At 71.4% G+C, this 57,671-nt stretch carries 53 protein-coding genes (2 of these 53 only partly in view); 16 read left to right on the top strand and 37 right to left on the bottom strand.

What is annotated here, in order from left to right; genetic code table 11:
* A protein-coding gene (locus AB0L00_RS22160; RefSeq protein WP_364437144.1) for an ABC transporter substrate-binding protein crosses the window boundary here: on the bottom strand, window positions 1–902 show its 5' portion. The gene continues 181 nt to the left of window position 1, outside the view; 902 of the gene's 1,083 nt are visible here — the first part of the coding sequence; its start codon is at window positions 900–902; its stop codon lies beyond the left edge, outside the window.
* A gap of 247 nt (window positions 903–1,149) precedes the next feature.
* Between AB0L00_RS22160 and AB0L00_RS22155 the strand changes: the two genes are divergently transcribed.
* Window positions 1,150–3,678 (top strand): LamG-like jellyroll fold domain-containing protein, encoded by a 2,529-nt coding sequence (locus AB0L00_RS22155; RefSeq protein ID WP_364437141.1) that lies wholly within the window; start codon window positions 1,150–1,152, stop codon window positions 3,676–3,678.
* Between the two features lie 58 nt (window positions 3,679–3,736).
* Window positions 3,737–6,193, top strand: coding sequence for a beta-L-arabinofuranosidase domain-containing protein (locus tag AB0L00_RS22150; protein ID WP_364437139.1), 2,457 nt, complete (start codon window positions 3,737–3,739; stop codon window positions 6,191–6,193).
* 9 nt (window positions 6,194–6,202) lie between these two features.
* On the opposite strand, the gene AB0L00_RS22145 is transcribed toward AB0L00_RS22150, so the two are convergent.
* Together AB0L00_RS22145 and AB0L00_RS22140 are read right to left on the bottom strand one after the other, a co-directional pair.
* Window positions 6,203–7,729, bottom strand: a complete 1,527-nt coding sequence (locus tag AB0L00_RS22145; protein ID WP_364437136.1) for a sugar ABC transporter ATP-binding protein — start codon at window positions 7,727–7,729, stop codon at window positions 6,203–6,205.
* Between the two features lie 151 nt (window positions 7,730–7,880).
* A complete protein-coding gene (locus AB0L00_RS22140) occupies window positions 7,881–8,819 on the bottom strand; it encodes a 2-dehydropantoate 2-reductase (RefSeq protein WP_364437134.1) in 939 nt (312 codons plus the stop codon).
* Window positions 8,820–9,014: 195 nt separating this feature from the next.
* Between AB0L00_RS22140 and AB0L00_RS22135 the strand changes: the two genes are divergently transcribed.
* Window positions 9,015–9,647 carry an ABATE domain-containing protein gene (locus AB0L00_RS22135; protein ID WP_364437131.1) on the top strand — a complete coding sequence of 211 codons (633 nt, stop codon included), beginning with the start codon at window positions 9,015–9,017 and terminating at the stop codon, window positions 9,645–9,647.
* Window positions 9,648–9,754: 107 nt separating this feature from the next.
* On the opposite strand, the gene AB0L00_RS22130 is transcribed toward AB0L00_RS22135, so the two are convergent.
* Complete coding sequence (locus AB0L00_RS22130) at window positions 9,755–10,561, bottom strand: DeoR/GlpR family DNA-binding transcription regulator (protein WP_345349225.1); 807 nt, start codon at window positions 10,559–10,561, stop codon at window positions 9,755–9,757.
* 91 nt (window positions 10,562–10,652) lie between these two features.
* On the bottom strand, window positions 10,653–13,334 hold the full coding sequence (locus tag AB0L00_RS22125; protein ID WP_364437129.1) for a hypothetical protein: 2,682 nt from the start codon (window positions 13,332–13,334) through the stop codon (window positions 10,653–10,655).
* Between the two features lie 157 nt (window positions 13,335–13,491).
* Between AB0L00_RS22125 and AB0L00_RS22120 the strand changes: the two genes are divergently transcribed.
* The gene (locus tag AB0L00_RS22120) at window positions 13,492–15,093 is read left to right on the top strand and encodes a hypothetical protein (protein WP_364437126.1); all 1,602 of its coding nucleotides are present in this window, start codon (window positions 13,492–13,494) and stop codon (window positions 15,091–15,093) included.
* 49 nt (window positions 15,094–15,142) lie between these two features.
* Here AB0L00_RS22120 and AB0L00_RS22115 read toward each other — a convergent pair whose 3' ends face one another.
* From AB0L00_RS22115 to AB0L00_RS22090, 6 genes are read right to left on the bottom strand one after another with little or no spacing between them, the layout of a single operon-like run.
* Complete coding sequence (locus AB0L00_RS22115; RefSeq protein WP_364437124.1) at window positions 15,143–15,895, bottom strand: urease accessory protein UreD; 753 nt, start codon at window positions 15,893–15,895, stop codon at window positions 15,143–15,145.
* Window positions 15,892–16,545 (bottom strand): urease accessory protein UreG, encoded by a 654-nt coding sequence (gene ureG / locus AB0L00_RS22110; protein WP_364437122.1) that lies wholly within the window; start codon window positions 16,543–16,545, stop codon window positions 15,892–15,894. Before ureG ends, AB0L00_RS22115 begins: the two co-directional genes overlap by 4 nt.
* Before the next feature lie 15 nt (window positions 16,546–16,560).
* The gene (locus AB0L00_RS22105) at window positions 16,561–17,316 is read right to left on the bottom strand and encodes an urease accessory UreF family protein (protein ID WP_364437119.1); all 756 of its coding nucleotides are present in this window, start codon (window positions 17,314–17,316) and stop codon (window positions 16,561–16,563) included.
* A complete protein-coding gene (locus AB0L00_RS22100; RefSeq protein ID WP_345349237.1) occupies window positions 17,316–19,013 on the bottom strand; it encodes an urease subunit alpha in 1,698 nt (565 codons plus the stop codon). The genes AB0L00_RS22105 and AB0L00_RS22100 overlap by 1 nt, the downstream gene beginning before the upstream one ends.
* The gene (locus AB0L00_RS22095) at window positions 19,006–19,296 is read right to left on the bottom strand and encodes an urease subunit beta (RefSeq protein ID WP_345349575.1); all 291 of its coding nucleotides are present in this window, start codon (window positions 19,294–19,296) and stop codon (window positions 19,006–19,008) included. Before AB0L00_RS22095 ends, AB0L00_RS22100 begins: the two co-directional genes overlap by 8 nt.
* Window positions 19,297–19,327: 31 nt before the next feature.
* Complete coding sequence (locus AB0L00_RS22090) at window positions 19,328–19,630, bottom strand: urease subunit gamma (protein ID WP_364391352.1); 303 nt, start codon at window positions 19,628–19,630, stop codon at window positions 19,328–19,330.
* Between the two features lie 92 nt (window positions 19,631–19,722).
* On the opposite strand from AB0L00_RS22090, the gene AB0L00_RS22085 reads away from it, so the two are divergent.
* On the top strand, window positions 19,723–20,283 hold the full coding sequence (locus AB0L00_RS22085) for a hypothetical protein (RefSeq protein WP_364437115.1): 561 nt from the start codon (window positions 19,723–19,725) through the stop codon (window positions 20,281–20,283).
* A gap of 47 nt (window positions 20,284–20,330) precedes the next feature.
* Complete coding sequence (gene uidA, locus AB0L00_RS22080; RefSeq protein ID WP_364437112.1) at window positions 20,331–22,097, top strand: beta-glucuronidase; 1,767 nt, start codon at window positions 20,331–20,333, stop codon at window positions 22,095–22,097.
* Between the two features lie 149 nt (window positions 22,098–22,246).
* Here the strand turns inward: uidA and AB0L00_RS22075 are convergent, their stop codons facing one another.
* On the bottom strand, window positions 22,247–25,621 hold the full coding sequence (locus tag AB0L00_RS22075) for an NB-ARC domain-containing protein (protein WP_364437110.1): 3,375 nt from the start codon (window positions 25,619–25,621) through the stop codon (window positions 22,247–22,249).
* Between the two features lie 459 nt (window positions 25,622–26,080).
* Here AB0L00_RS22075 and AB0L00_RS22070 point away from each other — a divergent pair, with 459 nt between their 5' ends.
* A complete protein-coding gene (locus AB0L00_RS22070) occupies window positions 26,081–26,695 on the top strand; it encodes a hypothetical protein (RefSeq protein WP_364437107.1) in 615 nt (204 codons plus the stop codon).
* 143 nt (window positions 26,696–26,838) lie between these two features.
* Complete coding sequence (locus AB0L00_RS22065; protein WP_364437104.1) at window positions 26,839–28,362, top strand: glycosyltransferase family 39 protein; 1,524 nt, start codon at window positions 26,839–26,841, stop codon at window positions 28,360–28,362.
* A gap of 89 nt (window positions 28,363–28,451) precedes the next feature.
* On the opposite strand, the gene AB0L00_RS22060 is transcribed toward AB0L00_RS22065, so the two are convergent.
* Window positions 28,452–29,330, bottom strand: a complete 879-nt coding sequence (locus AB0L00_RS22060; protein WP_364437102.1) for an aldo/keto reductase — start codon at window positions 29,328–29,330, stop codon at window positions 28,452–28,454.
* Between the two features lie 95 nt (window positions 29,331–29,425).
* Here AB0L00_RS22060 and AB0L00_RS22055 point away from each other — a divergent pair, with 95 nt between their 5' ends.
* Window positions 29,426–30,007, top strand: a complete 582-nt coding sequence (locus tag AB0L00_RS22055) for a helix-turn-helix domain-containing protein (RefSeq protein WP_364437100.1) — start codon at window positions 29,426–29,428, stop codon at window positions 30,005–30,007.
* 52 nt (window positions 30,008–30,059) lie between these two features.
* Here the strand turns inward: AB0L00_RS22055 and AB0L00_RS22050 are convergent, their stop codons facing one another.
* Window positions 30,060–30,821 (bottom strand): helix-turn-helix transcriptional regulator, encoded by a 762-nt coding sequence (locus tag AB0L00_RS22050; protein ID WP_364437097.1) that lies wholly within the window; start codon window positions 30,819–30,821, stop codon window positions 30,060–30,062.
* 85 nt (window positions 30,822–30,906) lie between these two features.
* Here AB0L00_RS22050 and AB0L00_RS22045 point away from each other — a divergent pair, with 85 nt between their 5' ends.
* A complete protein-coding gene (locus AB0L00_RS22045; RefSeq protein ID WP_364437094.1) occupies window positions 30,907–31,695 on the top strand; it encodes a sulfite exporter TauE/SafE family protein in 789 nt (262 codons plus the stop codon).
* A 261-nt stretch (window positions 31,696–31,956) separates the two neighbouring features.
* On the opposite strand, the gene AB0L00_RS22040 is transcribed toward AB0L00_RS22045, so the two are convergent.
* Window positions 31,957–33,045, bottom strand: a complete 1,089-nt coding sequence (locus AB0L00_RS22040; RefSeq protein ID WP_364437091.1) for a hypothetical protein — start codon at window positions 33,043–33,045, stop codon at window positions 31,957–31,959.
* Between the two features lie 13 nt (window positions 33,046–33,058).
* Between AB0L00_RS22040 and AB0L00_RS22035 the strand changes: the two genes are divergently transcribed.
* Entirely contained in the window at window positions 33,059–33,415 is a 357-nt protein-coding gene (locus AB0L00_RS22035; RefSeq protein ID WP_364437088.1) for a hypothetical protein, read from the top strand.
* Between the two features lie 297 nt (window positions 33,416–33,712).
* Here the strand turns inward: AB0L00_RS22035 and AB0L00_RS22030 are convergent, their stop codons facing one another.
* From AB0L00_RS22030 to AB0L00_RS22010, 5 genes are all read right to left on the bottom strand, one after another.
* Window positions 33,713–34,045, bottom strand: a complete 333-nt coding sequence (locus AB0L00_RS22030) for a YciI family protein (protein ID WP_364437085.1) — start codon at window positions 34,043–34,045, stop codon at window positions 33,713–33,715.
* A gap of 314 nt (window positions 34,046–34,359) precedes the next feature.
* Window positions 34,360–34,707 (bottom strand): hypothetical protein, encoded by a 348-nt coding sequence (locus AB0L00_RS22025; protein WP_364437082.1) that lies wholly within the window; start codon window positions 34,705–34,707, stop codon window positions 34,360–34,362.
* A gap of 178 nt (window positions 34,708–34,885) precedes the next feature.
* Window positions 34,886–35,467, bottom strand: a complete 582-nt coding sequence (locus AB0L00_RS22020; protein WP_364437079.1) for a hypothetical protein — start codon at window positions 35,465–35,467, stop codon at window positions 34,886–34,888.
* Window positions 35,457–35,792 (bottom strand): hypothetical protein, encoded by a 336-nt coding sequence (locus tag AB0L00_RS22015; protein WP_364437076.1) that lies wholly within the window; start codon window positions 35,790–35,792, stop codon window positions 35,457–35,459. The genes AB0L00_RS22020 and AB0L00_RS22015 overlap by 11 nt, the downstream gene beginning before the upstream one ends.
* A gap of 377 nt (window positions 35,793–36,169) precedes the next feature.
* A complete protein-coding gene (locus tag AB0L00_RS22010; protein ID WP_364437073.1) occupies window positions 36,170–37,225 on the bottom strand; it encodes a hypothetical protein in 1,056 nt (351 codons plus the stop codon).
* Between the two features lie 297 nt (window positions 37,226–37,522).
* Here AB0L00_RS22010 and AB0L00_RS22005 point away from each other — a divergent pair, with 297 nt between their 5' ends.
* Both AB0L00_RS22005 and AB0L00_RS22000 read left to right on the top strand, forming a co-directional pair.
* Entirely contained in the window at window positions 37,523–37,660 is a 138-nt protein-coding gene (locus AB0L00_RS22005) for a hypothetical protein (protein WP_364437070.1), read from the top strand.
* 121 nt (window positions 37,661–37,781) lie between these two features.
* Complete coding sequence (locus AB0L00_RS22000) at window positions 37,782–38,321, top strand: DUF6817 domain-containing protein (RefSeq protein ID WP_364437067.1); 540 nt, start codon at window positions 37,782–37,784, stop codon at window positions 38,319–38,321.
* Window positions 38,322–38,388: 67 nt separating this feature from the next.
* Here AB0L00_RS22000 and AB0L00_RS21995 read toward each other — a convergent pair whose 3' ends face one another.
* Window positions 38,389–39,414 (bottom strand): aldo/keto reductase, encoded by a 1,026-nt coding sequence (locus AB0L00_RS21995; RefSeq protein WP_345349294.1) that lies wholly within the window; start codon window positions 39,412–39,414, stop codon window positions 38,389–38,391.
* A 122-nt stretch (window positions 39,415–39,536) separates the two neighbouring features.
* On the opposite strand from AB0L00_RS21995, the gene AB0L00_RS21990 reads away from it, so the two are divergent.
* Window positions 39,537–40,184: a TetR/AcrR family transcriptional regulator gene (locus AB0L00_RS21990; RefSeq protein WP_364437064.1), complete on the top strand. Its 648-nt coding sequence runs from the start codon at window positions 39,537–39,539 to the stop codon at window positions 40,182–40,184.
* An 83-nt stretch (window positions 40,185–40,267) separates the two neighbouring features.
* Here the strand turns inward: AB0L00_RS21990 and AB0L00_RS21985 are convergent, their stop codons facing one another.
* From AB0L00_RS21985 to AB0L00_RS21975, 3 genes are all read right to left on the bottom strand, one after another.
* Window positions 40,268–41,317 carry a hypothetical protein gene (locus AB0L00_RS21985; protein WP_364437062.1) on the bottom strand — a complete coding sequence of 350 codons (1,050 nt, stop codon included), beginning with the start codon at window positions 41,315–41,317 and terminating at the stop codon, window positions 40,268–40,270.
* Between the two features lie 145 nt (window positions 41,318–41,462).
* Complete coding sequence (locus AB0L00_RS21980) at window positions 41,463–42,434, bottom strand: HD domain-containing protein (protein WP_364437059.1); 972 nt, start codon at window positions 42,432–42,434, stop codon at window positions 41,463–41,465.
* Window positions 42,431–42,757, bottom strand: coding sequence for a helix-turn-helix transcriptional regulator (locus tag AB0L00_RS21975; RefSeq protein WP_364437056.1), 327 nt, complete (start codon window positions 42,755–42,757; stop codon window positions 42,431–42,433). Before AB0L00_RS21975 ends, AB0L00_RS21980 begins: the two co-directional genes overlap by 4 nt.
* 114 nt (window positions 42,758–42,871) lie before the next feature.
* Between AB0L00_RS21975 and AB0L00_RS21970 the strand changes: the two genes are divergently transcribed.
* Together AB0L00_RS21970 and AB0L00_RS21965 are read left to right on the top strand one after the other, a co-directional pair.
* The gene (locus tag AB0L00_RS21970) at window positions 42,872–43,219 is read left to right on the top strand and encodes an NIPSNAP family protein (protein WP_364437053.1); all 348 of its coding nucleotides are present in this window, start codon (window positions 42,872–42,874) and stop codon (window positions 43,217–43,219) included.
* A gap of 83 nt (window positions 43,220–43,302) precedes the next feature.
* Window positions 43,303–43,920, top strand: a complete 618-nt coding sequence (locus AB0L00_RS21965; protein WP_364437050.1) for a TIGR03086 family metal-binding protein — start codon at window positions 43,303–43,305, stop codon at window positions 43,918–43,920.
* 77 nt (window positions 43,921–43,997) lie between these two features.
* Here AB0L00_RS21965 and AB0L00_RS21960 read toward each other — a convergent pair whose 3' ends face one another.
* The 13 genes from AB0L00_RS21960 to AB0L00_RS21900 form a co-directional block, all read right to left on the bottom strand.
* Complete coding sequence (locus tag AB0L00_RS21960) at window positions 43,998–44,768, bottom strand: ABC transporter ATP-binding protein (protein WP_364437047.1); 771 nt, start codon at window positions 44,766–44,768, stop codon at window positions 43,998–44,000.
* Window positions 44,768–45,820 carry an iron ABC transporter permease gene (locus AB0L00_RS21955; RefSeq protein WP_364437044.1) on the bottom strand — a complete coding sequence of 351 codons (1,053 nt, stop codon included), beginning with the start codon at window positions 45,818–45,820 and terminating at the stop codon, window positions 44,768–44,770. Before AB0L00_RS21955 ends, AB0L00_RS21960 begins: the two co-directional genes overlap by 1 nt.
* Entirely contained in the window at window positions 45,813–46,895 is a 1,083-nt protein-coding gene (locus AB0L00_RS21950) for an ABC transporter substrate-binding protein (protein WP_364437041.1), read from the bottom strand. The genes AB0L00_RS21955 and AB0L00_RS21950 overlap by 8 nt, the downstream gene beginning before the upstream one ends.
* A 42-nt stretch (window positions 46,896–46,937) precedes the next feature.
* Window positions 46,938–47,402, bottom strand: a complete 465-nt coding sequence (locus AB0L00_RS21945) for a copper chaperone PCu(A)C (RefSeq protein WP_364437038.1) — start codon at window positions 47,400–47,402, stop codon at window positions 46,938–46,940.
* Window positions 47,399–49,588, bottom strand: coding sequence for a cation-translocating P-type ATPase (locus tag AB0L00_RS21940; RefSeq protein ID WP_364437035.1), 2,190 nt, complete (start codon window positions 49,586–49,588; stop codon window positions 47,399–47,401). The genes AB0L00_RS21945 and AB0L00_RS21940 overlap by 4 nt, the downstream gene beginning before the upstream one ends.
* Window positions 49,585–49,797: a hypothetical protein gene (locus tag AB0L00_RS21935; RefSeq protein WP_364437032.1), complete on the bottom strand. Its 213-nt coding sequence runs from the start codon at window positions 49,795–49,797 to the stop codon at window positions 49,585–49,587. Before AB0L00_RS21935 ends, AB0L00_RS21940 begins: the two co-directional genes overlap by 4 nt.
* Before the next feature lie 177 nt (window positions 49,798–49,974).
* The gene (locus AB0L00_RS21930; protein ID WP_364437029.1) at window positions 49,975–50,664 is read right to left on the bottom strand and encodes a YcnI family protein; all 690 of its coding nucleotides are present in this window, start codon (window positions 50,662–50,664) and stop codon (window positions 49,975–49,977) included.
* Window positions 50,665–50,822: 158 nt separating this feature from the next.
* A complete protein-coding gene (locus AB0L00_RS21925; RefSeq protein WP_364437026.1) occupies window positions 50,823–51,485 on the bottom strand; it encodes a hypothetical protein in 663 nt (220 codons plus the stop codon).
* Between the two features lie 135 nt (window positions 51,486–51,620).
* Entirely contained in the window at window positions 51,621–52,649 is a 1,029-nt protein-coding gene (alc, locus tag AB0L00_RS21920) for an allantoicase (RefSeq protein ID WP_364437024.1), read from the bottom strand.
* Window positions 52,650–52,652: 3 nt separating this feature from the next.
* On the bottom strand, window positions 52,653–53,957 hold the full coding sequence (gene allB, locus AB0L00_RS21915) for an allantoinase AllB (protein WP_364437021.1): 1,305 nt from the start codon (window positions 53,955–53,957) through the stop codon (window positions 52,653–52,655).
* Complete coding sequence (locus AB0L00_RS21910; RefSeq protein WP_364437018.1) at window positions 53,954–54,334, bottom strand: gamma-glutamylcyclotransferase; 381 nt, start codon at window positions 54,332–54,334, stop codon at window positions 53,954–53,956. The genes allB and AB0L00_RS21910 overlap by 4 nt, the downstream gene beginning before the upstream one ends.
* Complete coding sequence (locus AB0L00_RS21905; RefSeq protein WP_364437015.1) at window positions 54,325–56,625, bottom strand: molybdopterin cofactor-binding domain-containing protein; 2,301 nt, start codon at window positions 56,623–56,625, stop codon at window positions 54,325–54,327. The genes AB0L00_RS21910 and AB0L00_RS21905 overlap by 10 nt, the downstream gene beginning before the upstream one ends.
* Window positions 56,622–57,671 carry the 3' portion of an 8-oxoguanine deaminase gene (locus AB0L00_RS21900; protein ID WP_364437012.1) on the bottom strand. Its footprint extends 309 nt past the window's final position, so only the last 1,050 of its 1,359 coding nucleotides appear in the window; its start codon lies off the right edge, out of view; its stop codon occupies window positions 56,622–56,624. Before AB0L00_RS21900 ends, AB0L00_RS21905 begins: the two co-directional genes overlap by 4 nt.

Here is a 57,671-nt window from a genome sequence, read left to right as displayed (position 1 = left end):
ACGGCGTTGCGGGTCCCGTCCACGGACACGATCTTGATGTCGCCGGCCTTCTTGCCCGCGCCCTTGAGGGCGGTGACCGCGCCCAGCGCCATCTCGTCGTTCTCGGCGTAGATCGCGTTGACGTCGGGGTGGCTCTGAATCATCTGCTCGGTGACCTGCTGGCCCTTCTCGCGGGCGAAGTCGCCGGTCTGCTGGAAGGTGATCTGGATGCCGGGCGCCTGCTTGGCGATCTCGTCCTTGAAGCCGTTGGTGCGCTCGGTGGTCACGTTGTTGCCGGACGAGCCGAGGAGGACCGCGACCTTGCCCTTGCCGTTCAGGGCCTTGATCATCTGGTCGGCGGCCCGCTTGCCCTGCTGGTAGAAGTCGGACCCGATGAAGGTCACGTAGTCCTTGCAGGCGGTCGCGTTGATCTTTCGGTCGACCGTGATGATCGGGATGTGCTTGGCGGCGGCCTGCTGCAGCACGGGCTCCCAGCCGTCGGAGTTCAGCGGGGCGATGACCAGCGCCTTCGCCCCCTGGGCGATGAGCTGCTGGACGTCGCTGATCTGCTTGCTGAACTGCGACTGGCCGTTGGTCGTCCGCAGACCGGTGATCCCCTCCTGCTTCGCCTCCGCCTTGATCGAGGCCGTCTCCGCGATGCGGAAGGGGTTGGCCTCCTTCTCGGACTGCGAGAACCCGACCACCGAGGTCTTCAGGTCGAACTTCGTGCCCCCGAACTTGTCGATCGTGCAGGAGGGCGCGGAACCCGACGGGCTCTGCACCACCTGCCCGGCCTGAGCGCTCCCGCCGCCGGTCGGCTGGTCCTTCTCGGACTTGGCGCAGCCGGCGGCGAGCAGGGCGGTCATCGCGAGGAACGTGGTGGTGAGCGCGACCGGGCGTGGGCGATACGGAGGGACGGTCATTGCAGGTCCTTCCCCAGGCGGAGGCGAGATTCCGGTAATTGACGCACCCACGATCGAGTTCTGTCAATAGCGATCAGCATCGGACGCATTTTTCGGTCTGAATCTTGCAGGATCGATCAGCGGCCTTCATGCTGTGCTCACCGGTACCGGCCGTCCCAGTCCTCCTGGCCTCCGTCCGTTCCGGCGCAGCCGCGCGCCGCGCTGCGCCGTCCGCCCATCACCCTGTTTCAACAGATGGGAGTCTGCCGTGCCAGCCCTCCGATCATCCAGCCTCGCCAGACCTCGTGGCCCGGCCGTCATCATCGGCCTCGCGGTCGCGCTTCTCGCCGCCCTCGTCGCCCCCGCCTCCGCCTCCGCACCGGCTCCCGCCTCCGCACCGGCCGCCGCGTCCTGGAAGGCCCAGACCCCGCCGCTGACCACCCCCTGGACCGACCAGGTCTCCCCGACCAACGCCCTTCCGGAGTACCCGCGGCCCCAGCTGACCCGGTCCCGGTGGCAGAACCTCAACGGCGAATGGCAGTTCGCCGAGGCGTCCGCCGGCGAGGCGCCGCCGACCGGCAAGACCTTGGCGGAGCGGATCCTCGTCCCGTACCCGGTCGAGTCGGCGCTGTCCGGGATCAAGCGCCACGTCGACCACATGTGGTACCGCCGGACGTTCGCCGTGCCGAAGTCCTGGCACGGCGGCCGGCTCCTCCTGCACTTCCAGGCCGTCGACTACCACGCCACCGTCTACGTGAACGGCACGCAGGTGGCCACGCACACGGGCGGCTACGACGGCTTCTCCGCCGACGTGACCGGCGCCCTCCGGGGCAACGGCCCGCAGGAGCTGCTGGTCGGCGTCGACGACCCCACCGACATCGGCTCCCAGGCGCTCGGCAAGCAGCGCAAGCCCGGTGACGGCATCTTCTACACCCCGTCGTCCGGGATCTGGCAGACCGTCTGGATGGAGCCGGTCGCCGCGTCGTACGTCTCCCGCCTGGACGCGACGCCGGACCTGGCGAGCAAGACGCTGCGGCTGACCACGCACGTCGCCGGGAGCCCGGCGGCGACGGTCGAGGCCGTCGCGTACGCCGGGCACCGCCCGGTGGGCCGGGCCGTCGGCGCGGCGAACGCCGAGCTGAGCATTCCGATCCGCAAGCCGCACCTGTGGACGCCGGACGACCCGTACCTGTACACGCTGAAGGTGCGGGTCCGGGAGGGTCACAAGGTCGTCGACGAGGTCGGCTCGTACTCCGGAATGCGTTCGATCGGCCTCGGGAAGGGTCCCGACGGCAAGGTGCGGATGCTGCTGAACGGCAAGTTCGTCATGCAGGTCGGCACGCTCGACCAGGGCTTCTGGCCGGACGGCATCTACACCGCGCCGACCGACGCCGCCCTGCGGTTCGATCTGGAGGCGCACAAGCGCCTCGGCTTCAACATGGTCCGCAAGCACGTGAAGGTCGAGCCCGACCGCTGGTACTACTGGGCGGACCGGCTCGGGCTGCTCGTGTGGCAGGACATGCCCGCGACGTACGCCGGGCACTCGCCGTCCGCGGCGGTCAAGACGCAGTTCGAGACCGAGCTGCGCGACCTCGTCGACCAGCACCGCAGCCACCCGTCCATCGTCGTGTGGGTGCCCTTCAACGAGGGCTGGGGCGAGTACGAGCCGGATCGGATCGCCGCGCAGGTCAAGGGCTGGGACCCGAGCCGTCTCGTGGACGTCGACAGCGGCACCAACTGCTGTGAGTCCATCCCGAACATCGGAACGGGCGACATCTACGACGACCACACCTACGTCGGCCCCGGATCCCCGGTCCAGCAGGGCGCGCGGGCCGCGGTCGACGGGGAGTACGGCGGGCTCGGCCTCAAGGTCGACGGCCACATGTGGGACCCCGCGAACGGCTTCGCCTACGAGATGGAGCCCGACCAGGCCACGCTGACCCGGCGCTACACCGAGCTGCAGAACCGCCTGCTCGACGTGGAGCAGCGGTGCGGCGTGTCCGCGTCGGTCTACACCCAGATCACCGACGTCGAGAACGAGCTCAACGGCATCTACACCTACGACCGTCAGGTGCTCAAGCCCGGCGCCGAGCAGGTCCGCGCGGCCAACCAGGCCCTCATCAAGGCCTCCGGCTCGGTCGGCCAGGGCGGCGGCCAGAGCTTCCCGCCCGGCACGCCCGGACTCGACGGCGTCAGCTTCTACCCGCTCGACGAGGGATCCGGCACGGTCGCCAAGGACACGGTCGGCACGCACGACGCGACGCTCGTGAACGGGCCGGCGTGGACGGCCGGGCACTCCGGGTCCGCGCTGCAGTTCAACGGTTCCAACCAGTTCGCCGACACCGGCGCGGCCATCCTGGACACGACCGGGAACTACAGCGTGTCCGCCTGGGTGAAGCTCGACCGGCGCGGCGGGTTCGCCACGGCGGTCAGCCAGGACGGCGACACGAACAGCGCCTTCTACCTGCAGTACTCCGGCGCTGACGACCGGTTCGCGTTCAGCTTCGCCGGGGTACGGGCGCTCGCGCCGACCGCCCCGGAGACCGGGCGCTGGTACCACCTCGTCGGGGTCCGTGACGCCGCCTCCGGCTCGCTGACCCTGTACGTCGACGGGCAGAAGGCCGGAAGCGCGGCGGCCTGCCTCGGCGACCGGTCCACCGGGCACACGGTGATCGGCCGCGGCAGGTACGGCGGCAACCCGGTCGACTACTGGGCCGGCGCCATCGACCAGGTGCACGTCTTCGACCGGGCCCTGTCCGCCGACGACGTCGCGAAGCTCTACCAGTCCGGCAAGTGACGCGGTGCGGGAGGGACCCTCGGGTCCCTCCCGCCTCCCGTGAGAAGGAGAGAGTCGGATGGAACGACGGACGTTCCTCACCCGCGGCCTCACCGTCACCGGGGGCGTGGCCGCGGCCGGAATCGGCGGACGGCCCGCCGACGCGGACACCCGGGACCGCGTGCGGGTCCTGCGGACGGTGGAGGCCGCCTCGGCGGGCGGGCACTACACGCCGAACCGCGCGCCGCTGCAGGCGGCGCCGTTCCTCAAGCTGCCGCCGGGAAGCGTGCGGCCGAGGGGATGGCTGCGGCGCCAGCTCGACCTGCAGGTCGAGGGGCTGAACGGGCGCATGCCCGAGGTCTCGGACTACCTGGTCTACGACACGAACGGGTGGGTCGACCCCGCGAAAGGGGGCTGGGAGGAGCTCCCGTACTGGCTGCGCGGCTTCACCGACCTCGGCCTCGTCACCGGCGACGAGCGCGTGCGGAGCCTGACCCGCCGGTGGGTGGACGGCATCCTGGCCGCGCAGACGGCCGACGGCTGGTTCGGCCCGGCCGCCCTGCGCACCTCCCTGGAGGGCGGCCCGGACTTGTGGCCGCACATGCCCGTCCTCGACGCGCTCCGCTCGTACGCCGAGGCGACCGGCGACGAGCGGATCACCCCGTTCCTCATGCGGTACTTCGACTTCCAGAACCGGCAGCCCGCCGAGGTCTTCCGGCGCGGCTGGGGCGCGTACCGCTGGGGCGACACGATCGACAGCGTCTACTGGGTCTACAACCGGACCGGGGACGACCGGCTCCTCGACCTCGTCCGCAAGATCCACGCCGGTTCCGCCGACTACGTCACCGGCCTGCCGACCCCGCACAACGTGAACCTCGCCCAGGGGTTCCGCGAGCCCGCGCAGTACGGCGTGCTGGCCGGCGACCCGGCGCTGCGCGCGGCGACCTACCGGGACTACGACACGGTGATGGGCACGTACGGTCAGTTCCCCGGCGGCGGGTTCGCCGGCGACGAGAACTGCCGCCCGTACTTCACCGATCCGCGGCAGGGCCTGGAGACCTGTGGGTTCGTCGAGCTCATGCACAGCTTCGAGCTGCTGACCCGGATCACCGGGGACCCGGTGTGGGCCGACCGCTGCGAGGACATCGCCGTCAACTCGCTGCCCGCCGCCTTCGACCCCGCGCAGCGCGGCACGCACTACATCACCAGCGCCAACGGCGTTCAGCTCGACAACGTCGCCAAGACCCACGGGCAGTTCGACAACGACTTCGCGATGCAGGCGTACATGCCGGGCGTGCACAACTACCGCTGCTGCCCGCACAACTACGGCATGGGCTGGCCGTACTACGCCGAGGAGCTGTGGCTGGCGACGTACGACGCCGGGCTGTGCGCCTCGATGTACGCCGCCTCCGAGGTGACGGCGAAGGTCGGCGGCGACGGCACGACCGTCACCGTGACCGAGGAGACCGGGTACCCGTTCGAGGAGAGCGTGACGCTGCGGATCTCCACGCCGCGTCCCGTCGAGTTCCCGCTCTACCTGCGCGTGCCGCGCTGGTGCGAGCAGCCCGCGCTGCGGGTGAACGGCTCTCCTGTTCCCCTGCGGGCGGCGCCGCCGTGCTACGTCGTCGTCACCCGTACCTGGCGGCACGGGGACCGGGTCGAGCTCCGTCTCCCCATGCGCGCCACCACCCGTACCTGGGAGAAGAACCACGGGGCGGTCTCCGTGGAGTACGGCCCGCTCACCTTCTCCCTCGCCATCGAGGAGAACTGGCGGCGGTTCGCCGGCACGACGGCATGGCCGGAGTACGAGGTCACCGCCGGATCCCCGTGGAACTACGGCCTCGACGGACGGTCGTTCAGCCTGCGGCGGCGACCGGCGCGCGGGAACCCGTTCACCCGGCGGGGAGCGCCCCTCGAGATCCGGGCGCGGGCCCGCCGCATCCCCAACTGGCGGACCGACGACGAGAACGTCATCCGGCCGCTGCAGGACGGCCCGGTCCGGTCGGACGAACGCGCGGAGACCGTCACGCTCATCCCCATGGGCGCCGCGCGGCTCCGCGTCACCGCGTTCCCGGTCATCGGGCACGGCGCGGACGCCCGGGACTGGCGGCTCGTGCCGGTCGCCAGTGCCTCCCACCTGTGGCAGGGGGACACGACGGAGGCGCTGTGCGACGGGATCGAACCGGCGTCCTCCGGCGACGAGTCGATCCCGCGGTTCACCTGGTGGGACCATCGCGGCGGCGTCGAGTGGGTCCAGTACGACTACCCGGAGCCGATCACGGCCGCGGCCGCCGCCGTCTACTGGTTCGACGACACCGGTCACGGGCAGTGCCGCGTCCCGGTGTCGTGGCGGCTGCTGTACCGCGACGGCGACGACTGGACGCCGGTCGAGAACCCGTCCGCGTACGGGACGGCGCGCGACACGTACAACCGCACGACCTTCACGCCGGTACGGGCGAGCGCGTTCCGGCTGGAGGCCCGGCTCGGCGACGGCGTGTCGGGCGGCATCCTCGAGTGGAGGGTCGACCAGGTCTGAAGGAGCAGGTCAGCGATCCGCCGGCGGCGCGCCGCCGGCGGAGGCCATGGCCGTGATGATGCGCTCCTCGGTGATCTCCAGGCCGGTCAGCTCGGCCGCGACGGCGCCGTCGCGCAGCACCACGACGCGGTCGCAGCCGGACACCAGCTCCTCGAGGTCGGAGGAGATCAGCAGGATGGCCAGGCCCGCGACGGCCAGCTCGTCCAGCAGGTCCCGCAACTGCGCCTTGGCGCCCACGTCGATGCCGCGCGTCGGCTCGTCCAGCAGCAGCACCTTCGGCTGCATCGCCAGCCAGCGGGCGAGGAGGACCTTCTGCTGGTTGCCGCTGGACAGCTCGGCGACCTTCTGCAGCGGCGACGTCGCCTTGATGCGCAGGCGACGCATGAAGGTCTCCACGACCCGGTCGATCCGCGCGCCCGACACGAGGCCGAAGCGGGACAGCCGCGGCAGCGCGGCCAGCGCGATGTTGTCGCGGACGGACAGCGACGGGATGATCCCCTCGGTGGCGCGGTTCTCCGGCAGGAGGCCCACGCCCGCGCGGATCGCACCGGCGATCGAGCGCCGCCGCAGCGGCGCGCCGGCCACCGTGACCTGGCCGGCGTCCAGCGTCAGCGCGCCCGCGATGGCCTTGGCGGTCTCCGAGCGGCCGGCCCCCAGCAGGCCGCCCAGCCCCAGCACCTCGCCCTCCCGCAGCTCCAGCGAGACGTCGGCCAGCGCGTGCCGGCGCGTGAGCCCGGTGGCGCGGAGGTACGGCGGATCGGCCGGTGCCTCGGCGGCGGACTCGGGCGGGGCGGGCGACACCTGCGGGAGCCGCCGCCCGAGCATGATCGACACCAGCGTGCGCCGCTCGAGACCCGCGAACGGCCCGCTGTGCACCACCCGGCCGCCGCGCAGCACGGTCAGCCGGTCGCCGAGCCGGTACAGCTCGTCGAGCCGGTGGCTGACGTACAGCACCGCCCGACCCTGGTCGCGCTGTTCGGCCACCACCCGGAACAGGGTCTCGATCTGCGGCGGCTCCATCTCCGCGGTCGGCTCGTCGAGGACGAGGACCTCGGCGCCGGCCGTCACCGCCCGGGCCAGGGCGACGAGCGTACGGGCGCCGGGGTCCAGCGTCGCCAGCGGCCGGCGGACGTCGACCCGCAGCCCGTGACCGGCGAGGACGCCGGCGGCCTCGTCGTTCATCCGCGCGACGTCGATCAGGCCGAACCGGCCCCTCGGCTCGGCGCCGGCGAACAGGTTGCGGGCGATGCTCAGCGACGGGATGAGCGCACTGTCCTGGTGCACCGCCATGACGCCGGCGCGGCGCGCGTCCAGCGGGCTGCCGAAGCGGACCCGTTCGCCGTCCCGGCGCAGCCGTCCGGCGTCGGGCCGGTACACCCCCGACAGGACCTTGACGAGCGTGGATTTGCCCACGCCGTTCTCCCCGGTCAGCGCGTGCACCTCGCCGCGCGCCAGCGTGAGTGAGACATGGTCGAGAGCGACCGTGCCGGGGAACCTCTTGAGGATCCCGGCCGCCTCAAGGGCTCTGTCGGTCACGACGCACCTCCCGGTAACGCGCCGGTGTACCGCAGGTAATACCACGCCGCGGCCGTCCGCCACCAGGGATGCCGGATACAGGCGATGACTCCACGGGACGCCGGAGCACGCGGAACGAGGATTCGTGGGCCGGCAGAGACGCGGCGTCGACTCACGCGGCGGCGTCTGCGGCGGCGGCGACGCGTTTTTGATGAACTCTCAGGTTCAGGGCGGCGAGGTCGAGCAGCGGGGTGTTCACGCCGAGTACCCGCGCTCGCGCGGTCAGGTCACCGAGGATGTGCTCGACCTCGGTGGGGCGGCCGGCGGCCACGTCGCGGTACAGCGATGCGGTGTCCGTCGATCCGGCCTCGGTCATCCCCGCTGCGGTGGCGGCGAGTTCCTCGGCGGGGACCGGATGTCCGGCCGAGGCCGACACCGCGGCCGCTTCGGCCAGGATGGCAGGGCCGAGCAGCTCCCCGCCGGGGACGGCGACGACGTCGCCGACCGTGCCGCGCATCAGGGCGGTGAGCGCGCCGAGGGTGCTGATGAACACCCATTTGTGCCACATCGCCGTGATGATGTCTGTGGAGACGCTCAGGTCGAACCCGGAGCCGGCCAACGTCTGCTCGATCTCCCTCAGCCGAGGCGACGAGCGACCATCTTGCTCGCCGATCGCCATCGTCGCGAGTGGATCGAGCCGGACGATGTCACCCTCGTCGTCGACCATGGTGACGACCTTGACCACGCCGCCGAGTACGGCGGGTGCGCCGAAGCGGGTGTTCAGTATGCCCATGTGCGCGATCCCGTTGAGGAAAGGCACCACGGCGGTGCGCGGACCGACCGCTGGAGCGGCGTCGTCCAGTGCCGACGTCAGGGAGCCGGCCTTCACCGAGACGAGCACGAGGTCGTAGGGAGCGGCGATCTCGCCGGGGGTCACGAGCTTCGGCGCGAGCACCTCATGAGCGCCCAAGCCGGTCAGGCGCAGGCCCCGCTCGCGCAGGACCGCCGCACGGCGCGGGCGGACGAGGAACGTGACGTCCCGGCCGGCCTGGGCGAGCCGGGCGCCGAAGAAGCCTCCGGTCGCCCCGGCCCCGATGACGAGGATCTTCATGATTGCGGGTCTCCCCCGGTCGACGGCGGTTCGGTCGGGCGCTTCGCGAACCGGCGACCGGCGCGGCCGCAGGCCGAACGGGCCGCGGTGACGTTCATGACCAGCCCTGAGCCGCGTCCGCACCCCCGAACACCGGTTGAAGCGGTGTCATCATGCGACACCTTATGAACGGGTGTCAAACGGTAGGCTGGGGGGATGGCCAGCAGACCCGCGCCCGCTCGAAGGGATCCCGCCGACCCGGAGATGGCGTTCCCGTTCATCGGAGGGTGCCCCTGCCTGAACTTCGTCGCCACTCTCGGCAAGCGCCACACCGCTCCTGTCGAGAGGCTCCCCGACCCCGATGCTCTGGCCCGCTGGATCAGCGAGGCACGACTGCGGGCAGGGCCGGACCGTATGCGGATCACCGCCGAAGATCTGACGGCCGCCCGCGTGTTGCGTGAGGCGCTCCATCGGGTTCTGCTCGCCGCGATGGGCGGGAACACCCCGGATCCGGCCGATGCCGCACAGATCAACGAAGCGGCCGCTCACCCCGACCTCACACCCCAGTTGGCCCGCGCGGACACCGACGCCGACGACAGACGGCAGCCGGTTCTCCGCTGGCAGGCCGCGCATCCCGCGCAGGCCGCCTTGGCGACCGTGGCCCGCGACGCGGTACTGCTGATCAGCGGCCCCCGCCTGGCGCGAGTCAAGGAATGCGAGAACCCAGAGTGCTCGCTGCTGTTCCTCGACGACTCCCAGGCGCGCCGACGCCGCTGGTGCTCCATGGAACGCTGCGGGAACCTCGTGAAGGTCGCCGGCTATCGCACCCGCAGGCGAGGCGGATCCTGACCCGGAGCTTCGCCCTCGTCCTGTTTCACCCAGCAGCCCAGCAGAGGTCAGAGCCGGGCGACGTGGCCCCGGCGGGGGTCAGAGCCGGGCGACGTGTCCGGCAGGGGTCAGAGCCGGGCGACGTGGATCCGCACGCCCCGCGCGCTCAGCTCGTGAAGCTCCTCCGGTGAGGCGTCCTCTCCGGTGACGAGGTGGTCGATGCGCTCGGGCGGCACGGTCTGCACCATCGTGTCCACCCCGACCTTGGTGTGGTCGGCGAGCACCACGACCTCCTCCCCCGCCTCGGCGAGCGCCCGGTCGGTGCCCGCGACCTGCATGTTCGGGGTCGACAGGCCGCGCTCGGCGGTCAGCCCGTTGCCGGAGATGAACACCCGGCGCATCCGCAGCCCGGCCAGCGACCGCTCCGCCGCGCTGCCGATCAGTGCCTGCACCGGACCACGCAGCGTGCCCCCGGTCACCACGACCTCGATGCGCGGCGAGCCGGCGAGGGTCTGGGCGACCAGGAGCGAGTTGGTGACCACCGTGAGGTCGGTGTGGCCGGTCAGCCGCTGCGCGAGCGCGTGTGTCGTGGTGCCGGGGCCGATGGCGATCGCGTCACCGTCCTCGACCAGAGCGGCCGCCAGGTCGGCGATCGCGGCCTTCTCGTCGCCGGCGACCTGGGCCTTCTGCAGGTAGGTCGGCTCGCGAGAGAGCTCGCCGGGCAGGGAGGCCCCGCCGTGGTGGCGGTCCAGCAGGCCGTCGGCCTCGAGCGCGCGTACGTCACGGCGCACCGTCACCTCGGACGACTGGACGGCCTCTGCCAGCTGACGCAGCGACAGCGTGCCGTTCGCCCGCAGCAGTTCGAGGATGCGCTTACGGCGCTCGGCGGCGAACACCGGCTTGCGACCGTCCGACGGCCCTGGGACGTCGCTCACGGTCCCCCCTGAAGGCGAAAGCTCCCACTCTCTGAGATCGTAGCCACCCGCCGGGCCGACGGCGCACCCGATCAGCGAGTCCGCGGCGGCTTCAGAGCTGTTGGCCCGTCTTCGGGTCGTAGTGCACTTCGACGGCGGCGACCTGGTCGGTCGGCAGGACCTCGACCCACTGGTCGAAGATCTGGTACGGCGCGGCGGGCCGGAAGCCCCCGGCGAGCGGGTCGAACCCCGTCTCGAAGACCTCCTCGGCGGCCAGGATGTTCGCCACGTCGCTGTTGGCGTGCTGCAGGCCGGTGGCGACGCGACGCAGGACCTCGCCGACCGTCAGGCCCTGCCACTCCGGCGGATCGCCGGCCTGGAAGGGATACGGCAGGCCGAGGGCGGCCTCACCCTCGACGTCGTGGTCGGAGAGCCATTGCAGCGCGTCGAGTTCGCGGCCGGGCCGTACGGGCAGGACGGCCTTGGCCCAGGCGGCGTTGAGGAACTCGTTGCGGCGTTCGTCGCCGTCGAGCTGGATCAGCCAGCCGAGCGAGCTGCCCATCGGGGCGGGCGCGGTCTCCTCGGTGATGAGGTAGTCCACCCGCCACTCGTCGGCGGGATGGCCTTGGGCGTCGAGGCCCTTGGTGCGGTCCGTCTGTGAGTACCAGCTCGTGACCGTCTGCCCGGCGAGCGGCGCCGTCTGATCCGGTTCCCATGACGGCCCGGGCACCGGATACTTGCCGACGCTGTCCTGGCCGGGGTGCGGGATCGGATGGGGATCGGGGATCGCGGTGCGCGGCCGCCAGTAGTCGGGGGCGACGAAGTAGAGCATCTCGTCGAGGTCGAAGATCTGCTGGACCAGCTCGGCGTCGAGGTGCGGATCGTTGCCGAGCGAGAGCCTACCGATCAGCTGCCCGAACACCGTCTGGCGTTCCTCGCCGCGCAGATCGTTCGACGGCCGGGTGCGCATGGCGCTGACCAGTTTCAGGCGGTCTCTTATGGCGTTGGCGTAGGTTTCGCGCTGGAGCTGGTCGACCTGTTTCGTGTAGGCGGCGAGGTCCTGCTGGTACTGGTCCTGTGCCGGGTCGTGCGCCGGCGGCTGCCACAGCAGCTGGAAGGTCAGCGTGATGGCGGGGTTGCCGCCGAAGTTGAGGAACTCCGCGTGCGCCTGGAAGGTGCCCTGCGTCGAGTTCAGGATCGGGTAGGTCGCCGCGAACTTGGCCTCGCCGGACGGCGTCCGGGCGGACTCGAGGTGCACCCCGCTCAGCGTGTAGCCCGGGCCGGGGGGCGTGCCGACGTAGTCGAAGGTCGACACGATGTGGTCCTCGTTGTCGTGACCGTCCATCTCGTTGGGGTTGGCCGGTGAGAGGGTGTAGTCGTCCCCGAGGTGCGGGGAGTTGACCGTGCCGGGGTACTGCTTGGCCGGGAAGGTCCCGACGACGGTCGTCTCGCGGGGCAGCAGGGGCGGCGGCGCCTCCGGCTTCTTGATCGCGGTGAGGTCGGGCGCCGCGACGACGTTGACCATGTCCCCCAGGCCCAGGTCGCGACCAGGAGTGGGGAGGTAGACCTGCCAGCTCAGCCGGGTGCCGATGTGCTGGAGCTGCACCCCGACCTTCCGCATCTTGCGCCGCAGCTCGTAGTTGACCAGTTGGTTCGTGGTGTTCTGCACGACGTACCGGCGGCTCGAGGTGTCCGTGGTCTCGGTCACCGTCTTGAACGTGGTCTTGAAGTTGCGTTTGATCTCGCTGGTGACCTTCGCGCTCTGCGTGCGGGAGCGCTTGTGCGTCTCCTCGGAGGACTTCTTGACCGTGCTGTCGGTGCTGAAGCTCGTGCTCGCCTCGCCGTGGTAGATCCCGGCGTTCACGCCGCCGGTCGCGCTGACCCCGAGCTTGGTGTCGTTGGCGTTCTCGTCCTTGACCGCGTCGGCGACGTCGTCCTGTTGGGTCAGGCTCTCCTCCGTCTTGCGGGAACTCTCCTCGGACTGCTCGGCGGTCTTCTCCACCAGCGTGCGCCGGGTGCTCGTCTCGACCACCTCGACGGTGCCGCCCGGGCTGATCCACAGATGACCGGCGGGTGGGCCGAGGAACGTGTCGAACTCGAAGAAGTACTCCCGGAAGAGGCTGACCAGCCCGACCGGTGACAGGATGGCCTGCGCGCCGGCGCTGAAGCGCTCGGCCAGTGCGGCCAGCGCCGGGTCGTCGAGCGTCCGGGCGGCCTCCCCCGCCAACGTCTCGCGGCTGAGCCCGTCGCCCGCCGCGCGCAGCGTGCTCTGCGCGCCGAACCAGCCGATCAGCGGCTGGTAGACGCCGAACACCTCACTCGCGTACGGGAACGTGCCGGCGAAGTCGGTGACCGGGCGTCCGTTGAACACCGGCGGCCCGGGCAGCGGACCGGCCAGTACCTGGACGTTGGCCGCCGGTCCGCCCGGCGCCGTGGCGAACGGCACGGACGTCCACGACTGCCCCTGCGGCGCCTTGACCAGCAGCATCTCGCAGGTCGAGTCCGCAGTGGGCGCGACGAAGGAGATGACCTGCGCGCCCGTGCCCGCGATGACGCGTCCCACGTACTGCCGGCTCGCCCCCGCGTCCCGCTGCAGGAAGGTCCCCGCCAGCAGAGGGACACCCGGGTAGGAGTCCGGACTCTGCACGTCCACGCCGGCCGGCAGGCCGAGCGCGATCCGCTGATTGGGCTGGAGGTCGCCCGGACCCGAGTCGATCTTGTACGACCAGACCCGGTATCCCGTGTCCGGCCCTGGGAGCGAGGTCTTACCGGTGAAAGTGACGACCAGCGCCATGGTGTCCCCCTGCGCGGCATACGGCGGTCAACCGGCAATCTGTCACGGTTTTCGGTCGGATGACGGTAAGTGGCCGGAGTCGGCCTCTCTGTAGCGGCGATGTGGCCCACAGGTCAGGCTCGGAGTGTCCGCCGGCGCCGTGGGACCGGAGGTCCGCATGCCGATCAACTGCACGGTCTCCGTCGTCGACGTCAACGGCCGGCCCCTGGCGGGGGCGAGCGTGAGCCTCGGCGCCGCCCGGGGTGTCACCGATGCGGCCGGAACCTGGACGACCGTCATCGCCGACCCCGGCGCGCCGATCACCCTGGAGGTCGACGACTCGTACCACGTCAAGGAGGTCTGCGCGTTCGAGGGCGACCCGCGCACGGCGATGTGGAACAACGCGCTGGTGAGCCGGACGATCAACGGCGCCGATCTGCTGCTCAGCGTGCGGCTCGGGCGAATGGACACCTCGCCGACCACGAGCCGATCGGACGCGGAGCTCGCCGCCCTGATGACGACGAAGGCCCGTGACCCGGGAGCCGTCCTGTTGTGGAAGCCGCCGCGTTTCCCCAACGTGCTGTCGTACCGAACGCAGTGGAACGACCAGCGCGAGGTACGAGTGCCGCGCCCGCAGCTGCTGCCGTCGACGGCGGTGCCCCCGGGCACCAAGGGCTGGAACAGGCTGCAGAGCGACCCTGCGGTCGCGGACCTGGCCGCCTTCGGGCGGTTCTACTGGCTGGAGTACTCACCCCGCCCGAGCCGGCCGCGCTGGGTCGTGGCGGTCTGGTCGCCGAATCTTCCGGACGAGAGGCCGCCGGCCACGCTCGACTACGTCGTCTTCTACAGCCCGACCACGGCGAACGAGGAGTACACCGCCGCGACCTATCCGTACGGTCTGGTCTATGCGGCCGCGCCGTTCCAGAAGTACCTGGAGCTGGCGAAGAAGTACCTGCTCGACGAGTTCTTCTTCGCCTACGAGATGGTCGCCCAGCGCGACCGCGCCGTCCTGGTCATGCCGATCGGCGACGCGGGCGACATCGGCCCGTGGGCCAGCGGCGAGGGTCTGCTGCGGCTGCTCCGGGAGGTCGGGCTGTTCCTGCACCGCCAGTGCCGCACCAGCCGACTGGGACTGCGGCCGCCGACCGCCTCACCGGTCGAACTGGCCGGCCCCAACATGCGAGGAGCGACCGTCCCGGTCGTCGCCGGCTCCTTCGGCGACGCGCCGGCCGTCGGCAAGGTGGCGGTGGCCGGGTTCAGCACCGGCATCGGCCCGGTGAAGGGGATCATGCCCGACGGCGGCTGGAACACCTCCCTGGGATCGGTGCTGTGGGGCGTGCCCGCCGGAAACGGCGCGGATCCGAGAAGGCTGTGGCGTGAGTCCTGGCGCGAGCTGTGGGACCTCGACGGCTTCCATCCCGCCACCGGGGGCTGGCCCACCTACCTGGACCTGCTTCAAACCTGGGCGCGGGCGAACGAGTCCCGGGTCGTCCGCAGCTACCACACCTCCGGCCGGGTCCCGCCCGATCCGCGCAAAGACCCGCACCCCGTGTGGAAGTACCTGCGCGGGCCGGGGCTCGACATCGACCTCAGCCTGCCGGCCGTGGCGGGCATCGGCCGTGCCCAGCAACTGCAGAACGCCCGCTGGACCAGCGTGACGATGGACGACTCCTATCTCGATGGCGGCTCGGTCGACCTGCCGGGCTGGCTCGACCCGCATCACACGACCCCGCGCGTCGGCTTCCCGCACGCCCTCAAGATCACCACCGTCGGCCGGTAGCCCTCCCCCGTGTCACCCATCAGGCCACCCCGGCCACGATCGCGCGGCGTCAGCACGAGACCCTGCGGCGGCCCGCAGCGAGGCGCTCCCGCAGCCGTACGGCGTCGGCGGCCAGGGCCGTCACCAGGACACCCGGCCCGGCGAGCGGCAGGACGGCCAGCCCCTCCTCGGCGTACGGATCGGCGGTGGCGCCGGTGACCAGCAGGGTTCCGACGGCCCGCGCGTCGCCGAGCACGGCGCCGCTCGGCGCGTCCTCGTCGATCCGCAGCTCGTGGCGGAGCAGCGGCGTCCCGCCGACCGTGACGTCGAACCGGCCGGTATAGCGGCCCGGCGGCTCGCCGTGGCGGCCGAGGATGATCTCCTCCCGCCACACCAGGTCCGCGCCCTCGGCCAGGGTCGCCTCCGCCAGCGCAAGGTGGTCGCAACCGGCCGCCGCGATCACGGGTTCGGGAGTGAAGGCGAGCCGGCCCCCGGCCGCGACGTCGGCCCGTACGACGAGGCGTGAGGCACCGGCACCCCGGCGTCCCGGCAGGACGAGCGTCGCCGCGGCCGAGCGCACGTCCAGCCGCGCGCCCGGCCCGACCTCGACGGTCAGCTCGAGGTCGTCGCCGCCGAGCGGTCCCGCGCCCGCGCCGACGAGGTAGACGGCCCCGTCGGCCTCGCGCAGCGCCAGCGGGCCGTCCGACCGCAGCCGCGTGATCCGCGTCCGCCCGCCGGGACCGCGCTCGGCGCGCACCGCCGCCCGCGCCGTGAAGCCGGTGCCGGTCGCGGCGGCGTACGAGGGCAGGCGGACGGAGGTCACGCGGCGGCGTGCTCGGCGAGGGCGGCGCGCACCCAGCCGAGGACCTCGGGGACGTCCGGGCGTTCCCGGAGCGAGGTGAAGGCGATGGGCAGCCCGGCCCGTACGCGCTCGGCGTCGCGCGCCATGACGGTCAGGTCGGCGCCGACCAACGCCGCGAGGTCGGTCTTGTTGATCACCAGCAGGTCCGCGGTGGTGACGCCCGGACCGCCCTTACGGGGGACCTTGTCGCCGCCGGACACGTCGAGAACGAAGATCTGCCGGTCGACCAGCCCGCGGCTGAACGTCGCGGTGAGGTTGTCGCCGCCGCTCTCCACGATGACCAGGTCGAGCGGACCGTGCCGGTCCTCCAGGGCCTCGACGGCGTCCAGGTTCGCGGAGATGTCGTCGCGGATCGCGGTGTGCGGGCAGCAGCCGGTGCGGACCGCCGCGATCCGGTCGTCGTCGAGCACGGCGTTCCGGCGCAGGAAGTCGGCGTCCTCGGTCGTGTAGATGTCGTTCGTGACGACGGCCAGCGCGGCCTCCTCGTGGAGCAGCCGGCACAGCGCGGCGACCAGGGCGGTCTTGCCGCTGCCGACCGGGCCGCCGATGCCGACCCGCAGCGCCCGGTGGGGGCGCGGCTCGTGCGGGTCGTGGCCGTGGTGGAGTCCCAAGGTTTCCTCCGATCGTCAGGATTCGAACAGGCGGAGGCCGGCGCGGTCGTGCAGTTCGGCGAACACGTCCAGGGCCGGTGCGGAGACCGCCGGCAGATCGCCGGCGCGGACGGACTCGACCGCCTCCGCCGCGACGCCGTCGACGCGCGCGGTCAGGCCCGCCAGGACGCGGTGCACCCCGAGGGGGTCCAGCCCGAGCAGGCGGACCGCCGCCGAGGCGGGCCCGGTCACCGAGCCGTACGCCGCGATCTGCGCCGCCCGTACCGGAGCACCGCCCGCGGCGGCGACCGCGGCGCCCAGGACGATCGGCTGGTGCGGACCGCCGGCCGCTCCGGTCAGGAGGTCGAGGACGGAGCCGGGCCACAGGCCGCGGGCGACGCGCAGAAGCGCCCGCCCCTGCGCCCGCGACGCCCGCCGCTGCGCGGGCGACGGCGTACGCGCGTCCGCCTCGCCGTCAAGCCGAGCCCAGCCGAGGTCGGGTCCGGACTCGTGCGCGGTCGACGGTGCGCGCGCGTCCGCCTCGACGTCGAGCCGGGCCCGGCCGGTGTCGGGTCCGGACTCGTACGCGTAGGCGCAGGCGGCCGCCGCCAGGCCGGCCGTGACGAGTCCCGTGGTGGCGAGCCGGCCGCGCAGGAAGGCGGCGAGCGTGGCGAGGTCGTGGACGACGCCGGTCGCGGCGGCCGTCTCGAGGCCGCCGGAGTGTGCGTGCCCGCCTGCGGGCAGCCGCGAGTCGGCGAGCAGCAGCAGCGCGGCGTCCGTCGGCGCGTCCATCAGAACAGGAAGTACCGACGGGCCATGGGCAGTTCGGACACGGGCGCGGGTTCGACCTCGTCCCCGTCGACGGTGACCGTGAACGTGTCCGGGTCGACCCTGATCTCCGGCAGCGCGTCGTTCAGCGGCAGGTCCGCCTTGCCCAGCCGCCGGGTGTCCTTGACCGCGACCAGGGGCCGCCGTACGTCGAGGCGCCCGGCCAGCCCGTCCTCGAGCGCGGCGGGCGCGACGAAGTACACCGACGTCGCCGGGGCCGCGGTCGCGCCCCACATCGGGCGGGGGAACACCGGTTGCGGGGTCGGGATCGAGGCGTTCGCGTCCCCCATCGCGCCCCAGGCGATCACGCCGCCCTTGAGCACGACGTGCGGCCGGACGCCGAAGAACGCCGGGTCCCACAGCACCAGGTCCGCGAGCTTGCCCACCTCGACCGAGCCGACCTCGGCGTCGAGGCCGTGCGCGATCGCCGGGCAGATCGTGTACTTGGCGACGTACCGCCGGGCGCGCAGGTTGTCGTCCAGGCCGCCCCGGCGGGCCTTCATCACGTGCGCGGTCTGCCAGGTGCGGATCACGGTCTCGCCGATCCGGCCCATGGCCTGGGAGTCCGAGCCGATCATCGAGATGGCGCCGAGGTCGTGCAGGACGTCCTCGGCCGCCATGGTGGTCGGGCGGATCCTCGACTCGGCGAAGGCCAGGTCCTCCGGCACCGCCGGGTTCAGGTGGTGGCAGACCATGAGCATGTCGAGGTGCTCGTCGAGCGTGTTGACCGTGTGCGGCCGGGTGGGGTTGGTCGAGGACGGCAGGACGTTCGGGTGCGCGGCGACCGTGATGATGTCCGGCGCGTGCCCGCCGCCCGCGCCCTCGGTGTGGTACGCGTGGATGGAGCGGCCGCCGATGGCGTTCAGCGTCGACTCGACGTACCCGGCCTCGTTGAGGGTGTCGGAGTGCAGCGCCACCTGGACGCCCGAGGCGTCGGCGACGCGGAGGCACGCGTCGATCGCGGCGGGCGTCGACCCCCAGTCCTCGTGCAACTTGAAACCCGACGCGCCGCCGCGCAGCGCCTCCCACATGCCCTCCTCGGACACCGTGTTGCCCTTGGCGAGCAGCGCCACGTTGACCGGGAACGGGTCCATCGCCTCCAGCATCCGGGCGAGGTACCAGGCGCCGGGGGTGACCGTCGTCGCCTTCGTGCCCTCGGCCGGGCCGGTACCGCCCCCGATGAGCGTGGTGACACCGGCGCCGAGGGCCTCCTCGACGAGTTGCGGGCAGATGAGGTGGACGTGCGAGTCGACCGCCCCGGCCGTGAGGATCCGGCCGTTGCCGGACAGGATCTCCGTCGACGGCCCGATCACCAGGTCGGGATGGACCCCGTCCATCGTGTCCGGGTTGCCGGCCTTGCCGAGCGCGACGATCCGGCCGTCGCGCACGCCGACGTCGGCCTTGACGACGCCCCAGTGGTCCAGCACCACGGCGCCGGTGATCACCAGGTCGGGCGCGCCCTCGGCGCGCGTCGCCGTGCCCTGGCCCATCGACTCGCGAATCACCTTGCCGCCGCCGAACACCGCCTCGTCACCGGCCCCGGCGCCCTGGCTCAGATCCTCGGTGACCTCGATGAACAGGTCGGTGTCGGCCAGGCGTACGCGGTCGCCGGCGGTCGGGCCGTACAGCCGGGCGTAGCGGTACCGGGAGATGTCAGTCATGGCGCAGCCCCGGTACGACCGCGCGTCCCGCGAGCGGCACCAGCGACACCTCACGCGTGACACCCGGTTCGAACCGCACGGCGGTGCCGGCCGGTATGTCGAGCCGGTGGCCGCGCGCGGCCTCCCGGTCGAACGCGAGCGCGTCGTTGGCCTGCGCGAAGTGATAGTGCGAGCCGACCTGCACCGGGCGGTCGCCGGTGTTGACGACCGTGACGGTCCGTCGCGTACGGCCGGGGTTCAGGCGTACGGGGCCGTCCCCGGCCACGATCTCGCCCGGGACGATTCCGGAGCTCATCGCGTCCCCTTCGCCGGCGTCACGGGATCGGCCGGTGGACGGTGACGAGCTTGGTGCCGTCGGGGAAGGTCGCCTCGACCTGCACGGAGTCGAGCATCTCCGGGATGCCGTCCAGGACGTCCTCGCGGGTGAGCACCGTACGTCCCGCCTCCATCAGCTCGGCGACGGTCCGCCCATCGCGGGCGCCCTCTAACACGTACGAGGCGATGACCGCGGTGGCCTCGGGATGGTTGAGCCGCAGGCCGCGGGCGCGCCGGTCGCGGGCGAGCCCGGCCGCCACGTGGATGAGCAGCCGCTCCCGCTCATGTGGAGTGATCAGCACATACGGACGCTAACTCCGCCCGGAGCCGCTGGGAACGGGCCGGTCATCGATGTAACAGGAACTTCACAGGAATCGGAGGCGGACCATACGACGTGGCGCCGGAACCCGGCGACGCGGCCACGTTCTCGGGGCCGCCGCGTTCGCTACGCTGGCCGATCATGTACGACGTTTCCAGGATGGCCGGTTTCTATGCCGCCCACGGCATCTGGAGCGTGTCCGGCGGCGACACGTTGATTCCCCTGCTGGGCCACGCGGACGCAGCCGGCGGTCAAGGCATGAACCGCCTTATGGCCGACGATATCGCCGACGCCGCGAAGGCCGGCCAGGAAGCGCTGGAGGCGGGCCGGCCCGACTGGGTCCGCGCGGTGTTCGTCGCGGACGCCTACCTCAACCTCGACGGGAGACGGGTCGACGCGCTGGTCGTCGACGCCGTCGAGTACCTCCCGGCCCGGCGGTCGATGAAGATGGCCGTGCCCTACCGGCCGCAATCGACTCCGCAGGGCTTCGCGGTGTACCGGCCGAAATTCATCGAGGTCACGGATGTCGTGGAACCGGACTACGCCGGATTGGCCGATGCCTTCTTCGCCGGCGTCGACTCCCACGAGCAGGCGGCGGCCGTCTGGAACGCGCATCTCCTCGATGAATCCGTCTGACAGTCGATAGACGAGGATCCCGGCCCTTCACCCACCCGGAGGCTCCCTTGCTCCGTCCTCAGGAGACGTCCAGCCGCGAACGTGTCAGCCTCAACGGGCTGTGGGCCTTCGCCCTCGACCCCGGCGACCGGGGCCGGGCCGAGCAGTGGTGGCGCGGCCCGCTGCCGGACACCGTGGAGATGCCGGTTCCGGCGAGCTTCAACGACGTGCCGGCCACCCGGGACGCCCACGACCACGTCGGCGACGTCTGGTATCAGCGCGAGGTACGGCTCCCGGCCGGGTGGGCGGGGCGGCGCGTCGTGCTGCGCTTCGACGCCGCCGCGCACCGCGCCGTGGTGTGGTGGAACGACGTGGAGGTCGGACGGCACGAGGGCGGCTACACGCCGTTCGAGTGCGACGTGACCGAGCACGCCCGGCCCGGCGAGACCGGCCGCGTGACCGTCGTGGTCGACAACCGCCTGGAGCCCTCCACGATCCCGCCCGGCATCGTCGACGTCCTGCCGGACGGGCGCCGCCGGCAGCGGTACTTCCACGACTTCTTCAACTACGCCGGGCTGCACCGCGCCGTCTGGCTCTGCGCCACCCCCCGCTCGTACGTCCGCGACATCACCGTCACCACGGAGGTGGCCGGCGCGGACGCCCGCGTGCGCTACCGCGTGGACGTCGTGGCCGGCCAGGTCGCCGAGGTCGTACTGCGCGACGCCGACGGCGCCGAACGCGCGCGGGGCACGACCGCCGCCGGCACACTGGAGGTGCCGGACGCGACCCTGTGGCGCCCCGGCCACGGCCACCTCTACCGCCTCGAGGTCCGTACGAGCGGCGACGACGCCGACGAGTACGCGCTGCCGGTCGGCATCCGCGACGTGAAGGTGGAGGGCGACCGCTTCCTGATCAACGGCGAGCCGTTCTACTTCCGCGGCTTCGGCAAGCACGAGGACAATCCCATCCGCGGCAAGGGCCACGACGACGTGCACATGGTGCACGACTTCGCGCTGCTCGACTGGATCGGCGCCAACTCCTTCCGCACCTCGCACTACCCGTACGCCGAGGAGGTCCTGGAGTACGCCGACCGGCACGGCATCGTCGTCATCGACGAGACCCCGGCCGTCGGGCTCAACTTCGAGATCGCGCACACGCTCGTGCCCGGCGATCCCCCGCACATCTGGGCGGCGATCGACGACACCACCCAGGCGGCCCACCTGCGCGCCATCCAGGAACTCGTGGCCCGCGACAAGAACCACCCGAGCGTGGTCATGTGGAGCATCGCCAACGAACCGGACTCGGCCCGCCCCGAGGCGCGCACGTACTTCGAGCCGCTCGTACGCGCCGCGCGCGCGGCCGACCCGAGCCGCCCGGTCTGCTTCGCCCAGGTCCAGTTGCCGCCGGACAAGGACGTCATGAGCGACCTGTTCGACGTCATCTGCCTCAACCGCTACAACGGCTGGTACATCGACACCGGCGACCTGGTCACGGCGGAACGCGAGCTCGAGGCGGAACTGCGTGAATGGGTACGCCTGCACGGCAAGCCGATCATCGTCACGGAGTACGGCGCGGACGCGATCGCCGGAGTACGCTCGGTCGCGGCGGGCACCTGGACCGAGGACTACCAGATCGAGCTCCTGGAGACGTTCCACCGGGTCTTCGACCGCGTCGACTCCGTCATCGGCGAGCACGTCTGGAACTTCGCCGACTTCGCCACGGGGTACGGCGTCAACCGCGCCGACGGCAACAAGAAGGGCGTCTTCACCCGCGACCGCCGCCCGAAGGCCGCCGCCTTCGCCCTCCGCCGCCGCTGGCACCCGAAGGTCGACTGATCCCCGGCCGGACAGCGCGCGTCGCCCAGGCTGTTGTGTGCGGGTACCGCCGATACCGCAAGCCCGCTCAGCCACTGGCGCACCCCACTTCCGTGAGGACGGCCCACCGCCGACCCGACCGTCCTCGGCCGCCCGGCCCGGCGGTGCGCTCAACCCAGCAGGTCGAAGGCGTAGAGACCACCGCCGCCTGCGGCTACGACGATGTGGTCGTCGATCCAGCGGCCGACCTCCAGCCCGCCGTCCACACGCATCGCGCATAGCAAACGGCCGGTCGGCGCGTCCCATATCCGCAGCCGGGCGTCGGCCGAGGTGGTGGCGACCCGGTCGCCCTGAGGCGAGAACATGATGCTCGTGACCGGGCCTTGGTGGCCGTCGAGCACGGATACGACGTCGCCGGAGCGGACATCGAGGAGGTAGCTGGCAGACCACTCGGCCAGGGCCACCGCGAGGCGCGTTCCGTCCCGGCTGAAGTCGATCGCGGCGGCCTTGCCGGGCATCTGGACCCGGACGTCGGCCTTGCGGCCGCTCAGATCGTTGATCGTCACCATACCGTCGGCGGATCCCCAGGCAAGGGAGCTCGAATCCGCCGCGAAGGCCAGGCAGGCCACCCGCTTGCCGCCCGGGTCGACCGACTGGGCCGGCCTCCCGTCGTCGGCGAACCGGATCACGATCCGGCCGTTCTGGACGTAGGCGAGGCGGCTGCCGTCGCCGGTGAACGTCGGACGGCAGGGATCCAGGATCACGCCACCGAGGTGCATCACCTGACCGGCGCGGTCGCTCGGGGCGTCGGCGGGCCGGGAGGTGCCGTCCCACAGGTCCCAGACCCGGACCGACTCGTTCATGTGCACCGTCGCCATCCGCCGGCCGCTGGGATCGACCGCCAGGTTCCGGATGTGCAGACCGTGGGGCCGGAAGTCGGCGACCAGCGCGTCGTTTGAGAGAGTCCAGCAGGTGATCCGGCCGTCCTCGTCGAGGGCAATGACGAAGCCGCCGGTCCTCGTCGCGTCCATGGCCCGCATCGACCGGCCGCGCGGTGGCGACTGGACCGAATCGTCGGCCTGGAGCAACGACACCCGGGCCGTCCGGTCGACGCTGGCGCTGATCGTGAAATCGCTGCCGGCCGGCGCCACGAGGGTCGTGATCGCATCGGAGTGTCCGGTACGCAACGGGTGCGACACCTCGGACGCGACGTCCGTCACCACGACGGCGCCCTCCTGGTCACCGGTGAGGATGCAGGTGCCGTCGCGAGCAGCGGCCCCGGCGGTGATGAATCCACTCAGGTTGAGGTGGAGAAGGTGCCGTCCGTCCGGAACGGTCTTGACGTACACGCCACCCCCGCCGGAGGAGAAGACCGCCAGGGCGTCGGGGGACAGGGCAGCGAGCGAGGTACCCCACAGCCCGGTCGGCAGGGTAGCGGCCTCGTTCCAGGTGGCGAGGCTCCACACCGTGACGGCGGACTTTCCGACGCAGGCCAGCCAGGCGCCGTCGGGCGAGATCGTCATGTCGGTGACCGGGCCTTCGAGGCGCAGGATCCGTTCCGGCGCCCCGGTCGCTACCGACCAGACGCGGACGTCCGCGCCGGGACCTGCGCCGATGACGGACCGGCCGTCTGGGGTGAACCGCAGCTGGCTGAGACCGCGCCGGGGCCCGCGGACCATGCGGGTCACATCACCGGTCGCCGGGTCGAAGAGCACGAGGCGGCGCCGCGCGCCGGCGGCGGCGATGATTGCGCCGTCCGGCGAGATCGCGACCGCGCGCAGGCTGAACCTGGCCGTGTCCAGCACGATTCGCACCCGTCCCAAGGGCTCCCACACCCGTAGCGAGGCTCCGTCGAGGCTCGCCACGATCGACCCGTCCTCGGTGACCGCCAAGCCGTACACCTGCCCGTCGTGGTCCAGTACTCGCAGCAACGTGCCGCGTGAGGTATCCGGGAGCGGCCAGTGGTTCACCAGGACTGGATGCCCGAGAGCGCGCTGCAACGCGGACACCGACGTCGCGGCGGCCGGCACATCCTGCAGGCGGCTGAGAAGGACGTCCACCTCGCCGTGCTCCGGGTCCGCCGCGCCGAGGAGGTGTGACGACGCGGTGACCGCCTTGCGGACGGGGTCGGCCTCAGGCGCCCGCACCATCGCAAGGTCACGCAGGACGGCGTTGACCCCGTTTCGGACGAGCCGGAACGACAGCCAGCGGGCATCGCAGACGGTGGCGGCGGCATGCCTCTCCCGCCCGGACTCGCAAAGGTGGAACACCATCCGCTCGGCGGCGTAGCCGTTCTCCCGGGCGGCGTTCAGCTCCTGGCCCACGAGGTCGGCGCTGTTCGGATCGACGTGCAACGCTGTCAAGAGCTCCTCGTGCAACCGGCGCAACCGGCCGGCGCCGAGCTCGGCGCTGAGATAGGCGTGGATGACGTCGTGGACGAAGAAGCCTCCACTGTCCGCGTCGAGTATCAGCAGTGATCTGTCCGCGAAGGCGTTCACGAGCGCCCTGGCCTCGAGCGGCGCCATCCCCGAGGTCCGGTTCCAGAGCTCACCCGCCAGCGCCGCCGGCACGACATACTCGCTGCCGAAGACGGCCAGTTCTTGCAGACGGTCGAGCTGTTGCCCCGGCAGGAGGTCGGTGCTCGCCCGGATGGTCGCCCGGATCGCGTTCCGCCGTTGCTCGGCGTTGGTGGGGTCGATGATCGCCCCGCCGGTGGACAGGTCGTCCACTCCGGCCGGGCCCGTCTCCCGCAGCCGGTCCAGCACTTGACGCGCGGCAGCGTTGACGTCGTCCGCTGCTAGGGTGAGGAACCCGTTGACCAGTCGCAGGAGGATCGGCCAGCGGCCGGTGGCGGCGAGCAGCGCCGAGACGATCTCCGGGCGTAGACCGCCGACACCGACCGTGAGGACGTCGCGTGCTTCCCCGGTCGTCATCTGCTCGACCGGGATGCGGACTGCGTACTCGGGGAGCGCCCGGGCCTCCCGTGAGGTCACCAGGCGGGCACACTGCACCGCCCCAAGGGTGAACGGTGTGAGCTGCTCCTCCGTCCAGACGTCGTCGATTACCAGGAGGATGCGACCCAGCGACCCCAGCGCTTGGCCCAGGTGGGCGCCGGCGAGGCTGGGGTCGTCGTAGTCGGCATTCTCTCCACCGACCAGTTTGATCAGGTCGTTGACCTTCGACACGATCGCCGCCGCTCCGGTCACGCCCGGCCCCATCCGGACGGTGAGGATACGGCCGTCGAAGTGGTCCCGCACGGCGGGCTCGCGCGAGACCAACGCGGCGAGTGTCGTCTTGCCGAAGCCCCCGGCGCCGTGCAGGGCGGTCACGCTGCCCACGGTGCCGTTGGGCCGCCGCAGCACGGCCTCGACGCAGTCCCGGATCTTCGCCTCGCGCCGCACCGCCCACGGGCGGGGATCGGGCAGAAGCAGAGCGCCAGGAGACGTGGCCGGCAGCCGGGAATGCTTTCCGGACCGGAGAGTCAGCAGCTGCACGCCGAGCGCGACCAGCCCGGCCAACCCGCCGACGACGTTGGCATTGTCCACGACCGACTCGTGAGCCCCACGCCCGAAAAGGACCCACACGGCCGCAGCCACCAGGGCAGATACGAGGAGCACCCGCGCGACCTTCAAGGGGAGGCTCATAGCCGTATTGTGGTCAATCTGAGCTGGAGCGTGTCTGGCCACGACTGGCCGCGTTTCGCCTCCGATCCGCGCTTTCCGGCTCTCGCCGGTGCTCTTCAGTCTCGGGCAAGCGTGCCCCTCATTCCGCACCCCGATGCCGCAAAAATCGCATGCGATCTGCGGTGGCGCGCGGTGCCCATCTCCTGGATGGCGGCGTGACCGATCCGCCATCGGGAGGCGGCCGATCGAACATCTCAGACGCCAAGCCGTTGTGGCGGTCTGAGAATCGGTGGACTCTGAGATCGGCAGCGACGTGTCCCCTTAGGTGCGGGGAGTACGCCGCCTGCATGTCCGACCTCGAGGAGCCCGAAGGACGGTGCCATGAGCTATCTGCAGGCACCCGCTGAGACCAACGCTGCAGACCAGACCGGTCGTATGTATGAAGCCGACCGCGCGGCACTGGGGTATGTCGCCAACTACACCAGGGTGTTCGCGCTGCAACCTGCCGTCTACGAGGCCTGGCAGCAGCTCAACACCGCAATCAAGGCGGACATGGACACGCGGCGCTACGAGCTGGTGACGTTGGCGGCCGCGCGGCGTCTGCGGTCCAGTTACTGCGCTCTCGCGCACGGAAAGGTGCTGCGGGACCGGTTCTATGATGCCGAGACGGTGGAAGACATCGCCACCGACCACCACGATGCCGGCCTGGACTCCGCCGACGTCGCGCTTATCGACTTCGCCGAACGCGTGGTCACCGATGCCACTGCCATCACCGCCGCCGATATCGATGGGTTGCGCCGTCATGGACTGTCCGATACTGACATCTTCCAGGTGGTGCTGGCCGCCGCCGCCCGGTGCTTCTTCAGCACCGTCCTGGATGCTGTGGGGACAGAACCCGACTCTCAGTACCGAGCCTCGATCGAACCCGGCCTCCAACTCGCCCTCACCTTCGGCCGCCCCATTGCAACGGCGGATATTCCAGATGAGACACCCTGAGAGAACGCGCTCTTTGCCGCGAAGAGTGCGTTTGAGCGGTTGTCAAATGCCGGCCACCGGAAACACGATCATCGTCAGCGACGGCGGGTTTCTCGGCTGAACAGCGGCTTCCGACTGTCATCACGGGTGGATACTGTGCGTCCGTGGACACCCCCGCATCGACCTCGGCGCCCGTCATCGCCAGGGATGAGCCGGTCCGCCCGCCGATCGCCTGGCTGCCGATCGGCGGTGCGGCCGCCGCGGCCGCCGCCGTTCTGGTGGCCACCAACAACCGGTACGACTACCACCGCGACGAGCTGTACTTCCGGATGCTGCGGCCGGCCTGGGGCTACGTCGACCAGCCGCCGCTGACTCCGCTGCTGGCCCGCGCCTCGGTGGCCGTGTTCGGCGACACGGTCTGGGCCATGCGCCTGCCGGCCACCGTCTGCGTGGTGGCGGCGATCGTGCTCACCGCGCTGATCACCCGCGAGTTGGGCGGTGGCCGTCGCGCGCAGACGCTGTGCGCCTGGGGATACGCGTTCGCGGCGGTACCCCTGCTGTTCGGTCACGTCATGCTGACCGCGACCGTTGACCTGCCGGTCTGGGCGGCAGTGATCCTGTTCGCGCTGTGTGCCCTGCTCCGCGGTGAGCCGCGATGGTGGCCGGCGGCCGGCGCGGTGACCGGGATGGCCCTCTACAACAAGCATCTCATCGTGCTGCTGTTGGTCAGCCTGGCGTTCGGGCTGCTCTGGTTAGGCCCGCGCTCGGCGCTGCGTTCGCGCTGGCTGTGGACCGGTGTGGGCCTGGCCGTGCTGATCGGATCACCCAACCTGATCTACCAGGCCACGCACGGGTTCCCGCAGCTGGATATGGCGGCCGCCCTGTCCGAGAACAAGGGCGGCGCGACCCGGGTGCAGCTGCTGCCGTTCCAACTGTTCCTGCTGGGTCCGCCGGTCACCGCGATCTGGGTGGCCGGCCTCGTCGCCCTGTTCCGCCGGCCGGCCTGGCGCCCTGCCCGGGCGCTCGCCGGCGCATACCCGGTGCTGTTGGTGATCGTGCTGATCTCCGGCGGGCAGATCTACTACCCGGTGGGCTTGGTCGGCTCTCTCTTCGCCGCCGGGTGCGTGCCGACCGCGGACTGGGCTGCGCGCCGACCCCGACGGCGGCGGGCGCTGGTCGTCGCCGGACTCGCCCTGAACACCGCGGTCACGCTCATGCTCGCACTGCCGTTGCTGCCCGTCGACGTGCTCGGCGACACCCCCATTCCGGCGATCAACCAGGCCACCCGCGACCAGATCGGCTGGCCCGCCTACGCCCGAGAGGTGGCGGCCGTCTACGCGGCGCTGCCGGAGGCGGATCGAGCCAAAGCCGTCATCGTGACCGGCAATTACGGCGAGGCGGGCGCGTTGGAGCGGTACGGCCCGGACCACAGGCTGCCGCTGCCGATCTACAGCGGACAAAATGAGCTGTACCGGTACGGACCGCCCCCGGAGGCGGCGACGGTGGCCGTGGTGATCGGGTTGCCGCTGCCCTACCTGCAGGCCCGGTTCGGCAGCTGCGCCGTGGCGGGCGTACTCGACAATGGCGTCGGCGTCGGCAACGAGGAGCAGGGCCGCATCATCGCGGTCTGCCGCGACCCAGCGGGCGGCTGGACAGCGGCCTGGCCCCGCTTCCAGCATTTCGACTGAACCCGGCCAGCCGGGCGGGCAGAGGGTCGCCGCCCGCAGGCCAGAAGCTGAGAGACTTCCTCGAGCCGCTTTCCGTGGCGTCTTTCCGCTCAGGCGGCCATGTCCTGGGCCAGCGCGTCGAAGGCCGTCATCGCTTCCTGGTCCAGCTCGATTCGGGCGACCGCGACGTTGTCGGCCAGGTGCGCGAGGTCACGGGTGCCGGGGATCAGCAGCGTGGCCGGGCTGTGCCCGAGCAGCCAGGCCAGCCCGGCCTGAGCCGGGGTGATGCCGAGGCGCTCGGCGTGCGCGATGACCACCGGGTTGTCGGTGACGCTGGGCAGCCAGTCGAAGGCCGATCCGAGCGGGCAGTACGGCACCCAGGCGACGCCCTGCTCGGCGCACTCGGTCAGGACGTCCTCCTGGTCACGGGTGAGGACGTTGTACATGTTCTGCACGCAGACGATTCCGGCCGGAAGAGCCTGCCGCAGCTGCGTAAGGCCGACCTGGCTCAGGCCGATGCCACCGATCTTGCCCTCGTCGCGCAGGGCGATCAGCTCGGCCAGTTGGCTGTCCAGGTCGACCACCTGGTCGCCGGTGGCGCTGATACCTGGCGGCATGTCGAGCCGGCGGAGGTTGACGACCGCAAGGTGTTCGGTGTCGAGGGTGCGCAGGTTCTCCTCGACCGATGCCCGCAGTTGCGCCGGCTTCTGGGCGGCGACCAGTCGCTCGGTCGGGTGGGTCACCGCGCCGACCTTGGTGACGATCTGCAGGCGGTCGGCGTACGGATGCAGGGCGGTCCTGATCAGGTCGTTGACCGGGCCGTAGAAGTGGGCCGTGTCGATGTGGTCGACGCCGAGTTCGACCGCGCGGCGCAGAACCTTGACGGCATCCGCGGGGTCGCCGTGTTCCAGCTGCATGGCGCCGAAGCCGACCCGCAGGACATCGTGGTCGCCCAGCTTTCCGTACGCGTACGCATGCGATGTGGTCATGGTCGTGACCCTCCAGATACGATGACCATAAGCGGAACCGATTCCGCTTAGCCTGGTTGGACTCTAGCAAAAGCGGAACCGGTTCCGCTTGTGAGGTGATCGCGATTTCCGAGCTCGAGCGACGCCCCGGCGCGCGAAGGGACGCCCAGCGCAACCGGCAGCGCATCATCGACGCTGCCACCCGCGCCCTCACCACCGGCCCGGACCCTGTCAAGATCGAGACCATCGCCCGCGAGGCGGGAGTCGGCGTCGGCACGCTCTACCGCAACTTCCCGTCCCGCGAAGCCCTGGTCGAAGAGGTCTACCGCAGCGAACTCACCCGCCTCTGCGCCATGGCCGCGCAGCTGGTGGCCGACCACGCGCCGGCCGACGCCATGCGCGAATGGATGCGCCGCTATCAGGACTTCGTCGCCACCAAACGCGGCATGGCCGAAGCCCTGCGCGCGGTGATCGCCAGCGGTGCGATCAGCTCCGGCCAAACCCGCGAACACCTCAACGGCGCCATCGCCACCATCCTCGACGCCGGCCGAACCGACGGCAGCCTGCGCGCCGACGTCCAACCGGCCGACGTCTCCGCCAGCATGGCCGGCATCATGCTGACCGCCGCCGACGTCGACCAGGCCACCCGGATGCTGAAGCTCCTCGTCGATGGCATGCTCGCCCGCGGCCCCTCCTGAAGCAGCCCCGTGGCCTGAAAGCCGTGACGCACGCTTCTGCCGCCAAGTGCGGCTACGCCCGGGTGAAGCGGGATGGCGGCCGGCCGAAGGTGCGGGTGAAGGCGGTGGTGAACGCGGCCGGTGAGGCATAGCCGAGGCGGGCGGCGACCTCGGTGACGGTGGTGGTGCGCAGGAGAGGGACCGCGGCGAGGAGGCGGGCGCGGGTGCGCCAGACGGCGGGGCTGAGGCCGGTTTCGCGGCGGAAACGGCGGGTGAAGGCGCGTTCGCTGGTGGACAGGTGGGCGGCCCATTCGGTGTTGGTCACCCCGGCGTCGGGAGCGGCGAGGTAGGCGCGGCAGAGGGCGGCGAGGTCGGCGGAGGCGGGAAGGGTGACGTGCAGTGGGAGAGGGGTGAGTGCGGCGATCTCGTGGAGGAGCAGGGCGGCGATGCCGCCCTCCCGGCCGGCCAGGTCGTACTCGGCGGGGAACGCGACGGCGGCTGAGAGGAGTTCGCGGAGCAGCGGAGTGACGTCCGCGACCGTGCAGACGGCGGGCCACCATGGGACGGCGCCGGGCTCGATATAGAGGCTCTGAGTGCTGACGTCGAGCATCCGGACGCGGTGGCGGGTGGCGGGCGGGATGAGGACGGCGCGGTCGGTGGGGACGGTCCAGGCGCCGTCGCCGGTTTCGACGATCATGACACCGGTGGCCCCGTACAGGAACTGCGCGCGGCGGTGTTCGTGCCAGTCGAGCACATGCCCGGGCGGGTAGTCGGTGCCGATCGGGAGGACCGCGCGGGGGATGTGGTCGACCTCGGCCAGCGGCACGTTCTTCACCCGGCCAGACTAGTGGCCGAGACGCGAAGGAATCACGCCGACCTTCGAATGCGAGTGCCTGGTCTTGCCTGATGGGCTTGAGCCCGTGGAACTCGTCGTACTGATCGGAATCGGGCTGATGACCGGGGTGACGACCGTGCTGTTCGGCTTCGGGGGCGGATTCGTCACGGTGCCGGTGGTGGTGTGGTCGGACGCCGCCCTGGGGCCCGGCGCGATGCGGGTGGCCACGGCGACGTCGGCCCTGGTGATGGTGGTGAACGCGGGATTCGCCACGGCCGCCACCCGCCGGAGCCTCTTGGCGGCGCTGCGCGGCCGCGGCGTCCTGCTCGTGCTGCTCGCGATCGGCGGGGCGGCCGGCGCGCTGCTGACGCGGTTCGTGCCATCCTTCCTGACCCGATGGGCCTTCATCGGGTATCTCGTGCTGACGATCGCAGACCTGCTGGTACGCCCCGGATTCCTCCGCCCACCCGCACCGGGCGAGGCCGTGCCGCGCGGCCCGCGGCCGATTCCCGCCGCCCTGGGCGCGCCGATCGGCGCGGTCGCGGCGTTCCTCGGGGTGGGCGGCAGCGTCATGACCGTCCCGATGCTCCGCCGCGCCGGGCACTCCATGCACGCGGCCACCGCGCTCGCCAACCCGCTCACCCTCGTCATCGCGGTACCGGCCGCCCTCGTCTCCCTGCCTGCCGGCCCGGTCGCGGGCGCCCACTTCATCGGTCTCATCGACCCGATCGCGGCCGCCTGCCTGCTCACCGGCGCGATCCCGGTCATCGTCGCACTGCGCCGCCGTCCCCCGCGCATCCCCGACCATCTGTATGCCCGGTCCTACCTTGGCCTGCTCGTCCTCGTGACGATCATCATGCTCGCGGCGGTGTGATGCTCTCGCGGGGTCGAAACAGCCGACGGACCTCCGCCGGTCGTATGCGGCCAGGTGGCCACCTCGGACATTCGCGGGATGACGCAGCCTCCGGCTTCGTACGCTCATCGCACGGCGCCGGAACGGATCCGCACCACCGAACATCCGCTCATGCCGCTGGTCGCGTACGGAGAGCCTGAGCCGGCGAGCGGACATCCAGCCTCCGGACGCAAGCGCCAGACGGCTCGCCTTCAACCGGGATGCGGTCTGATCAGACCGCGGTCAATCCCCGGCGCCTCGGACCGTTATCTCGATCGCGGCCGGGGCACTCGCCGCATCGAGTTCGACATGGACGGGGAAGAACCCGTCGCCCACGGACGTCATCGCGAACATGACGCGGGCACCGCCGACCTCTATCGAGGCGGCCTCGTTCTCCGACGCGCGAACATCGGCCATCACCCGCCAGTGGTGTGAGTGCGGCCGGAAATCGAAGGCGAACTTACGGTCCGATGCCGTCTTCCGATCGTTCAACGCGATCGCCTTCGCGTACGCGTCGCGGACCGGCAGGTTCAGCCAGCCGTAGTTGTCCTCGCCAGGCGTGCCGGTACGGGTGGCACCGAACTCGGCCGCGATCTCGGTCTCGTGCCTGCCCCAGAAGACGACGTCCGCGAGCCCGTCGATCGGCTCCTCGTGTACCCACGCGTTCAACGCGTCCGCGTCGGCGAACACGAAGCGGGCATAGTCGACGCCGATCTTGCCCAGCGAGCAGGTACTCATGACCGGTTCGTCACTGATCACGATGCGGATGCGCGTCCAGCCCCAGTCGCTGTGCGGTGTCGCGGTGACCGGCAGCGGGCGGTCGGTCGGCAGGCCTCCGATGGCGATGACCGGCACGCCGCTGATCAGAAAGTCCGGGTCGTTTCGGGCGATCGCCCGCCGGACGCGGTCACGGTGCGGGACCTGCCGTGGGAAGGAGCGCAGCGACGCCTGGTAGCCGCGCTCACGGCACTGGTCATCGAAGTGCGAGGTGAACTCTGCGACGGCGTGGTGCGGGATGTCGTAGAGGGTGCGGCCGGACTGCCGGTCGAACGACCGGGCCGCGGCGTCTGCATCGCGGCCGACCACCTCAAAGTCGACGGCAGGCGCGTCGTCGGGCCGCTCCACGTCGTCCGGCGCGCGGTCGCCGGACCATAGCCCGAGGTAGCCGCCGTCCATCAGCACCAACTCGCCCGACGGACAGGTCACCTCGCCGAGCAGCACGACCTCTGCCACGGTCGCGTAGTTTACGGCGATCAGTACCACCGCATCCGCTTCTACCGCGGAGAGGCACACCTGGCTGTCGTTGAAAGATCGAGCGCCGTGCGAGTCCACATACGATTCTGAGGTGATCCAGATCGGCTCGAGGGCCCGCAAACTGCCGGCGCCCCCGTCAGTGGTCTGGGAGTCGCTTGTGGAACCTCATCGGCGGGGAGCGCGGCCATGGCTGAACCTGCTCTCCGATGAAGTAGAGCCGAGGGTCTTGGAAGCCGAAAAGCCCAACCGGGTCGTCTGGTCATCGCTTTGGCCAAGTAGACCCAACGACCAGGTCCATTTCGAGCTGACGGCCGTGGGCGGCGAGACCTCGCTGAAGTTCACCTTGCTCACCCCGGATGAAGCTCCTGATCAGAGCAAGACCGGGCACCTTCGGCGGCGACTCAACCACCTGCTCTTCGCCGACCTCCGATTCTCTTACGGTCAGTGACCGCATGCCACGGACGCCCGGATCTGCCGCGATCCGGCCGCCTCGCCGACAATGGGCCACGATCTTTGATCGATAGAACAGCGCGGCTAACGATGTCAGGAGTGTGCCGACCGGGGGCGCCTCACCGGCGAGTTCCCGTATCTTGTCGGCATGCCGGGCGATGACAGCATAATCGGGGACGATCCGCTCGCTGGCGGAATGGCCCTGTCCTTGCGGCTGCGGCGCGATTTCACGGTGACCGACGCCGTCGCCCGAACCCAGGGCGGTGACGTCTTCGCGCTGCCGCCCAGCGACGGACTACGGTGTCTCCCGCAACGGCCAGACCTCGACGACACCGTGTGCGACCGCGCAGGGAGTTCCTGATACGAGCTGGATCGCTTCCTCCAGGGTCGCCGCTTCGATGATGGCGAACCCGGCGACCGGGAGAGCCGATGACATGAATGATCCGCTTTCCACGCTCATGCCGGCACCGTCGGGATTTCGCACCTGTACGGGCGACTCCGCGATCCCCATCTCGGCTCCGGCCGCTCGCAGGCGAGTGTCGTGCGCGTGCGCCTGGTCGCGGACCGCCGCGTCGGTGCGGTCATAACCTTCCTGGTCGCCGTACCCGATGGTCACGAACTTGGCCATGACAGGCCCTCCCTTGGTCGCCCGGACTACTCGCACGTACTGACCTCCATCGCGCCCGCAACTCATCGGTGCGTCCGGCACTCCACACACCCGGCTCGACCTCCGATGTCGACGTACCGGATGCTCGGAAAAGACCCACCCACGGTGCCGACATGAGGGTTTTGCCCCTTCCCTGGATCGCGGTTGCCGAGCATTCGGCACGCATCCGCCCGCGAATCGGAGGAACGGCGAAGATCGACAGCTTGAGCAGCCTTTACGGGACGCTCCCAGGAGGCCAGACCCGGAGAAACGCCGCCTTCCGGGTCTCGCCTCCCTCAGGGCGCGGTGGCCTCGGCGTGTGGCGCACGCGTGAACGCGAGGATGCTGCCGGCCACACCGATGAGGATGATCGCGATGGCGACGCTGATCCCACCCGCGCGGTTCCAGTACACGTCCTTCAACTCGATCAGCAACGCGGCTTCGTCGATCACAAGGGCCAGCCCGATCCCGAAGGCGAGGCCCATCCAGGTCCGCCAGAGAGAGGACCTCTCGACGAGCCCGCACGCGCCGACGGCGATCAACAGCAGAATCCCCCAGATGTAATGGTGAATATGGACACGACCGACGTGGACGTTGCCCAGTCCCGCGACGTGAACGTGGATTGCCCAGGTCAGCAAACGCAACCCAGTGAATGTGGCGGTGAATCCCCACCACGAAAGGATCAGGCCACGCCGTGTCGGATGGACCTGCCGCAACCGGCGTGGACGCGGAGGCGGGTTCTGGGCTGACCGATCATCCGGGGAATTCGACGCTTCACCGCTCACCCGATGAGCCTACTTCTCACCGGACCGGCGGGCCGGCCTACCGGTAACCCCGCTTGAGCAGGTATTTGGCTCCTGCCTCGAACCCCTCCGGGCTCAGCAGTACGAACCCGAAGGCGTCGGCCAGCCGGTCGGTGGTGTTGAAGGCGACGCAGACCGCCAGCGCGTCCTGGACCTGCTGGGGTGAGACACCGGCGGCCAGCACCTCCCGCATGTCCTCGGCGTCGACCTTTCCCTCCCGGGTCAGCTTGCCGAGCATTCGCAGCGTTGCCCGCAGCGGCTCGGCTACGGGAGCCGACTCCAGGTCGGCCAGCACCGCCGCGACCCGCGGCCCGTCCTGGCACGCCCGCTCTGCGGTCGCGGTGTGCGCGCCGACGCAGAACGCTGACTCGTTCACCTTGGACACGTAAGCCGCCATCAGCTCCCGGTCGCCCACCGACCAGGCGGACGGCCCGCGCATCGCCTCGTGAGTGAACTCCTTGGCCCGGGCCCCGTAGAAATCGGGCCGATAGAAGACCAGCTTGGCTGCGTCCGGTACGGGGTGCCCGGAGAACAGTCGGATGAGCGCGAACAGCAGCTTGGTTCTGCGGCTGTAACCGTGGTTGAGGATGTCAAGTCGCATGATCCGGCCTCCCCTTGCCGGTCGCTTCGGCCAGGGCCGCCAGTCCGGCTTCATACAGCCGGGCGGACTGGCCGACCGCAGCGCATATCACCAGTTCGAAAAGCCGGTCCTCGGTGCAGCCCGCCGCCTTCGCCGCGGCCAAGTCCGCCTCGGTGACCTGCGCCGGCCTTTCGACGACCTTGCCGATCAGCGCGTCCAATGGCGGGGAAAGTCCGTCGTTGCCGAAGGCACACGCTCGCTGCTCCGCGGATGCCCTGCCCTCCCCGTTCAGTAGGCGATCCACCAGGTCTCGATGGGCTGCTCGCTTCTTGTCCGCATCCGGCACGGCGCCCTCCGCCCTCCCTTACAGCTCGACCATCTGCCCTCATGCACAAGACGATCGGCACCCGCCGAACGTGACAGGCTGCCAACGAAATACAACCCTGTCATGTCATCTTGAAGAAATGGCAGACACGCCATTAGGCCGCCTGGTTCGCTGATCGGCGACCTTGATAAGGCGGGCTGCCGGTAGGTGATCCGGTGTGATGACGCAACTGGTCGAAGAGCATCCTGGCGGCCCGCCGAGTGCGGGAGGGACACCGCTCCGCCCGATCACCCGAGGGCTGTACGTCCTGACCGACGCCGCCTAAGCGTCTGTGTTCGGTGATGGCGGCGACCGCCACTCCGCCGAAGCGCTCACCCCGACCCGGCGCGGTTCAGGCGTCAGTGGCAGGTTGTCGTCGGGTCGTCGTGGGTGAGGGCGCAGATGATGCGGTCGCCGCGACCGGGATAGGCCTGGCGCACCGCCGCGGCGAAATCGTGCCACTGGCGGCGGGTGTCGTCGATGGCCAGGCGCACCGCGCGACTGAAATTGTCCTGGACCTGGCCGCGCGCGGTGCAGACGTTCTTGCCGCCCTCGGTGCAGGAGGTGACGCCCGTACGAGGGTCGATCACTCCGTGGTCCTTGTTGATCCAGGCGTGCTTGAGCCGGGTCCGGCCGCCGTCGGTGCACCCGGCGCGTTCGCCGGTGATGGCGGACTGGGCGTCGAAGCAGCCGGTGGTCAGCCAGCCGGGGACGTTCGCGCCGGTCGGCTCGGCTCCGAACAGGGCGAACAGCGGGCTGACGCCGCCTTGCCGGCCGCCGGGCGGGTTGTGCACGCCGACCGGCCCGGCCGCGGCCTGATCGGCCCAGTTGCTGTGCGAGTAGAAGTCCTGGACCGCGTGCAGCGCACGCCCGAATTCTTCGATCACATTGCATTTGGCCCGGCCGGACACCCGGTTGAAGGTGCAGTCGCCGTTCGGGCGCGGCGGGAACAGCGAGGGTTTGAGGCTGACCTCTCCCGGTTTGATACGGCCGTCGCGGTCGAGCAGGTCGGCGGCTCGGCGGAGGCCGGCGCGTACTCGGGCGCGGGCGTGATCGACGCACTCGATCAGAGCGGCGGTCGCTCGCTGCCGGTCCTGCGGCCGGTAGTCGGGGCCGTCGACGTAGTCGGCGTTGTCGCAGTGCGCCGCGGAGGTCAGGATCTCCCCTGTCAGCGGGTTGTCCGGGGAGCCCACCGCTCCGAACGTTCCCTTCTTGCCCGCGACCTGATCCAGTGACCGCGGCTCGAAGCAGTCGGCGCCGCCACCAGAGGCGCAACCCAGCGCGGCACGCGTGATCCGCTCGTGCTCGGCCAGGTGGCCGACCGTGCCGAAGGCATGCGCGCGTGGCGCGGTTCCCACCAGCAGGACGGTGGCGGCTGCGGCCGCCACCGTCGCCGCGGTGATCGCGTTGGGCATGACTCTCCGGGAACGCCCGGTATGAGCGGTCGATACGGCGGGCGGGACGGTCGTCGGCATCCGGTTCTCCTTCGTTGGCCATGTGCGCAACACAGTGAAACAGATCGACTACTCAACGTGAACTCATCCCGGCGGCGCGTCGTCGCGTCATGGCGGGGCTCATCCCGGACGCGCGCATTCGCGTCTACCCCGACTCGGCACGCGCCTCGCTGTTCCAGTACCCGGCCGAGGCCGCCATGGACATCAACGAGTTCCTGGGCTGAAGGGCAGAGACAGTCCGACCTGCTCGACGAGATCATGGCCGCGTACGGCGGCCGTAAGGCATGGAACGAGGCCCGGCGGATCAGCGCGCGGCAGTTCTTCGGTGGTGTGCTGTGGGCAATGAAGGGCCACCCGGGCGCGCTGAACGCGCAGGTGACCGTCGACCTGTCCTGATACATCGCGGCGAAGTAACGCGCGGGGACGGACGCCGGGACGCCCGTACTCCGCTCCCCGCACTGTCGTTCCCGGCGGATCGCCGATGTAATGGAGCCCGACCATCATGAGGAGGCGCCACATGGCCATCGATCGGATCGCGACCTTGGTCGAGTCGCTGGCCTCTCACGGCGCGAACCAGATCCCGCATCCCGGCGGCACCTTGCTGGCCCATCTGGAGCGTGTTCACGCGCTGCTCACGGAGTGGGGCGCGCGACCGGCGTTGCGGCTCGCCGGGCTGTGCCATGCGTACTACGGCACCGATGGCTTCCCCACCGCACTGGGCGACGTGGCCGAACGGGACGAGTTCGCCGCGCTCATCGGCGCGGAGGCCGAACGGCTCGTCCGCTTCTACGCCGGCTGCGACCGCGGCTTCTCCTACCCCCATCTCGCCGAGCCCGAAGGACCGTTCAAGGATCGGTTCACCGGCGCCGTGAGCCGCCCGCCCCTACCGCTGCGACGGGACTTCGCCGAGCTCACCGCCGCCAACGAGCTGGACATCATGCGGGTCAACCCCGACCTGCGCGCCCAGCATGGACCAGGTCTCCTCCGGCTGTTCACCTCATGGCGGGGACTCCTCAGCGCCCCCGCCTGGCAGGCCGTCCAGACGACTCTGCCCTGACCGGCATCGACCGTACGGCGGGCGCCGCGGCGGCGCCCGCCGTACGAGAGCGGTGAGGGTGGGGCGGTCAGGCGGCGGCGCGTTCGCCGACGGGTCGGCGGCGGAGGGCCGGGCGCTGGAGGGCCGGGGGCACGTAGGCCATGTCGAGCGTGCCGACGTCGGTGCCGGGCGGGACGATCTCGTCGATCCGGTCGAGGATCTCGTCGGTGAGGGTGACGTCGACACCGGCGAGCAGGTCGTCGAGCTGCTCCATCGTGCGCGGCCCGATGATCGCGCTGGTCACACCGGGATGAGCGATCGCGAACGCCATCGCGAGGTGCGTCATCCGCAGGCCCGCCTTCTCGGCGAGCGGAATGATCTGCTCGACGGCATCGAGCCGGCGCTCGTCGCTGAGATGCTTGAAATAGGCGGCGCGGCGGAGGTCGGTCTGCTGTCCCTTCCGGATTCGCCCGGTGAGCAGCCCCTGCGCGAGCGGGCTCCACACCAGCGTGCCCATCCCATGGCGTTGGGCGACGGGCAGCACCTCGGCCTCGATGCCGCGGTTGAGGATCGAGTAGGTCGGTTGTTCGGTGCGGAACCGTTCCAGACCGCGCCGCTCGGCCACCCACTGGGCTTCGACGATGTCGGAGGCGGGCATCGTGGACGACCCGATCGCCCGGACCTTACCGCTGTGGATCAGATCCGAGAGCGCGGAGAGCGTCTCCTCGATGTCGGTGTCGGGGTCCGGCCGGTGGATCTGGTAGAGGTCGAGGTGGTCGGTCTGCAGGCGACGCAGCGAGTTCTCGACCGCGGTCATGATCCAGCGCCGCGAGTTGCCGCGCTGATTGGGATCGTCCCCCATCGGGAGATGCAGCTTGGTCGCGAGGACGACGTCGTCGCGACGCCCCTTGAGCGCCTTTCCCACGATCTCCTCCGACTCGCCGTGGGCGTACGCGTCGGCGGTGTCGATGAAGTTGATCCCCGCGTCCAGCGCTTTGTGGATGATGCGGATCGAGTCGTCGTGGTCGGTGTTGCCGTGGGCTCCGAACATCATCGCGCCGAGCGCGTAGGGGCTGACCCTGATGCCGGTCCGGCCGAGGACGCGGTACTGCATACGGTTACTCCTGAGGTCGAGGCGTGGTGAGCGCTCGGTCGATGCCGTACCCTGAACGTAAGTGGAACGCTCTTCCGGAACTATACGGAAAGGCTTTTCGGTTAAGCAAGCGAAGGAGTGTCGTGACGGAGAAGACGGCGCCGACCGGTGTCGACTCGACCGGCTCCGCGGGCCCGGGGGCATCCGAACGCGCGCCGCGTCGGCGGCGCGCCGACGCGCAGCGCAACGTCGGCTCCCTGCTCGAAGCGGCCAAGACCGTCTTCGGCACCTCGGGCGTGGACGCGCCCGCCAAGGAGATCGCCGATCTGGCCGGCGTCGGCGTCGGCACGCTCTACCGGCACTTCCCGCAGCGCTCGGACCTGGTCAAGGCCGTGTTCCAGCGCGAGGTGGACGCCTGCGCCGACGTGGCCCCGGCGCTGGCCGCGGCGCACGAGCCAGGAGCGGCACTCGCCAAGTGGCTCCACCGCTACACCGAGTTCCTCGCGACCAAACGCGGACTCGCCACCGCCCTGCACTCCGGCGATCCGGCGTTCGACGCGCTGCCCGGCTACTTCATGCAGCGATTCGGACCCGCCCTCGGATCCCTGCTGGAAGCCGCCGCGGCGAGCGGCGAGATCCGCGCCGACATCAGCGCCAAGGACCTCCTGTACGCCGTCGCCAATCTGTGCATGCCCGCGGCGGACGAGGGAGCCGCCTACAGCCGGCGCATGGTCGCGCTCCTCGTCGACGGACTGCGCTACGGCGCCGATCCGGGCCGCTCTCACTCCTGACGCCGTCGGCCGGGCCCACCGGCGCCGCCCCCAGGGCGGAGAGACACGCTGGGGGGCTCGCGGCACGCGATGGCGCCGCAGGGTCAGGCCTCGGCGGCCTTCTTCTTCCGGGCCCGGCCGAACTCGGCCACGACGTGGAAGGCGGCCTTGGGCTCCCACCCCAGCTCCGCGTACGGCCCTTCGGCCGCGCCGGGCGGCAGGACCCTGACCACCCCGAAGCTGGCCGCGTCGAAGTCGAACTCCGAATCGTGGCGGGCCGTGGTCGCCAGATCCCAGCGGGCGAAGGTGTAGACGAACGCGGCGTCGACGCCGGCCGCGTCGTAGATGTCGAGCATCTCCCGGATGTAAGCGGCCTGCTCCTGCTCGTCGCGCACCGTCCCGGCGGCCAGCCGCACCGGCTGCGCGTTCTCACTCCACTCGACGATCGAGTCCCCGCGTCCGCCCAGATCGAAGGCGCCACGGAACGTTCCACAGCCGAATTCGGTGACGCCGAACGGCTTGCCCCGCGCCACCTGCGCGCGCAGCGCGTCGGGGAGCGCGTCGGCGTTCGTCGCGTCGCGATACCCGGAATCGGTGGCGGCGATGTCGAACGGCGTCCAGTCCACGCCCTCGAAGGCGACCGACGCGTAGCCGATCGGGCCACCGAAGCGGGCGCGGACCTCGGTGACGACGCGACCGAGGAACGCATTGAGCGTGGCGTGCAGCCGGGGAAGCAGGGCGCGGAACGCGGCGGGATCGGCCAGGTTCGCCGACCGCTCCTGCAACGTGTCGCCCGGCAGGAAGCCGTCGGTGAACAGGGTGATCTCGGAGCCGGTGAGGAACACGACGCGCGCGCCGTCACGGCGCAGGCGCTCGGCACGTTCGGCGGCGTCAGAGAGGAACGCGAGGAGTTCCTCCTGGGTCAGGCCGTTCGTGAACGGCGAGTACCAGACCTCCAACCCCGCGTCGGCCGCGGCCCGCGCGGCGGTCTCCAGCCGATCGGCGTGGCCGCCGGTGATGCGGACCGCGTCGCAGTGCAGGTCCTCGCGGATCACCCGCATCTCACGCTGGACGACGTCCGGGAGGAACGGTTCGTGGGTCGTGGTCCCACCGGAGGTGAAACCGGTGTCGTAATTGATGCCGAAGGCGCGCATCGCCGCTCCGATCCGTGATGGATTTAGGGTACGGAGCGTACCTTATGCGGACGATGAGCGGTGCCCCACAACGCGCGGATATCGACAAGGAACGCGATCTACCGGCGCCGGCCCGCGCACGGAATTCTCTTCGCATCGGGGCCGGCTACGAGGATGTCTCGTCCGATTCGCCGATACCGAGCCTCGCGCGCAGACGGGTGACGCCGGCGTGCAGGACGGGCGGCACGCTGATCAGGGTGACCGTGGCGTCGACGACGCTGGTCCGGGCGGTCTCCACGATCATCCAGCCGACCAGCAGTGTCAGCGGGACCCACGTGCGCAGGTCCGTTCGCAGGATCCAGCGGAGGACGGCGAGGAGCCGGTGGGTCGGGGTGGCGCGCGCCGGGCGGCGCAGGGTCAAGGCCAGCGCGGGCATGCCGAGGATGAGCCGTAATACGAAGCGGATCCGGTCAGGTCGGCTCGGCAGGGCATCGAGCTCGCCGAGCCATTCGTCCAGATAACGCGACCTGGCCGTGGCCGGGAGCAGCAGCGTGCCGAGCGCGAGCGCCCGGCAGGTGGCACCAGTGTCCTCGGACAGGACGGCCAGGTGATCGCGGGCGATCGAGGCGAGCTCGTCGGAGACGTCGCGCAGGCCGAGCCGCCGGGCGAGCGGCGCCATCAGGTCCAGCGTGTGCCGGCACTTCAGCCGCTGCTTGTCCTCGTCGAGGTATCGCAGGGTGCGCATGTTGTGCAGCCGGTCGAGCACCTTCAACGCGAGCACGCGGTCGTCGGCGGTGTCGATGGCCGTCTCGTCGCGCCGGCGATCCAGCTCGGTCACGCTCTCGACCAGGATGGCGATCTCGTCGCCGAACTCCTCGCGGAGCCGGGCGGCGTCGCATCCGGTGTCCTCGATGACGTCATGGAGCAGAGCGGCGCAGACGGTCGCACCGTCCAGGCCCGAGCCGGCGGCGATCTCCGCGACCGCCAACGGATGGGTGATGTACGGGTCACCGCTCTTGCGGAACCGGCCTTCGTGGCAGCGGGACGCGAACTCGTACGCGCGCCGGATCCTGTCACGCTCTGTAGCCAGAAGATCGTCGGGCAGCCGGGCCAGCAGTGGTTCCAATACGGCGTTCACGGGGTCGCCGTCCAGAGGCCGGCGGCCGCTCCGCGGGATCGCCGGGCCCGTTCGAGGGCGGCGCGGGCACGCACGGCGCCCTCGTCGGTGAGCGTGTAGTAGTAGCGGGCGCGTCGCCCCTCGGCCAGATGCTCGGCCGGGGACTCCTTGCGGCCTTCGATCCAGCCGAACTGCTCCAGCCGGGCCAGGATCGGATAGATCGTGCCGCTGGGCTGACCGGTCTCCGCGCACAGTTCGAGCCCGAAGCGCCGCTTCGCCGGATCGGCCAGCATCACGTTCAGGACCAGCATCGTCTGCAGGGTCATCCGAGGACCATCGACCATGTATCGAACTCTAGACATCCAATGCGAAGCGTGACATTCCCCGAAAGGCCACACCCGCCTGACCCGTCCGACCGGATGCCTGGCGGACATGGCGGGCTACTCGCCCCCCCGGTCGTGATCAAGAGCGTTGTAGGGTCAACTGTGATCACTTGTGTCGTTGAGTACGTGATCGATCCGGCGAAGATCGACGCGTTCGAACGCTTCAGCCGCCGCTGGATGGAACTGGTCGATCGCCACGGTGGCACGCACCACGGGTACTTCCTGCCGGCCGAAGGCGCCAGCGACAGAGCCCTCGCCCTGTTCAGTTTTCCCAGCCTCGCCGCCTACGAGGAGTACCGCACGCTCTTCGGCGTCGACCCCGACTTCGTCGCGGCCGATCGCATCAGGGACGAGAGCGGGTGCGTGCTCCGCTACGAACGCACCTTCATGCGCCCGCTGCTTCCCGAACACGGAGAAGAGTGACCGTGGGCCCTCTCTGCTGAGCGGGCAGGGTGGCGTCGCATATCCGCCAGCCTCGGCGGCGAGGACTGCGCACACTGGGTCATATGGTCGACGCCTCCGAAGAGTTGATGGATCGGTTCCTTCTGGCCGGCAGCGAGTTCGAGAAGAAGCTCCGCGAGGTCCGGTCCGAACAATGGGCGTGGCCGACTCCCTGCACGGAGTGGAACGTACGCCGGCTGGTCAACCACATGACGCGGGGGAACCTCAACTACGTGCTTCTCCTGCGGGGCGGTACGAGTGCGGAGTTCCTCCGGCTCCGGGACGCCGACGCGCTGGGCACGGACCCGGTCGGCGCCTACGTCCGGTCCGTGCGGGAGTGCGCCGAAGCGTTCGCCTCGCCGGGGGCGTTCGATCGTGTTCTCGACTACCCCCTGGGGAAGGTGACCGGGCGTCAGGCGCTCTCGGTACGGACCACGGACGCCACCATCCATACGTGGGACCTCGCGCGGGCCATCGGCGTCGATGACCGGCTCGACGCCGGCCTGGTCGCCTGGATCGACGACTCACTCGAAGAGATCTACGCCGGTCTGGCGGAGACCCCCACCGCGGCCGAGACGACTCATCGATTCTTCGCCGCCCCCGACGGAACGGTCGCGCACGACGCGTCCCGGCAGGACCGGCTGCTGCACCGCATGGGCCGGACGCCGGAACCCGGCGCTTAGCACCACTCGTCCGCTCATACGGCAGGTGCTCCCTCACCCGCTCGGGCAGAATGTCGATCTCCGGTCGACGCGAACGCTTACTCGAGTCGCGAGGCCACGGCGATGTGCGGCCGGCCGGTGATGGGGTGGGAGCCGATGTGCGCGCGGACCCCGAAGACCTGTGCGATCAGCTCGGGGGTGAGGACCTCCGGTGGCGGGCCGCTGGCGGCGATCCGGCCGTTGTGCAGCACGACGACGCGGTCGCCGTAAGCGGCGGCGTGGTCCAGGTCGTGCAGTGCCGCGAGCACGGTCAGGCCGAGGTCGCGGACGAGGTCCAGCAGATCCAGCCGGGCGCGGATGTCCAGGTGGTTGGTGGGCTCGTCCAGGATGAGGAGCGGGGCCTGCTGCGCCAGCGCCCGCGCCAGCAGGACACGCTGTCGCTCGCCGCCGGACAGGGTCGAGAAGAGCCGTCCGGCCTGTGCCCCCATCCCGACCCGTTCGAGCGAGGAGCGGACGATGGCGCGGTCGGTGCCGTCTTCGCGTTCGAGGAGTCCCTTGTGCGGGGTCCGGCCCATGGTGACGACCTCGGCGACGGAGAGTTCAGCGTCCACGTCGCCGTGCTGGGTGACGACCGCACGGCGGCGTGCGGCCTCGCGGGGCCGCATCGCCCACAGGTCCTCGCCGTCCAGGCACACGACCCCGCCGGCGGGACGAAGCGACCGGTAGACGGTGCGCAGCAGGGTCGACTTGCCGCTGCCGTTGGGACCGATGAGGGCGACGAACTCTCCGGGTTCGGCGGTCAGCTCGATGTCGGACAGGATGGGGTGGTCGTCGATGCGGGCGGACAGGCCCGCGATGGTGAGTCGCATCAGATCCTCCCTCCGGCGCGCCGTCGCAGCAGCCATAGGAAGAAGGGCACGCCCAAGGCGGTGGTGAAGATTCCGATCGGGAGCTCCTCCGGGCGGTCGACAGTGCGGGAGGCCAGGTCGACCAGGACGAGGAAGACGGCGCCGAGGAGCAGCGCGACGGGCAGGACGCGCCGGTGGTCACCGCCGACGATGAACCGGGCCATGTGGGGGACCATCAGTCCGATGAAGGCGATCCCGCCGGCGACGCTCACCACCGTGGCGGTCAGCAGTGACGCGACGATGAGCAGTGTGACGCGCAACGTCTGGACCGGCACCCCCAGTCCGGTGGCTGCGTCGTCGCCTCCGGCGAGCGCGTTCAGGTTCCGAGCCTGCGACAGCAGGTAGATCAGGCAGAGCCCGATCACGGCCGCGGGCAGGCCGAGGCTGTGCCAGGTACCGCCGGCGACGCTGCCCATGAGCCAGAACATCAGGCCCTGCAACTGCGTAGGGTCGAGCTGGAGCTGTACATAGCTGGTCATCGCCGAGCACAGGTAGCCGACGGCGACACCGGCCAGCACCAGCCGGGAGTCCAGCAGGCGACCGGCACGCTGGGCCAGCAGGTAGACGACCAGCACGCTCAGCAGGGCCGTGCCGAACGCGGCGCCGGTGACCCCGACTCCACCGAGCGCCGTCGTCCCGAGCGCGGCGACCAGCACCGCGCCCAGCGAGGCGCCCGAGGACACGCCGAGGACGTACGGGTCGGCGAGCGGGTTGCGGACCAGCGCCTGCAGGGCGACGCCCGCGACGCTCAAGCCCGCACCGACGACCGCCGCGAGGAGCACCCGTGGGGTGCGGATCTGCCAGACGACCTGGTCGCGGAGCGGATCGATCCCGCGGGTCCGGCCGGTCAGGTGCGCGCCGACCACGCGCCACACCGCGCCGATCGGCAGCGTCACCGAGCCGATCGAGATCGCCACCAGGGACGCCATGAGCACGGCCGCCGCCAGCCCGGCGATCAGTACGCCGGTCGCGCGGCCGGAGACCAGATGCGGCCGGTCGAGTCGCTCAGCCATCGGAGTGGATCACCTTCGCCAGCTTCTCGACCGCCCAGGCGTTCATCGGTCCGAGGTACGCGCCGTCGGAGACGACCGCGTAGGTGCCGGTCTTCGACGCCTGCCACTGCGGATAGGCCGCGAACAGCCGCCGTGCCTCTTCGGCCGGCTTCTCATCGGGGGTGAAGACGCCGACGACGAGGACGTCCACCTGCGCGGCGGCCAGCTGTTCGGCGTTGAGCGTCCGGGTCGTGTCCTCTCCTCGTCCCGCGAAGGAGTTCTGGCCGCCGGCGGCCTTGATCACGTCGTCGTAGATGCCGCCCGTCATGACCGCGGGCAGGCCGTTGGCGTTCATCATCGACATCCCCGGATACGCGATGAGCACCTTGCGCGGCGGCGCCCCCGCGACCTTCGCCTGGACGGCTCGCACGCGGGCGCGGAGCCCGGCCACGACCTGCGCCGCCTTGGCCTGCGCGTCGAAGATCCGCCCGAGCAGGGTCATGAACTGGAACGACGACTCGATCGACGCATGCCGCAACACTTCCTTCTCCGCCGAAGACGCGTTCGGCCTCCCCATCGCGCAGTTGACCGGGTTGACGAGGGAATTGATGCCCGCGGCGGCGAGCTGCTCCCGGGTGGCGAATCCGTTCCTGGCGTCGAACCCGCCGGACCAGGTGGAGACCACCAGATCGGGTTTCGCCGCCAGGACCTGCTCGGCGGGAACGTCGAAGTTCTTGTTCGTCGTCAGGCCACGAGTGGGCAGCGCCTTGATCGCCGCGACCATCGACGGGTCGTCCGACACGCCGTAGTGCTGGACGTTCGCCAGGATGCGCCCGGTCAGCCCGAGCATGATGAAGCTCTCCACCTCCCCCACCGACGTCCCGTTGAGGATCAGCACGCGGCTCGGTGGCCGGGTGAAGCGGACCTTCTGGCCGCAGTTGTCGAAGGTCAACGGGTAGGCGGTCCTCCCGGGCGCCGCCTCGCGTGTCACGGACGTGCCGCCTCGGGCGGGGGCCTTCCCGCATCCGGCGGCGGTCAGGGTGAGCGCCGCGGTGACGGCGCACAGGGCCGTCAGGTTCGGCCTGCGTACGAGCATGGTGAGTGATTCCTTCGCGAGATGATGGGGCGGTCTCGAACGTCAGGACGCGGCGGGTCCACCACCCGGAGGGGCGACGACGGCGGTGACGCGCATCGTGCCGCCGTACCGGAACGCGAGCGTGAACGGAACTCTCCGGCCGACGGGCAGTGGCCCACGTGGCCGGATCATGACGTTGGTGGTGTAGGGCGTCATGCGCACGTCCGTATGGGCGGGAAGGGCCAGGCCGGCGAGCATGGTCATCCGCCCGACCCCCGCCGCGTACGAGTGACGGGTGAGCATCGCCGACGAGGAGTCCGGTGTGCTGACGCTCAGCAGTTCGTCGGCCTGGTCGCCGGTGTTGGCGATGGTGAAGTAGGCCCCGGTCCGCGCGGCGGTGGGCGCCATCACCCACGCACCGGAGACCCGGATCCGCGCGGGGCGCCCGGCCAGGCCGGTCAGCGCCCAGGCCGCCAGCAGCGCCAGTGTCACCGCGCTCGCCAGGACGGTGGCCCGTACGGTGCTCATGTCCTCCTCCCGCGCAACAGGCGCAGGCTGTTGCCGGCGACCAGCAGCGAGCTCAGCGACATGGCGGCCGCCGCCAGCATCGGGTTCAGCCGCCCGAGTGCCGCCGGGGGGATGGTGATGAGGTTGTAGGCGAACGCCCACGCCAGGTTGACCTTGATCGTCGTGCTCGCGCGGCGGGCGATGACGATGGCGTCGGCGATCGCGCTGACGTCGGAGCGCATGAGTGTGACGTCGGCGGCGCCGATGGCGGCGTCGGTGCCGTCGGCGACCGCGATGCCGAGGTCCGCGTTGGCGAGCGCCACGGTGTCGTTGACGCCGTCGCCGACCGCGGCGACGACACGGCCCTGTCCGCGCAGGTCGGTGACCAGGTCGGCCTTGCCGGTGGGGTCGAGTTCGGCGTGCCGGTCGTCGATGCCGAGCCGGTCCGCGACGGCGCGCGCGGGTGCGGGGCGGTCTCCGGTGGCCAGCACCGTACGCAGTCCCATTCGGCGCAGGCGGGCGACGGCCTCCCGGGCGCCGTCGCGCAGATCGTCCCCGATCGCGAACACCGCGATCGGCCGGTCCTCGATCCGCAGGAGGACGCTGGTGTGGCCGTCGTGATCAGCCCGGTCGACCGCGGCCCCCAGCGATGTGGGCAGCGGCTCGCCGGCCCAGCGGCCCACACTGATCGACCGGCCGTCCACCACGCCGCAGACCCCATGGCCGGCAGTGGCGCGGAATCCGTCCGCCTCGGGCAGCGAGCCGCCTGAGCGTGCCGCCTGCGCGATGGCGCGGCCGATCGGGTGCTCGGACCGATCTTCAAGGGCGCCCGCCAGCCGCAGCGCTTCGTCGGCGTGCACGCCGTGCGCGGTGGTGGTCTCCAGCAGCGTCATGCGGCCTGTCGTGAGCGTGCCGGTCTTGTCGAGGAGGACCGTGTCGATCCGGCCGAGTCGTTCCAGGGCGTCCGGGCCGCTGATCAGCACGCCGTGGCGAGCGCCCGCTCCCGTGGCGGCCAGCAGCGCCAAGGGGGTGGCGAGCCCCAGCGCGCAGGGGCAGGCGACCACGAGCACGGCGATGCTCGTGCTGATCGCCGCCCCGGGGTCGGCACCGGCTCCGAGCCAGAACCCGAGCGCGGTGACCGCGATCGCCAGCACCATCGGCACGAAGACCCCGGCGAGCTGGTCGGCGCGGCGCTGTGCCCGTGCCTTGCCGAGCTGGGCGTCGCCGACCAGCGCGGTGATCTTCGCGAGCCGGGTGTCGCCGCCGACGGCGGTGGCGCGGACCACGAGCGCGCCGCCGACGTTGGACGTCCCGCCGGTCACCGGGTCTCCGGGACCGCACTCGGCCGGGACCGCCTCGCCGGTCAGCAGGCGGGTGTCCAGGGCCGAGGCTCCCTCGACGATGACACCGTCGGTGGCGACGGTCTGTCCGGGCCGGACGATGAACCGCTGACCGGGCCGCAGCTCGCCGATCGGGACGCGGCGGCCGTCGGGCAGGTGCGCCTCCGTGGGGGCGAGCGCGTTCAGGGTCGCCAGCGCGGATCCGGTACGCCGCCGGGCGCGGGCTTCGAGGTACCGGCCGATCGAGACGAACAAGGTGACGCCGCCGGCGGCTTCGAGGTACAGGTGCGCGCTCGCGCCCTCCGGGGTGGCGGTCCAGGCGAACGGCATCCGCGTCCCGGGCGTGCCCGCGCCGCCGATGAACAGCGCGTACACCGACCAGGTGAACGAGGCGAGCACGCCGAGGCTGACGAGGGTGTCCATGGTCGCCGTGGCGTGCCGAAGGCCGGCCACCGCGCGCCGGTGGAACGGCCACGCGCCCCAGGTGGCGATGGGGGCGGTCAGTGCCAGGCACAGCCACTGCCAGTCGCGGAACTGCAGCACCGGGATCATCGACACGACGAGGACGGGAACCGCGAGCACGGTCAGCACGATGACGCGGTCGCGGGTGCGCCGACCGGTCCGATCCTCCTCGGGAGCCTGTGCCGGAGTGTGGCGTACCAGGCGGCTGCGGTATCCGGCCCGCTGCACAGCGCCGATCAGGTCTTCGGTGGTGACCGAGGCCGGGTGGGTGACCCGAGCCTGGCCGGTGGCCAGGTTCACCGCCGCGCTCACCCCGTCGATCCGGCCGAGCCGCCTCTCCACCCGGGACACGCACGAACCGCAGGTCATCCCCTCGATGGCCAGGTCGGTGGTCTGGGCACTCACCGGTGTTCTCCCGGCATGGTCATGCCGCCCGTGTCACGTCCGTCGGGTGCGGTGCCGGGCGCGGTGCGGTGCATGCCGGATGCGACCGGCCCGACCAGCCGCCCGGCGGTGAACGAGATCGCGAACAGCGCGGCGAGCAGCGCCGCGAAGCACAGGACCAGCGGGGACGGCAGTGCCGCCGGCCGCTCGGTCGATGGGTGAGGGGTCACATCATGTCCTTGAACGTCATGGGATTTGCTCATGGCAAAAGGCATTCAGGTGGCGCGCCGACGGCTGCGGGGCAGGCGGCGTCGCAGGCGGTGCGCAGAACACCGGCGGGCAGGCGAACGCGAGCATGCGGGAGCGCCGCCCGGCGGACCTGGCCGCCGGGCGGATGTGCGGAGTCCTCAGGCGCCGGTCGGCCTACCGGATCGACGCAGGGCGACGATGGCGACGCCGAGGGCGAGCAGGCCGGCGACCAGGCCCGCGGCGCCCAGGGCGGTCCCCGTGCCGTTCTCGGTCTTCTTCACGATCGGCTTCGCCTGCGGCGCGGTCGCCTTGGCCAGGGTGAGGGACGGCGCCGGGTGCTCCGGCTCGGGGCCACCGGTGGGCAGGTCGATCCAGCGCACGACGCTGGTCTTGCCGCTGTGGTCGGTGTAGGTCTGCAGGGCCTTGAAATACAGCTTCGGGGTGTCGGTCGGCAGCGCCCCCATCGATACCCAGAACTGCTGGAACTGTCCGGGCTCGATCTTCCCGCCGGACCAGGTGATCGCGGTGACCGCCTCGGTGAGCTCGCCGCCTTCGACCTTGATCGGCTTGGGCAGGCGGCTCTTGGTGACCTCGGCCGTCCAGCCGGGCAGCGGCTGCACCGACACCGACGCGATCGGGTGGTCGGTGGGCAGATACAACTGCACCTTCGTGGTGTCGGCGTCCGGCTCCTCATTGGGGACCCGGATGTTGAACGCGCCGTAACCGCCCGGCTCGGCGGTGCTCGGGTTGATGGTGACATGCGCGGACGCGGGCACGGCCAGGGCCACGACGGCGGCCGTGGCGACACCGACGCCGGTCAGCAGGCGCTTGGCGACATGGAAGGACATGGGTACTCCTCGGGGGAAGGGCGGGCGAACGACGTGCTGGTGACCACGGCCCGTTCCTCGCCCCACGAGGCATCGCGAAGCGCCCCGGCCGCGCGTGGGCGGGGACCGGGTTCAGGGCGCGAAACGACCTGGGTGAGCGTGCGGCGAGGAGCCGTGAATCACCTGGCGGCGCGGAGAACGCCGCCGCTGCCCCGAGGAGGGCCGCGCCGGACCAGAGAGTGCCGCAACGCGGCCACGGCCGGGGGCGTCTGGTCCGCGCCCCACCGACGCCGCACCCCGGTGAGCCGCCGTGAGGCCGCGAGATCGACGCACGCCAGCAGGAGAAGGACGCGCAGGGCGCGGCCGAGCACCGCCTCGGCGAGTACGGCCAGCACCCGCCAGGCGGCCCGCTCCCCCGCGTACAGCCACAGCGCGACCAGCGCGCCGGCGAGCGCGTGCGCCCCGGCCATGCCCAGGCCGGACGCTCCGGAACCGTGGTTCATCGACACGGCCGCACCGGAGTTCATAGCGGTGTGCATGCCGCCGTGCGTGGTCATGGCCAGGTGCGCGGGCGTCGGGCCGGGATCGGCGGAAGTGGTCCAGGCGAACCACTCGTGCAGGCACAGCTGAGCGGCCTCGACCGCCAGCAGGATCCACCACGCGGACCGGCGCCGGTCGGCCAGGTGGTAGCCGACCGCGGTCACCGCCGCGACGGCGGTCAGGCCCGCCCACGCCGGTGCCGGGCGGGAGGTCATCAGGTCATGCCCGACCAGGGACAGCACGCCGCACACCACGGCGAAAACCGCGGCGCGTATCAAGCGGAACCAGCCCGGCGGACGCATGACCTCACCAACAACTACGACATGTAGTACCGGGAGACTACACCGCGCGGCTCCGCCGACCCAGCCCGGTGATCTTCTCGGGCCGATGCCGATCCGGGCCGGCCGCGTTCGTCGATGGAATCGAGTCTCCGAGGGTCAATCGGCGAAGGCATTCCAGCGGTCGTGAAGGGCCCGCTCGCCGTCCTCGGTCAGGTCGCCCCAGACGCGGAGCCGGCCGATGCCCCCATCGGGGTAGATGTCCAATCGGACGTGCGTCAGCTCGGGGGCAGGAGGCAGCCGGAAACGGTGACGGCCGTCCGGCTGGATCCTCGTCGGCGGCAGCACCGGCGTCCACTCCCCTGACGTCCGGGCGTCCTGGCCGGAGAGCGCGACCCAGCCCGGAGCGTTGAACTTCAGGTGCGTCGTGTCGATCTCGACGAGCCTGGGCACACCCGGGGCGGCCAGCTCCACCACCACCCAGTCGTTGCCGTCGTCGCGCCGGCGCGCGGTCTCCCAGCCCTCGGCCTGGTCGCGCGGCAGGCCGGGGGCCAGGATGTTCTCCGGCCGGGAGTAGAACAGGTTCGAGCAGCCGGTGACCCGCGCGCCGTTCTCCAGGGCGGCCAGGTCCACCGTGAGGCCGGTGAGCAGCCGCGGATCCGGGATCACCTCGCCGTGGACCCGGAGCCGCGCGACGCCGCCGTCCGGGAAGATGTTCAGCCGGACGTGGGTGAACCGCCGCGCCGCCTCGACCGGGAAGCGGTGTCGCGCGTCCCCGCGCAGCGGGCTGCGCGGCACGATCTCCGTCCAGTCCTGGGCGGCCAGTTCCGTGACCGACGGGTACCCCTCGGCCGCGCAGGCCTCGACGGACGCGTACGGCGGGAAGTTCCCCCGGAACCAGGCGGTGTCGACGACGACGCCCCGGATCAGGCCCGGCAGCCCGAGCCGGATGAGCGCCCAGTCGTGGCCGCGGTCGTCGACCGCCAGGCCGAGCGCCGACGGCCGCCGCCGGGCCGTCTCCCAGCCGTCGTACACCTGACCCTTGCGCCCGAAGGTCGCCGCCCGGTGCTCGGCCGCCCAGGGATTGATCAGGTTCTCCCGCTCCGCGAAGGACTCGTCGCTCGCAGCCGGCACGGAGCCGCCGAGGCTCCGGACCGCCAGATCGGGCAGCGCGGTGAAGTCGGCCACCCGTCACCTCCTCAGGAGGCGCCCGCGCGGCGTGTCGTCGACGACCTCGCCGCGCAGCCAGGTGGCCCGTACGACACCGGTCAGCTCGCGGCCCTCGTACGGGGTGAGGCGGTGGCGCGTGCGCAGTGCCGCCGGGTCGACGGTGAACGTCTCGTCCGCGGCGAAGGCGACCAGGTCGGCGTCGTTCCCGACCTCGATCGCGCCCTTGCCGGTGACGCCCGCCAGCGCGGCGGGCGCGGCCGACATCCACCGCACGACGTCCGCCAGCGCGTGACCGCGCCCGCGCGCCTCGGTCCAGACGGCGGGCAGACCGAGTTGCAGAGAGGAGATCCCGCCCCAGGCCTCGTCGAAGCCGCCGCGCTTCAGCTCGGGCGGGCACGGCGAGTGGTCCGACACGACGCAGTCGATCGCGCCGGCGGCGAGCGCGCGCCAGAGCCCGTCCCGATTGGCGGCGTCACGGATGGGCGGGCAGCACTTGAGCCGCGTGGCGCCGGGCCGTACGTCCGCCGCCGACAGGGTCAGGTAGTGCGGGCAGGTCTCGGCGCTCACCCGCACTCCCCTGGCCCGTGCCCGGCTGAGGGGTTCGACGCCGTCGGCGGCCGACAGGTGCAGGATGTGGGCCCGTACGCCCGTCGCCTCGGCGAGCCGGATCACCTGCTCGATCGCCTTCTGCTCCGCGCTCGGCGGCCGCGAGGCCAGGAACGCGTCGTACGCCCCGCCGACCGGGACGGACAGGGACCCGGGGTCCTCGGCGTGCACGATGACCAGCCCGTCGAAGGAGGCGATCTCGGTGAACGCCTCCTCCATCTCCTCGTACGACAGCGGCGGGAACTCGGGCACGCCGGAGTCGGCGGTGAAGCACTTGAAGCCGAACACCCCGAGGCCGTGCAGGGCCCGCAGTTCCGGCGTGTTGCCGGGGATCGCGCCGCCCCAGAAGCCGACGTCCGTGCGGCACCGGCCGGCGGCCGCCTCTCTCTTGACGGCCAGCGCGGCGGCGGTGGTCACCGGCGGGAGCGAGTTGAGCGGCATGTCCACGATCGTGGTGACCCCGCCCGCCGCCGCCGCGCGGGTCGCGGTGGCGAAGCCCTCCCACTCCGTACGGCCCGGTTCGTTCACGTGGACGTGGGTGTCGACGAGGCCGGGGAGCAGCGCGACCTCGCCCAGGTCCACTCGGGTACCGGCCGGCGGAGCGTCGTCGTGGCCGGTGACGGCGGCGATCCGCCCGTCCCGTACGGCCACGGCCGCGGGCCGTTCCCCGTCCGGGAGGACCGTGCGCCGCGAGCGTACGACCAGGTCGTAGCCGCTCATGGGGCGGTTCGCCGGTAGGCGGCCCAGCCGCCGTGGTCGGTGATGTCGAGCAGCTGCGGAAAGGACGTGGGCGGGCGCCGCAGCACCATGGCGAGGGACGACGTGCCGTCGGCGAGCTCGATCACGCCCAGTTCCAGTTCGGGCGGCTCGGCGGGCAGCAGCCGGTCGCGCAGGACGTCGAGGGCCACGTCGTAGACCTCGCCGGTGACGGGGGCGCCGCCGTGCGCGACCGGGAGAAGCGCGGGGAACCGGTCGGCGACCGAGTAGAGGCGGTACCGGGGCGCGGTCGTCGTCGCGGCGACCATCGGGGCGCCGTCGAGGAGGTGGTGCAGCGGTCCGCCGCGCATCCCCCCGCCGTTCAGGAACATCAGCGGCATATGTGCTCCGGTCGGATCGGTACCCGGTTCAGCGGGCGGCCGGTGGCGTCGCGGACGGCCGCGACGATGGCGGGCGTCGAGGAGAGGGTGGGCGGTTCGCCGGCGCCGCGCAGGCCGTACGGCGCGTGCGGGTCGGGGCTCTCGAGGATGTCCAGCCGCATCGGCGGCATGTCGAGGATGGTGGGGATGAGGTAGTCGGTGAAGGACGGGTTCCGGACGAGACCGTCCTGGACGACGATCTCCTCCATCAGCGCGAGCCCGAGGCCCTGCGCCGTGCCGCCGTGGATCTGGCCCTCCAGCGAGAGCCGGTTCATGATCTTGCCGACGTCCTGGACGGCGGCCAGCTCGACGACCTTGACGAGGCCCAGCTCGACGTCGACGTCGACCACGGCGCGGTGTACGCAGAGCGCGAGCTGGACGTGGGTGTCGCCCTGCCCGGTGACCGGGTCCATCGGGACGGTGGGCCGGTGCCGGTACTCACGGGTCTGCTCGACGGCCCGGTCGCCGAGGACGTCGGCGATCGCGGCGACCGCGCCCGCCGACGCCGACACGACCTTCCCGCCGGCCAGCGACAGGTCGCCGTCGGTGCCGAGCCGGGTCCGGGCGAGGGCGAGGACCTCCGCGCGGACCGCCGCGCAGGCCGCCCGCACCGCGCCGCCGGTCATGTACGACTGGCGCGAGGCGGAGGACGACCCGGCGTCGCCGACCCGGTCGTCGGCCGGGGCGACGGTGACCCGGTCGACGCCCAGCTCGGTCCGGGCGATCTGCGCCTGCAGCGTGACCAGTCCCTGGCCGACCTCCGCGGCGGCGGTGTGCACGACCACCGCGGGCTCGCCGCCGGCGACCTCCAGCCGTACGCGGGCGGTGGAGTAGTCGTCGAAGCCCTCGGAGAAGCAGATGTTCTTGATGCCCACGCCGTAGCCGACGCCGCGGACGACGCCTTCGCCGTGGGTGGTCTGGGAGACGCCGCCCGGCAGGTTCCGCAGGTCGGTGCGGTCCGGCCCGGCCGGCATCGGCATCGCCGCCAGCCGGGTGAGCATCTCGGCCAGAGGGGCCGGCGAGTCGATGACCTGGCCGGTGGCCAGCTTCGACCCCTGGCCCGCGGCGTTGATCCGGCGGATCTCCACGGGGCCGAGCCCGCAGGCCGCGCCCAGCCGGTCCATCATCGACTCGTAGGCGAAGCACGCCTGCACCGCCCCGAACCCGCGCATCGCGCCGCACGGCGGGTTGTTGGTGTAGACACCATACGCGTCGATCTCGAGGTTCGGGATCTCGTACGGGCCGAGGCCGAGCGAGGCGGCGTTCGCCACGACGTTGGGCGTGGAGGAGGTGTAGGCGCCGCCGTCGAGGACGATCTCGGCGGTGGCGTAGCCGATCCGGCCGTCGCGGGTCGCGCCGTACTCGTAGCGCATCAGCGCCGGATGCCGGTGCACGTGGCCGAAGAACGACTCGTACCGGTTGTAGACGATCCTGACCGGCCGGCCGGTGCGCAGCGCCAGCATGCCCGCGTGGATCTGCATCGACAGGTCCTCGCGGCCGCCGAACGCCCCGCCCACCCCGGCCAGCGTCATCCGGACCTTCTCCTGGGGCAGCCCGAGGCACGGGGCGATCTGCCGTAGGTCCTGATGCAGCCACTGGGTGGCCACGAACAGGTCGAGCCCGCCGTCCTCGGCCGGGACTGCCAGGCCGGACTCCGGCCCGAGGAACGCCTGGTCCTGGATGCCGACGGAGAACTCGCCGGAGACGACGACCTCAGCCCGCGCGCGGGCGGCGGCGACGTCCCCGACGCGGACCGGCTGGTGGCGAACGACGCCTCCGCGCTCCTGCACCTTGCGGCCGTCCGGGTCGGCGACGACGGCGCGCGCGTCGGTGATCGGCTCGAGGACCTCCCAGTCGATCCTGATCCGCTCCAGGGCGCGGCGGGCCGTCTCCGGGTGGTCGGCCGCGACGATCGCGATCGGCTCGCCCTGGTACCGGACCTCGCCGATGGCGAGCACGGGCTGGTCGGCGTGGTCCAGCCCGTACACCTTCGTGCCCGGCACGTCCTCGTGTGTGAGGACCGCTTCGACGCCGGGCACGGCGAGGGCGGAACCGAGGTCGATGGCGCGGATCCTGGCCCGCGCGTACGGGCTGCGCAGCGTCGCGCCGAACAGCGTGCCGTCGATCCACAGGTCGGAGGCGTACGCGAACTCGCCGGTGACCTTGAGCGTCCCGTCGGGCCGGAGCGCGCTGTCGCCCACCCCGCCCCGGCCCGGGGCGACGACGTTCCCGCGCGCGGCCGACGTCGTCACAGGACCTCCTTCGCCAGCTCCATCAGGCGGCGGTGCGCGTCGGCGCCGGCCCGGCCGATCTCGTCCTGCGGCGCGGAGACGAGCACGTCGTCCTCCACCACCGTCCGGCCGCCCACGAGCAGCCTGGCCAGCGGCGGGGCCTGCCCGTGGACGAGCGCGACCAGGGGATCCTCGACGGCCGCGTGGAAGCCGTCGACCCGCCAGACGGCGATGTCGGCGAGCTTGCCGGCCTCGAGCGAGCCGATCTCCTCCGCCCGGCCCAGGAGACGGGCGCCGCCGAGGGTGGCGAGCTCCAGGGCCTGCCGGGCGGTCAGCGCGCTCGGGCCGTACCTGGCCCGCTGCAGGTACACGGCCTGCCGCAGCTCGCCGATCAGCGGGACCATCTCGGCCGACGCCGGACCGTCCACGCCCAGGCCGACCGGGACGCCCGCGCGGAGCAGGTCGCGGACGCGGGCGATGCCCGAGCCGAGCCGCGCGTTCGAGCTGGGGCAGTGCGCCGTGCCGGTGCCCGCGCCGGCCAGCGCGGCGATGTCGGAGTCGCTCAGGTGGACCGTGTGCGCGAACCACACGTCGCCGCCGAGCCAGCCGACCCGCTCCATGTACTCGACCGGGGTCCGGCCGAACCGCTCTTGGCAGTACTCCTCCTCGTCGAGCGTCTCGGCGAGGTGGGTGTGCAGCCGCACGCCCTTGGCGCGTGCCAGCTTGGCCGACTCGACCAGCAGGTCCTCGCTGACGGAGAACGGCGAGCACGGGGCGACCGCGATCCGCAGCATGGAGGAGAACGAGTCGTCGTGGTGGGCGTCGATCGCGGCGGCGGTAGCGTCGAGGATGTCGTCGAGCGTCTCGACCACCTCGTCCGGCGGCAGCCCGCCGTCCGACTCTCCCCGGTCCATCGAGCCCCGGGAGGGGTGGAACCGCAGGCCCACCCGGCGGGCGGCGTCGATCTCGGCGGCGAGCAGGTCGCCGCGGTCCTTCGGGAAGATGTAGTGGTGGTCGGCGACGGTCGTGGCGCCCGACCGGGCCAGCCAGCCGAGCCCGGCGGCGGC

It is taken from the genome of Actinoallomurus sp. NPDC052308 (assembly GCF_040679195.1).
GTDB lineage: Bacteria > Actinomycetota > Actinomycetes > Streptosporangiales > Streptosporangiaceae > Actinoallomurus > Actinoallomurus liliacearum.
The sequence above is the reverse complement of the archived record's forward strand: the minus strand, read 5'-3'. Positions and strand labels throughout refer to the sequence as shown.

Bases quoted from the DNA above. Each gene is read 5' to 3' on its own strand.
- AB0L00_RS22150 (WP_364437139.1), top strand. From the start codon at position 3,737: ATGGAACGACGGACGTTCCTCACCCGCGGCCTCACCGTCACCGGGGGC.
- AB0L00_RS22140 (WP_364437134.1), bottom strand. From the start codon at position 8,819: ATGAAGATCCTCGTCATCGGGGCCGGGGCGACCGGAGGCTTCTTCGGC.
- AB0L00_RS22135 (WP_364437131.1), top strand. From the start codon at position 9,015: ATGGCCAGCAGACCCGCGCCCGCTCGAAGGGATCCCGCCGACCCGGAG.
- AB0L00_RS22125 (WP_364437129.1), bottom strand. From the start codon at position 13,334: ATGGCGCTGGTCGTCACTTTCACCGGTAAGACCTCGCTCCCAGGGCCG.
- AB0L00_RS22120 (WP_364437126.1), top strand. From the start codon at position 13,492: ATGCCGATCAACTGCACGGTCTCCGTCGTCGACGTCAACGGCCGGCCC.
- AB0L00_RS22105 (WP_364437119.1), bottom strand. From the start codon at position 17,316: ATGGACGCGCCGACGGACGCCGCGCTGCTGCTGCTCGCCGACTCGCGG.
- AB0L00_RS22100 (WP_345349237.1), bottom strand. From the start codon at position 19,013: ATGACTGACATCTCCCGGTACCGCTACGCCCGGCTGTACGGCCCGACC.
- AB0L00_RS22070 (WP_364437107.1), top strand. From the start codon at position 26,081: ATGAGCTATCTGCAGGCACCCGCTGAGACCAACGCTGCAGACCAGACC.
- AB0L00_RS22060 (WP_364437102.1), bottom strand. From the start codon at position 29,330: ATGACCACATCGCATGCGTACGCGTACGGAAAGCTGGGCGACCACGAT.
- AB0L00_RS22030 (WP_364437085.1), bottom strand. From the start codon at position 34,045: ATGGCCAAGTTCGTGACCATCGGGTACGGCGACCAGGAAGGTTATGAC.
- AB0L00_RS22020 (WP_364437079.1), bottom strand. From the start codon at position 35,467: ATGCGACTTGACATCCTCAACCACGGTTACAGCCGCAGAACCAAGCTG.
- AB0L00_RS22010 (WP_364437073.1), bottom strand. From the start codon at position 37,225: ATGCCCAACGCGATCACCGCGGCGACGGTGGCGGCCGCAGCCGCCACC.
- AB0L00_RS22005 (WP_364437070.1), top strand. From the start codon at position 37,523: ATGGCCGCGTACGGCGGCCGTAAGGCATGGAACGAGGCCCGGCGGATC.
- AB0L00_RS22000 (WP_364437067.1), top strand. From the start codon at position 37,782: ATGGCCATCGATCGGATCGCGACCTTGGTCGAGTCGCTGGCCTCTCAC.
- AB0L00_RS21995 (WP_345349294.1), bottom strand. From the start codon at position 39,414: ATGCAGTACCGCGTCCTCGGCCGGACCGGCATCAGGGTCAGCCCCTAC.
- AB0L00_RS21985 (WP_364437062.1), bottom strand. From the start codon at position 41,317: ATGCGCGCCTTCGGCATCAATTACGACACCGGTTTCACCTCCGGTGGG.
- AB0L00_RS21975 (WP_364437056.1), bottom strand. From the start codon at position 42,757: ATGGTCGATGGTCCTCGGATGACCCTGCAGACGATGCTGGTCCTGAAC.
- AB0L00_RS21965 (WP_364437050.1), top strand. From the start codon at position 43,303: ATGGTCGACGCCTCCGAAGAGTTGATGGATCGGTTCCTTCTGGCCGGC.
- AB0L00_RS21960 (WP_364437047.1), bottom strand. From the start codon at position 44,768: ATGCGACTCACCATCGCGGGCCTGTCCGCCCGCATCGACGACCACCCC.
- AB0L00_RS21955 (WP_364437044.1), bottom strand. From the start codon at position 45,820: ATGGCTGAGCGACTCGACCGGCCGCATCTGGTCTCCGGCCGCGCGACC.
- AB0L00_RS21950 (WP_364437041.1), bottom strand. From the start codon at position 46,895: ATGCTCGTACGCAGGCCGAACCTGACGGCCCTGTGCGCCGTCACCGCG.
- AB0L00_RS21945 (WP_364437038.1), bottom strand. From the start codon at position 47,402: ATGAGCACCGTACGGGCCACCGTCCTGGCGAGCGCGGTGACACTGGCG.
- AB0L00_RS21930 (WP_364437029.1), bottom strand. From the start codon at position 50,664: ATGTCCTTCCATGTCGCCAAGCGCCTGCTGACCGGCGTCGGTGTCGCC.
- AB0L00_RS21925 (WP_364437026.1), bottom strand. From the start codon at position 51,485: ATGCGTCCGCCGGGCTGGTTCCGCTTGATACGCGCCGCGGTTTTCGCC.
- allB (WP_364437021.1), bottom strand. From the start codon at position 53,957: ATGAGCGGCTACGACCTGGTCGTACGCTCGCGGCGCACGGTCCTCCCG.
- AB0L00_RS21910 (WP_364437018.1), bottom strand. From the start codon at position 54,334: ATGCCGCTGATGTTCCTGAACGGCGGGGGGATGCGCGGCGGACCGCTG.